This is a genomic window from Pseudomonas sp. LS-2, assembly GCF_003605735.1.
Classification (GTDB): Bacteria; Pseudomonadota; Gammaproteobacteria; order Pseudomonadales; family Pseudomonadaceae; genus Aquipseudomonas.
Genome location: NZ_QXTJ01000044.1, coordinates 1 through 42,156, shown reverse-complemented (window position 1 = coordinate 42,156; position 42,156 = coordinate 1). Strand labels below are relative to the sequence as shown.

The following is a 42,156-nucleotide window of genomic DNA, read 5'->3' as shown; positions in this document are numbered from 1 at the left end:
AGTAAAACCATCCACCGCGCCGCTCCAGACAAACCGCCTTCGACAGGCTTTACTGCCGGTTCCCGGCAGATCGCTGACAAGGTGGAGCGCCAGCCCGGCGAGCTCGCACGCCCATTGGGCCGAATCAAGCGCCTGGTGATTTTCAATCCTCGAATCCGACCTGCTCCGACATCTCGTCCACCTTCAGTTCCAGCCGATACGCCACGGCAATGAACAGCGCCTGACACAAGCACAGCGTTGCACTCAGAGAACGGAAAGCGAACGAGCTGCCTTCGTTGACCAGCAACACCGAGTTGGCACGTTTGGCCAGCGGCGAAAGGTTGCTGTCGGTGATGATCAGCGTCTTGGCCTGATGGTGCTGGGCGATGCGCAGGCAGTGTTGGGTTTCCTTGCCGTACGGGGTGAAGCTGATCGCGATCACCAGATCGTTGGCGCGCACGCTGCGCATCTGCTCACGGTAACTGCCGCCCAGCCCCGAGATCAGGTGGATGCGCTTGTTGGTGTGCTGCAGGTTGTAGACCAGATAGTCGGCGACGGCGAAGGAGCGACGCACGCCCACGACGTAGATGTTGTCGGCGTTGACCACCAGATCCACGGCTTTTTCGAAGGCTTCGTCATCCAGTTCCAGTGCCAGGCGTTCAAGCCCCGAGAGCGTGGCGTTCACACATTCGCGGGCCAGATCGCCACCGCTGGCTTTCTGCGACTTGTTGGCGATCATGCTGCGAATGCGCTGCTGGTAGTTCTGCACTGGCGTGGCTTTGTGGGTGTAGGCCTCGCGAAACAGCGCCTGCATTTCACTGAACCCGCTGAAGCCGAAGCGCTGGGAAAAACGCACGATCGCTGAAGGGTGAACCTCGCATTCCCGGGAAATGTCGCTGATGCGGTCGACCATGATCCGGTCGCTTTGCTGGCTCATGTAGCTGGCGATGCGCTTGAGCTGACGAGGCAGGCTTTCGTATTCAGTGGTGATCAGCTTAAGCAGTGCCTCGGCGGTTTCCGGCGCATTGAGCTGTGAAGAGGCAGCGTCGGCGCCGGTATCGGGCAAGGAGGGCTGATCGGTGCTGGACATACGGTTGAATTCCTCGAGCTTTTCTTATGGCGCGCAGTTTACAGCGCTTCACGTTTGTATCGCCTCTGTTTAGCACGAACAGCCAGCATTTGCGCAAAGTGGAAAAAATATTCCACATGAAAAAAATTTAGAAAAAATCATTGCTCCTTGCTCTGGAGCGTTCTAGTCTGCAACCACGAACAGGGCTTCTCGCAAGCCAGGGCTTAATAAAAATAAGAGGAGCCAGCATGGGCCAGACTCGTTTTGCCAGTGGGCGTCAGTTGGATGTGGTATGTCTCGGACGTCTGGGTGTCGATCTCTATGCGCAGCAGATCGGGGCGCGTCTGGAGGATGTCAGCAGTTTCGCCAAATACCTGGGCGGGTCCTCCGCCAATATCGCTTTCGGCACCGCACGGCTGGGCGTCAAGTCGGCCATGCTGACCCGCGTCGGCAATGACCACATGGGGCGGTTTCTGGTCGAATCGCTGGCCCGCGAAGGTTGCGACGTCAGCGGCATCAAGGTCGATGCCGAGCGCCTGACCGCCATGGTCCTGCTGGGCATCAAGGACCGTGAGACATTTCCGTTGGTGTTCTATCGCGAAAACTGCGCCGACATGGCCCTGCAGGCCGAAGACATCGACGAAGCGCAGATTGCCTCAAGCAAGGCTTTATTGATCACGGGTACCCATTTCTCCACCGATCAGGTGTTCAAGGCCAGCGGCCAGGCGCTGGATTATGCCGAGAAGCACAACGTCAAGCGCGTGCTCGACATCGACTACCGGCCAGTGCTCTGGGGCCTGACCGGCAAAGCCGACGGCGAGACCCGTTTCGTTGCCAACCAGAACGTCAGCCAGCATGTGCAGCGCATCCTGCCGCGTTTCGACCTGATCGTCGGCACCGAAGAAGAGTTCCTCATCGCAGGCGGCTCGACCGACTTGCTCAGCGCGCTGCGCAAGGTGCGCGAACTGACCGCCGCGACGCTGGTGGTCAAACTAGGCCCTCAAGGCTGCACGGTGATTCATGGCGCGATTCCCGCAAAACTCGAAGACGGCGCCATCTACCCAGGTGTCCGTGTGGAAGTGCTCAATGTGCTGGGCGCCGGCGACGCTTTCATGTCGGGCTTTCTCAAGGGCTGGCTGGACGACGCAAGTGACGAACGCTGCTGTCAGTTGGCGAACGCCTGCGGCGGTCTGGTGGTGTCGCGTCACGCGTGCGCGCCGGCGATGCCGACACTGGTCGAACTCGACTACCTGTTCAACAGCCCGGTGCCGATCACCCGTCCCGATCAGGATGCGGTTTTGCAGCGTCTGCATCAGGTCAGCGTGCCGCGCAGGGACTGGAAGCAACTGTTCATCTTCGCTTTCGATCATCGTGGGCAACTGGTGGAGCTGGCGCAGAAAGCCGGTCGCGACCTGGCGTGCATCGGGCAGTTGAAGCAACTGTTCATTCAGGCCGTGGAACGGGTCGAAGCGGATCTGAAGAAACGTGGCATCGAAGCCGACGTCGGTCTGCTCGCCGATCAGCGTTTCGGGCAGGACTCGCTCAATGCGGCCACCGGTCGCAACTGGTGGATTGCCCGGCCGGTGGAAGTGCAAGGCTCGCGGCCACTGGCCTTCGAGCATGGGCGCTCCATCGGCAGCAACCTGATGGCCTGGCCGAAAGAGCAGATCATCAAGTGCCTGGTGCAATACCACCCCGATGACGAACCGATGCTGCGTCTGGAGCAGGAAGCGCAGTTGATGGGGTTGTATCAGGCCTCCCAGGCCAGCGGCCATGAACTGCTGCTGGAGGTCATCCCGCCGAAGGAGCATCCGTCGAAGCACCCTGACGTGATCTACCGTTCGCTCAAGCGCCTCTACAACCTTGGCATCTACCCCGCGTGGTGGAAGATCGAAACCCAGCCGGCCGATGTCTGGGAGAAACTCGACGCGCTGATCCAGGAACGCGACCCGTATTGCCGCGGGGTGGTGCTGCTGGGCCTCAACGCCCCGGCCGAAACCCTCGCCGCCGGATTTCGTCAAGCCAGCAAAAGCACCACCTGTCGCGGCTTTGCGGTGGGCCGTACGATCTTTCACGAACCGAGCCGAGCGTGGCTGGAAGGGGAGATCGACGATGCCGGATTGATCAGTCGGGTGCAAAGCACGTTCGGTTTTCTGATCGAATCCTGGCGTGACGCCCGGGCGTAAACCTCAGGACCGTGAACACATTTCAAAGCGACAAAAACAATAAAGGTGCAGCCATGCCCGCTTCCGCAATCCGAATTGGCATCAACCCGATTTCCTGGAGCAACGACGACCTGCCGGCTCTGGGCGGCGAAACACCGCTGAGCACCGCGCTCAGTGAGGGCAAGGAGATCGGTTACGAAGGTTTCGAGCTCAACGGAAAATTCCCGAAAGACGCCAAGGGCGTCGCTGATGTCCTCAAACCCTACGACCTGGCGCTGGTTTCGGGCTGGTATTCGAGCCGTCTGGCCAGCCGCTCGGTGGCCGAAGAGATCGAGGCCATTGCCGGTCACGTCGAACTGTTGAAACACAACGGCGCGAAGGTGCTGGTGTATGGCGAGGTGGCTGACTCGATCCAGGGCCAGCGCATTCGTCTGGTCGAGCGCCCGCGTTTTCACAGCGACAGCGCCTGGCAGGAATACGCGGACAAGCTCACGGAGCTGGCGCGTTTCACGCTGTCCCAAGGCGTGCGTCTGGCCTACCACCATCACATGGGCGCCTATGTCGAATCCCCCGAGGACATCGATCAACTGATGGCCCGTACGGGAAGTGAGGTCGGTCTGCTGTTCGATTCGGGCCATTGCTACATGGGCGGCGGCGATCCGTTGCAAGTGCTGCGCAGTCATATTGGCCGTGTGTGCCACGTGCATTTCAAGGACGTGCGCAAGCCGGTGGTGCAACTGGCGCGCAACAACCTGTGGAGCTTTCCGGACTGCATCGTGAATGGCACGTTCACTGTGCCGGGCGATGGCGACATCGATTTCGCGGCATTGCTGGAGGTGTTGATCCAGGCCCGCTATGAGGGCTGGCTGGTGGTCGAGGCCGAGCAGGACCCGGCGGTTGCGCCAAGTTATGTCTACGCCAAAAAGGGCTATGAAACGCTGCGCAACCTGCTGGCAGCTGCCCAAGAGAACAGCACGGGTTTAGATCAGCCTGCACAAAGGAGCGTGTGAACATGAATCTCCTGGTCAAGAGCAAGGCCGAGGGCCGCGATGTCGTGGCGCTGGGCGAAGGGGTGCTGGAATACGTCGGTTTTTCAGCGCATCGACTGACCGTCGGCGAACGTTTGCCGGTCAACTCGGGTGACAAGGAACTGTGCCTGGTGCTGCTCAGCGGACGGGTCAGCGTCAGCGGCGAAGCGCCGGGGCAAGGCGCGTTCAACTGGGAAAACATCGGCGATCGGCAATCGGTCTTCGAAGACAAGTCGCCGTTCGCCGTGTATCTGCCGCCGAACAGCCAGGCCCAGGTCGTGGCGCTGAGCGCCGTGCAGATCGCGGTCTGCGCGGCATCTGGCGATACAGGCAAAGGCTTGCCCGCGCGCCTGATCAAACCTGAATCGATGAAACGCAGCGTGCGCGGCAAGGCGGCCAATACCCGTTACGTCTGCGACATCCTGCCGGACTCCGAACCTGCGCATTCGTTGCTGGTGGTGGAAGTGCGCACCCCGTCCGGGCATTCCTCCAGCTATCCGCCGCACAAGCACGACAAGGACGATCTGCCTCATGAAAGCTTTCTTGAGGAGACTTATTACCATCAGGTCAATCCGCCGCAGGGTTTCGTGTTTCAGCGGGTCTATACCGATGACCGCAGCATCGATCAGGCCATGGCGGTGGAGAACAACGATCTGGTGACCGTGCCCAAGGGCTACCACCCGGTCAGCGTGCCTTACGGCTACGAATCCTATTATTTGAACGTGATGGCCGGGCCGAAACGCGCCTGGCAATTCCACAATGATCCGCAGCACCAGTGGTTGATGGATCTGTAGACGCGCCAGCGCATACGCAGATCCAGTAGCAGCCCCGCTTGCGGCGGTGGCGGACCTGAAATCGAACCGCCGGCAAGCCGTGCTGCTACAGCGGCATAACTATTTCGCAAGGAGTCCAGTAATGAGCAACGCCCCGATTATCGGCCACCACATCAACGGCCAGGTCCAGGACGCCAGCGAGCGTTTCAGCGATGTGTTCAACCCGGCCACCGGCGAGGTTCAGGCCCGTGTGGCGCTGGCGGAACTCCGAACCGTCGATCAAGCCGTCGCCGCTGCCCAGGCTGCCTTCCCGGCATGGGCCGATCAATCGTCACTGCGCCGTGCGCGGGTGATGTTCAAGTTCAAGGAGCTGCTCGATCAGCATCACGACGAACTGGCGCAAATCATCTGCCGTGAACACGGCAAGGTGTTTTCCGACGCCAAGGGCGAGGTGGTGCGCGGCATCGAAATCGTCGAGTTCGCCTGTGGCGCGCCGAGCCTGCTCAAAAGCGACTACAGCGACAACATCGGCGGTGGCATCGACAACTGGAACCTGCGCCAGCCGCTGGGTGTGTGCGCCGGCGTCACGCCGTTCAACTTCCCGGTCATGGTGCCGCTGTGGATGATTCCCATGGCACTGGTCACCGGCAACTGCTTCATCCTCAAACCGTCCGAACGTGACCCTTCCGCCAGTCTGTTGATGGCCCGTTTGCTGAAACAGGCCGGCCTGCCGGATGGCGTGTTCAACGTGGTGCAGGGCGACAAGGTGGCTGTCGACGCGTTGCTGCAACACAAAGGCATCGAAGCGATTTCCTTCGTCGGTTCGACGCCGATTGCCGAGTACATCCATCAGCAGGGCACCGCTCATGGCAAGCGCGTCCAGGCATTGGGCGGGGCGAAGAACCACATGATCGTCATGCCTGACGCCGATCTGGATCAGGCCGCCGATGCCTTGATTGGCGCCGCGTATGGCTCGGCGGGCGAACGCTGCATGGCGATTTCGATTGCCGTGGTGGTGGGGGATGTCGGCCAGAAACTCATTGATAAACTGCTGCCGCGCATCGACTCGCTCAAGGTTGGCAACGGCATGAACACAGATTCCGACATGGGCCCGCTGGTGACCGCCGTGCACAAGGCCAAGGTCGAGGGCTATATCGATCAGGGCGTGAAAGAAGGCGCCAGGCTGATCGTCGACGGACGAAACTTTACGGTGCCCGGCGCGGAAAAGGGCTTTTTCGTCGGCGCCACGCTGTTCGATGAAGTCACCCCCGAGATGACTGTCTATAAGGAAGAGATTTTCGGCCCGGTGCTGGGCATCGTGCATGTGCCTGACTTCGCGTCGGCGGTTGAGCTGATCAACGCTCACGAGTTCGGCAACGGCGTGTCCTGTTTCACCAGCGATGGCGGCATTGCCCGGGCGTTCGCGCGCAACATCAAGGTGGGCATGGTCGGCATCAACGTGCCGATTCCGGTGCCGATGGCCTGGCATTCGTTCGGGGGCTGGAAGCGCTCGTTGTTCGGCGATCACCACGCATATGGCGAAGAGGGCCTGCGATTCTACAGTCGCTACAAAAGCGTCATGCAGCGCTGGCCTGACAGCATCGCCAAGGGCGCGGAATTCAACATGCCGACGGCGAAGTAAATTCCGACTTGATCGTTCCCGCGCTCGGCGTGGGAACAATCATGATCATGAAATCGAATTGACCCCAGACACCTCCAATAAAAACAAGGTGCAAGCATGACCACGACCCGATTGACCATGGCACAGGCCCTGGTGAAATTTCTCGATAACCAGTACGTCGAAGTCGATGGCGTGCAGAGCAAATTCGTCGCCGGGGTGTTCACCATTTTCGGCCACGGCAACGTGTTGGGCCTGGGCCAGGCGCTGGAACAGGACAGCGGCGAGCTGATCGTGCATCAGGGCCGCAACGAACAGGGCATGTGCCACGCGGCCATGGGGTTCGCCAAACAACACCTGCGGCGCAAGATCTACGCCTGCACCTCTTCGGTCGGGCCGGGCGCGGCGAACATGATCACCGCCGCCGCCACGGCATCGGCCAACCGCATTCCTCTGTTGCTGCTACCGGGAGATGTCTACGCCAGCCGCCAGCCCGACCCGGTGTTGCAGCAGATCGAACAATTTCACGACCTGAGCATCAGCACCAACGATGCGTTCAAGGCCGTGAGTAAATACTGGGACCGCATCAACCGTCCCGAGCAATTGATGAGCGCAGCCCTCAATGCCATGCGTGTGCTCACCGATCCTGCCGAAACCGGAGCCGTGACCCTCGCCTTGCCCCAGGACGTTCAAGCCGAGGCGTACGACTACCCGAATTCCTTCCTACAAAAGCGCGTGCATCGCATCGACCGTCGCCCGCCGACACAGGCCATGCTCAAGGACGCGGTGGCGCTGCTAAAGGGCAAACGCAAGCCGCTGCTGATCTGCGGCGGGGGTGTGCGTTATTCCGGCGCGGCGGCCGAGCTTCAAGCCTTTGCCGAGCGGTTCGATATTCCGTTTACCGAAACCCAGGCGGGCAAGAGCGCCATCGTCTCGGCGCATCCGTTGAACATGGGCGGTATCGGCGAGACCGGTTCGCTGGCGGCCAACACTCTGGCCCGCGAGGCGGATCTGATCATTGGCGTCGGCACGCGCTACAGCGACTTCACCACCGGTTCCAAATCGCTGTTCCAGAACCCGGACGTGCAGTTTCTCAACCTCAACGTCGGCGCGTTCGACGTGCAAAAGCTCGATGGCGTGCAGGTGCTGGCGGATGCGCAACTGGCGCTGCAATCCTTGAGTGAGGCTCTTGGCGACTTTAAAGCCGACTGGGGCGATGCCCCCCGGCAGGCGAGGGCAGCGCTGGACGCGGAAGTGGATCGTCTGTACGCCGTGGAATACCAGACTCAGGATTTCGAACCCGAAGTCAGCGGCCATCTGGATCCGCAGGTGCTGCGCGATTTCATCGAGATGACCGGTTCCTGTCTGACCCAGAGCCGAGTGCTCGGTATCCTTAATCGGCAGTTGCCCAGCGACGCGGTGATCGTCGCCGCAGCGGGCAGTCTCCCTGGTGATTTGCAGCGGGCGTGGCGCAGCACCAGTGTCGACAGTTACCACGTCGAGTACGGTTATTCCTGCATGGGTTACGAGGTCAATGCCGCGCTGGGGGCCAAGATGGCGGCGCCGGATCGCGAGGTCTATGCGCTGGTGGGCGACGGCTCATACATGATGCTGCACTCCGAGCTGGCGACCTCAATCCAGGAGCGGCGCAAGATCAACGTCGTGCTGCTGGACAACATGGCGTTCGGTTGCATCAATAACTTGCAGATGGGCAACGGCATGGGCAGCTTCGGCACCGAGTTCCGGTTCCGCAACCCCGAGACCGGGCAGCTCGATGGCGACTTCGTGCCCGTGGACTTCGCCATGAGCGCGGCGGCGTATGGCTGCAAGACGTACACGGTGAAAACGGTCGAGGAGCTGGAAGTGGCGTTGATCGATGCGCGCAAGCAGACCGTTTCGACACTGATCGACATCAAGGTCCTGCCCAAGACCATGATCCACGGCTACCTGTCGTGGTGGCGCGTGGGCGTGGCCGAAGTGTCCACGACAGGCACCACGGCCGAGGCCTTCGAACGACAAAAACCAATGCTGGCCAAGGCCCGTAAATACTGATGAACACAAAGCCGTAGGAGCGCGCTTGCCCGCGATTGCGCTGTGTCAGTCAGCGCATTTGACACAGGCAACCCCTTTCGTGGGCAAGCGCGCTCCTACGGCATGAGGAGACAGTGATATGAAAATCGGACTCATCGGCTACGGCAAGGGCGGGCGCTTCTTTCACGCGCCGCTGCTGGCCAGCATGAACGGCGCAACCTTTGCGGGGGTGGTGACCCGCTCCCCCGAACGGCGTCAGGAGCTGAGCAAGGATTACCCCAAGGTCCCGGCCTTCGACAGCCTGGCCGACATGGTCGCTGCCGGTGTCGACGCTGTGGTGATTTCCACCCCTCTGGCCTCTCGCCGCGCGCTGATTCTGGAGGCCATCGAACTTGGCGTTCCGGTGGTCAGCGACAAGCCGTTCGCCCCCGATGCCAGACAGGCCCAGGAACTGGTGGACGCCGCCGAGGCTCGCGGCATCCTGCTGGGGGTGTATCAGAATCGTCGCTGGGACTCGGATTTTCTCACCGTCCGCAAGTTGATCGATCAGGGCGTGCTGGGGGAAATCAGCCGCTTCGAATCCCGCGTCGAACGTTACTCGCCTTCCTCGGTGGGCAAGGAAAGCGGCGGGGGTATTCTGCGTGATCTGGGCAGCCACTTGGTGGATCAGGCGCTCCAGTTGTTCGGCCCGGTCAAGCGGGTGTACGCCGAACTCGAGTTCGCCACACCCGATAAAAAAATCGACCACGGTTTCTTCGTTTCACTGATCCACACCAGCGGCGTGACCTCGCATTTGTGGGGCAACTGCCTGCAAAACGCTCAAGGTCCACGATTTCGGGTCAATGGCTCGCAGGGCTGCTATACCGTTGATGGCCTCGACGGCCAGGAGGCTGCGGCGCTGGCGGGGCTTTCGCCCAAATCCGAAGGCGAGCGCTGGGGCGTCGAGGAGCATCGGCGCTGGGGCTGGTTCGAGCAGGGTGAACACCGCGAACGTGTGCCGTCCGAGCGGGGCGACTGGCCCGAGTTCTACCGCCAGTTGCAGGACGCTGTGATGAACCAGGCGCGCAACCCGGTGGACGCGCGGGATGCCGTGGCGTCGGCAAAGGTGCTAGATGCCGCCAGAGTCAGTGCGCTGGAAGGGCGGGTGGTGGAGTTGTAATCGCTGGTTACCCTCTGTAGCAGCACGGCTTGCCGGCGGCAGCGATTTCGCCGCCCACCGCCGGCAAGCTGTGCTGTTACCGCGTGAATTTTGGCAATGAAAAGTAAAATAGAAATAAATTCTAAAACTGGTTGAAGTAGAAATTATTTTCCAATAGAGTCATTTCCAGGTTGCCGACGATCGACGCTCACACCTGAAAACAGCTGCACCGATTTCAGGTCCGAGCGAGCGAAACAAAAACAAGAAAGCCAAAAAGACAGGTACCGTCGATGAACATTTTCAACAGAGCCTTCAAGGCTTGCCGATCCGCATCACGTTCTCTGCTTGCTTCGTTGCCCGCCGCCTCGCGCATCAAACCGGTCATTGCCATCGCCCTCGATCGAACCCTCGAAACCGTAGCCCGCGTGCTGTGCGTGCACAGCCACGGCGTGATGGTCTGCGGCGCATCGGCCGCCTCGGTCGCGCACTTCGCCAATCCGCACTTTTCCACAGACCCAAAACCACTCTGAACACCAGCCGTCGTTAGCCAATTCACTACAACAACAAGAATTTGGAGAAAGACCGTTCATGAATACCAAAGCCCGTTTTACCTCCCTGGCACTGGCCCTGATGCTCAGCAGCGGCGCCGTCATGGCCGCCGACCTGAAAATTGGCGTGGCCATGTCGCAGTTCGATGACACCTACCTGACCTACATGCGCGAAGACATGGGTAAAAAGGCCAAGGACATGGGGGGCGTCGACTTGCAATTCGTCGACGGCCGCAACGATGTGAACAAACAGCTCGACCAGGTCCAGGAGCTGATTGGCAAGAAAGTCGACGCATTGATCGTCAACCCGGTCGACACCGCCGCCACGGGGCGCATCACCGAAGCCGCCACCGCCGCCGGCATTCCCCTGGTCTATGTCAACCGCCGCCCTGACGATCCGAAACTGCCAGCAGGCGTTGCGTCGGTCACCTCCGACGACAAGGAAGCAGGCCGGATGCAGATGGAATACATCGCCAATAAACTGAACGGCAAAGGCACCGTGGTGATCCTGCTGGGCGAGCTGTCGAACAACTCGACCCGCGACCGCACCGAAGGCGTCAAAGAAGTCCTGAAAAAATACCCTGCCATCAAGATCGCCGAAGAACAGGAAGGCGCGTGGGGACGCCAGAAAGGGATGGACATCACCAACAACTGGCTGACCCAGGGGCGTGATTTCAGTGCGGTGCTTTCCAACAACGATGAAATGGCCATTGGCGCCTCCATGGCGCTGAAGCAAGCAGGCAAAAAGCAGGGCGACGTACTCGTGGCGGGAGTAGACGGTACGCCGGACGGTCTGGCCGCGGTCAAGAAAGGCCAGCTCACGGTCTCGGTGTTTCAGGACGCCAAGGGGCAGGGCGAAGGCTCCATCGACGCGGCGGTGAAGATGGCGAAGAAGGAAGCCTTGCCGCAACAGGCGATCGTGATTCCCTTCAAGCTGATCACGCCCGAAAACGTCAGCACCTTCAAATAACCGTTCACAAAACAACAACTGACAGAACGCAGAGGGCGGCGCTGCCGTACCTCTGCCACTCATGTCACTTGAGGAGCCTGTGACCATGTTCGCTTCCGCTACTGCTACGACCCCAGCCAAGACCGACGTAACCCCTGACCAGGCAGCCAGCACTGCCGATCATCCGTACCTGCTGGAAATCACCAACATCAGTAAGGGATTTCCTGGCGTGGTCGCGCTGGACAACGTCGAACTGCGTGTGCGTCCTGGCAGTGTGCTGGCGCTGATGGGGGAAAACGGGGCGGGCAAATCCACCCTGATGAAAATCATTGCAGGCATCTACCAGCCCGACACCGGCGAGATTCGTCTGCGCGGTAAACCGGTGGTGTTCGACACCCCGCTGGCGGCGCTGCAATCGGGCATCGCGATGATTCACCAGGAACTCAACCTGATGCCACACATGAGCATCGCCGAGAACATCTGGATCGCCCGCGAGCAGCTCAACGGCTTGCACATGGTCGATCACCGCGCCATGCACCGCTGCACCGCCGAATTGCTGGCGCGTCTGCGCATCAACCTCGACCCCGAGGAGCAAGTGGGTAATCTCAGCATCGCCGAGCGGCAGATGGTCGAGATCGCCAAGGCTGTGTCCTATGACTCCGACGTGCTGATCATGGACGAGCCGACTTCGGCCATTACCGAAAAGGAAGTGGACCATCTGTTTTCGATCATTGCCGACCTGCGGGCGCAGGGTAAAGGCATCATCTACATCACTCACAAAATGAACGAAGTGTTCGCCATTGCCGACGAAGTGGCGGTGTTTCGCGATGGTGCCTACATCGGCCTGCAACGCGCCGACAGTATGGACGGCGACAGCCTGATCTCGATGATGGTCGGACGGGAGCTGACCCAGTTGTTCCCCGAGCGCGACCAGCCGATTGGCAAGCTGCTGCTGTCCGTGCGCGACCTGTCACTGGAGGGCGTGTTCGACGGCGTCTCGTTCGACCTGCATGCCGGCGAAGTGCTGGGCATCGCCGGGCTCATGGGATCGGGACGCACCAACGTCGCTGAAACCATTTTTGGCGTTACGCCCTGCACCCGTGGCGAAATCCAGCTGGACGGCGCGCCGATCAAAGTTACCGACCCGCATTTCGCCATCGAGAAAGGCTTCGCGCTGCTGACGGAGGATCGCAAACTGAGCGGCCTGTTTCCGTGCCTCTCGGTGCTGGAAAACATGGAAATGGCGGTTCTGCCGCATTACGTCGGCAACGGTTTCGTCCACCAGAAAGCCCTGCGGGCGCTGTGCGAAGACATGTGCAAGAAACTGCGGGTCAAGACGCCATCGCTCGAGCAATGCATCGACACCCTGTCCGGTGGCAATCAGCAGAAAGCCTTGCTGGCGCGCTGGTTGATGACCAACCCTCGTGTGCTGATTCTCGACGAACCGACTCGCGGCATCGACGTCGGCGCCAAGGCCGAGATCTATCGGCTGATTTCGTTGCTCGCCAGTGAGGGCATGGCGGTGATCATGATTTCTTCGGAACTGCCGGAAGTGCTGGGCATGAGCGACCGGGTCATGGTCATGCATGAAGGCCAGATGATGGGCACCCTGGACCGCGCCGACGCGACTCAGGAGCGGGTCATGCACCTGGCTTCGGGAAATTCGATTCACTGAATCCAGGCTGCCAATGGCCCATTGCGGGTCGGAACAAGAATAAGAGGCACACATGAAGATGAACGCGATACTGGAAAACAAACCCGCCTTGGCACCGACCAAGCACAAACGTCGCTTGCCCACTGAACTGAGCATCTTTCTGGTGTTGATCGGTATCGGCCTGATCTTCGAAGTGTTCGGTTGGGTGGTGCGCGATCAGAGTTTCCTGATGAACTCCCAGCGTCTGGTGCTGATGATTCTTCAAGTGTCCATCATCGGCATGATCGCGATCGGCGTCACGCAGGTGATCATCACGACCGGTATCGACCTGTCATCGGGCTCGGTCCTGGCGCTCACCGCGATGATCGCGGCCAGTCTTGCCCAGTCTTCGGACTACACCCGGGCGGTATTTCCCTCCCTGACCGACCTGCCGGTGTGGATACCGGTTATCGCCGGCCTTGGGGTCGGGTTGCTGGCGGGTGCCATCAACGGCAGCATCATCGCAATCACCGGAATCCCCCCGTTCATCGCCACGCTGGGCATGATGGTTTCGGCTCGCGGCCTGGCGCGTTATTACACGGGCGGCCAGCCGGTGAGCATGCTTAACGATTCCTACACCGCTATCGGTCAAGGCGCGATGCCAGTCATCATTTTTCTGGTGGTGGCAGTGATCTTCCACATCGCCTTGCGTTACACCAAGTACGGCAAATACACCTACGCCATCGGCGGCAACATGCAGGCGGCGCGGACTTCCGGGATCAACGTCAAACGTCACTTGATCATCGTCTACAGCATCGCCGGTCTGCTGGCGGGGCTAGCCGGCGTGGTGGCCTCCGCACGGGCTGCCACGGGTCAGGCGGGCATGGGCGTGTCTTACGAGCTGGACGCGATTGCCGCCGCCGTCATCGGTGGCACCAGCCTGGCAGGCGGCGTCGGCCGCATCACCGGCACCGTGATTGGCGCGTTGATTCTCGGGGTCATGGCCAGCGGATTCACCTTCGTCGGTGTGGATGCCTATGTACAAGACATCATCAAAGGGTTGATCATCGTCGTCGCGGTGGTCATCGACCAATACCGCAACAAGCGCAAGCTCAAGCGCTGATCATCTGAATCATGTGAAAAAGGGCCTGGTTTCAGGCCCTTTTTGTTGGTTTGAGGATTTGAACCGAAGCGCGATTGACCGGTCAGAAAGCGTCCCGGACACGCGCGGCAGTTTTGTTCCAGGAGCGCGCTTGGCCGCGTTGGCGTAGTTACAGGCAACGCACATGTCGCGTGGACACAGCTTGAAACACCGGTCGGGCTCAATACCGACGGGGATTCGGGGGCTTGTTGAGCGAATCTTGTTCAATTATGTTGCCGAGTACGAAACCCGGCCTTAGACTGCCGCCCCTCGTAAATTGAGTGCCTGGTGGCGCTTGGAGACTGGGGCGCGTTTACAGTTGGGCCAAGGCGCTCCCTTGATTCGCCTTAATGCACGTTTTTTTATAGAGAAATCAATGACCAAGGAAAAGTTGCTGGCGATGCCGGCCGATGACTACATGAACGCGGAGCAGCACGCATTTTTCGTCAAGCTGCTGCAGGACATGAAGGTGGAAATCCACGAGCGCATCGAGCAGAGCCGTATCGCTATCGAAAGCCTGGACACCCCGGCTGATCCCGCTGACGCAGCTTCCGTCGAAGAAGAGCGCCACTGGCTGGTCAACGTGATCGATCGCGATCAGCGCATGCTTCCGCAGCTGGAGATGGCCCTGAGCCGTATCGCCGAAGACACTTTTGGCTGGTGCGATGACAGTGGTGAGCCCATCGGCCTGAAGCGTCTGCTGATCAGCCCGACCACCAAGTACTGCATCGAAGCGCAGGAACGTCACGAACAGATCGATCGCCACCAGCGTCAGGCCTGATCCTTCTGACAGACGTGTCGAGGCCCGACTGCCTTTCTCCAGGCAGTCGGGCTTTTTGTCGTCTGCAGTTTTTGCAACAGGCGATTGCCCGGGCAGGTGCTGCACCGGCGTATAGATATTATTCAACGATTGTTTAATCGTATATTTCCTCTTTATGTCATGGGCTCGTTTATAGGACGTGTGTGTGCGATGTGTGGGAAGTATTGTCTCGAAGTCATTAATGGTCTGATACTTGAGTGGGAAGTTTCTGAAGTCGTAGTTGGCCTGTTGACGCGATCATCGAGGCGAGCATTCTGTGAGGTATATGTCCGGATATGTAAAAACGTGTTCGGAACTAAAGCCAGAACTCACAGGCGGTATCGATATGACAAGTTTGCATACAAAGGATAAAGCGGGCGGAGCCGCCGGTGCGCTAAGCGTGACGGTGCGCATCGGTCTGTTCTTCGACGGGACGGGCAACAACCGCGTCAACAGCCAGATTGGCGCCGACTGCCAGGCCATGGCGGAGATTTACAACGGCGCCCATATCAAAGAATGCGGCGGTCGGCATTCCGATCCCGACAGCAGTTACAGCAACGACGTGACCAACATTGCGCGATTGGTCGAGATGTATCGTGAGCAACCCAAAGCCATCAATGACGGTGATGGGCTCAAGGTGTATCACGCGGTTTATATCAGCGGCGTGGGTACAACTTCCGGCGGTCGGGACATGGTGTTATCAGGTCAGGGGTTGGGGCGTGGGCACACCGGCGTGGTCGCCAAAGTATCCCGGGGCATCAAGAAAGTCCGCACGCTACTTGGCAAGTTTGAAGTTCACAACCCCGGTTGCGTCATTGCCGCTCTGGAGTTCGACCTGTTCGGTTTCAGCCGAGGCGCTGCATCGGCCCGTCATATGGCCAACGAGGTGCTCAAGCAGGCACGCGGTGAGCTGGATCCGGTGCTCGCCCGTCATTTGCCGCTGGCGCCTGGCTTCTCCTGGAGCAAAGGCAGCGTTCGTCTGAAGGTCATCGGGCTGTTCGATACGGTGGCAGCGGTCGGGGGAATCTCTGATTTGGGCAACGTGCGTGACGGGATCAACAGGCGGGTAAATCTGTTTCTGCCGCCGGGATGTGCGCAACAGGTCATTCATCTGGTGGCGGGAGACGAACACCGCCGCAATTTTTCGTTGAACAGTGTGGCCCCCGATTGGCCGAAGGAGATCGTGGTGCCGGGCTCACACTCGGACATCGGTGGTGGCTACCATGCCCAGACCATCGAAAAGGTGTCGCTGACCCGGCCCCGGCGCAGTCTGGTCACCACTCAGACCCCCTACGACACCACCGACGCCTGGCTGCAAACTCAGGCCGAGATGAGCTGCCTGCCCTTGCAACACTGGATCGACCCGGATGATCACGCCGCCACCGTGGGAATAGAATGCGTCGAGCAGAAGCGTCAACATCGTCACGGATTGAAAACCGTGATCGCCTCAGTGGTCCTGGAGCGGCGTGTTTTTGGTTATCTGTCACGGGTGTATCTACGGGTCATGCATGCACTGGCTTGCGATGAAGGTGTGCCGTTGCGACCGGTTCCCGAATCGGCAGATTTGAGTCTGCCGCCTGAACTGCGTGGCATTGCGAAAAAACTGGTGGCGTACGCCCGGGGCGAAGGTGCGGAACTGGACGAGGCAGAGATGCGTATTCTGTACCGGCGCTACATCCATTGTTCTGCGCACTGGAACAGCGCCTTGGGACGATGCGGCGCATGGGGGGACACTTTGTTTGTCCATGCGCCGGCGTACCAGGGGCGAATAAAAATCCCCCACGTCGGTCAGCCGGGGTATCCGCAATAGTGAAAGGCGGCCGTAAGCCGGCCGCTATTTCTGGAGGGTAACGTTCAGTGACTCATTTCTGCGGGTGCAACAGTTCGTTGAGTTCATCCACCACCGGTGCCCATTCGGCGTCCACCCGCAGTTCTTCTTTCAGAAAGCGTGCCTGCTGCGGTGTCCAGAAATCGGCATCGATCAGCTTCACGTCATCGGGTAACGGATGGGCACTGACGAATGCGTCAATACTGGCCTGGTCGGAGTCAAGGCCAAGTTGTTCGAACAATGTCGACAGGGTGGGTGAATTAAGTTCCATGTTGTTTTCCTCGCGGGCGAAGGCCCGAATTGGCGTGAATGTTGGTTGAGTCTGTGATGTATCTGAGTACGGACCGGCCGCAAGAGTTCTGCGCATTTGCCTTATCGATTCAGCCGGCGTCATTCGGCTGTTCAGCGGGATTGGACGCACCTCAAAGGGATGTTCGTGTACAAAATAGGCTACATAACGGACGAAAGGCATATATCGCGTATAGACTCTGACCCGGTAGAATCCATTCGCGTGCCAGCGTCCGGCCTGCGGGGCGCACCGGTTTCTTGTCTTTTCCTTGCTCGACCTGTCTGGTGGGGCGAGTTCATATCAGGTTGGGAGTTTGTACATTGGCAGTAAGTAATCTGGATACCCATGCGTTATTCGTGCTTGGCGATTTGCGCGCGAAGTTGGTGAAGCAATTCCAGGCACGTTTCGTTTATGTCATCGAACAGTCTCCTGAAGGCATCTACATGTCTGAAATCGACACCGAAACCGCGCTGGTGGTCGATGACAAGCCACGTCTGGAGCTCAAGGTCGGCGATCACTTTCGCGCTGCCGTATTGCCCAGTCGTGAAGGCGGCAAGTTTGAAATCAGGTTTCGTGAAATCAAGATGACCGTTTACGGACTGGGCGAATACGCGTTCGTCGATGTGCCGGAAGGCCACGGTATCGTTTTCAAGGAATCGAATACGGTGTTCATGGTGTTTGCTGCCCATGAGCAGATTCAGTTGGGGCTGAGCAAAATACTCAAGGCTGCGACGGCCAAGGCTGCCAAGTGGCGCAATGGCGAGCTGGTGTTCAAGCCGAGTGAGTGATTCAGGTGTGTGAATGACTGGAGCGGCAAAAGCTCAAGGCTAAGTTGAAGACCGGACCCGTTAGCAGCACGGCTTGCCGGCGCCAGTGATTCCAAGAATGCCACCGCCGGCAAGCCGTGCTGCTACAGATCGTCCGGCTTGCGCGATGCGTCGGGTTTTCGCATCACCCCTGTGCAGGCCGGCAAGCCGTGTTGCTACAGAGAGAGTGAGCGCGTAGCTTGGGTTGAGCGCGTAACTTGTGGGAGCCGGCTTGCTGGCGAATGGGGTGGGTCATTAAACCTTTTCGTCGCTGACCCACCGCTTTGCCCAGAACGCCGGTCCCACACGATCTGCGCCGCCGACCGCGTGATGAAGGGAATCAGGCCAGACACCCGTAATCATTTCCTCTCATGCCGGCCCTCTGAAACCTCAGGCGGTACATCGTCATCCCCGGCCATGCGCTTGCGAAACAGGCCTGTTCTCGCCAGCAGTAACGTCGTCACCGGCACGGTGATCGCCAGCAGAATCGGAATCAGCCAGGCATGCAGCACTGGCCCTTGCTTCATCGCCGAAAAGTAAATGATCGACGCCAGCGCCACGCACCACGCGCCAAGGGTCGAGGCCAGTGCTGGCGGATGCATGCGCTGGAAAAAGTCCTTCATGCGCAAAAGCCCCATCGCACCGATAAGCGCGAAAAGACTGCTCAAGACCAGTAAGACCGCCGTCAACAGTTCTACCCAGAACGGCAACACATACTGCGAGTTCATTCGATCACCTCGCCACGCAGCAGGAATTTCGCCAGGGCGAACGAGCCGACGAAGCCGAACAGCGCGATCAACAGTGCCGCTTCGAAATAGGTGTCACTGGCGTAGCGAATCCCCAGCACCAGCATCATCAGCATCGCCAGGATGTACAGATAATCCAGCGCCAGCACCCGATCCTGCGCTGAGGGCCCCTTGAACAGACGAATCAGGGTCAGGACCATGGCGACGGTGAACAGCGACAGGCTGAGCAGGATCGCGTTGGCAAGCAACGGGCTCATTGGAAGATCTCCATCAGAGGGCGTTCGTAGGTGCTTTTGAAGTGCTCGATGAAACGTGCCTCGTCGTCCAGATCGAACACATGGATCAGCAACACGCTGCGATCCAGGGCCAGTTCCGACCACACGGTGCCGGGGACCACGGTGCAGATCATCGACAGCGCCGCCAGGCCATGGGCGTCGTGCAGGTCCAGTGGCACTTTGAGGAACATCGAACGCGGAGGGCGCTGGCGAGCGCGCAACACGCCCCAGGCCACCTGAAGGTTCGACGTCACCACATCGCGGCCCACGACGAAAAACAGCTTGAGTGCCACGCCGGGTCTGCGAATACGCGCAGGCTGAGGACGCAAGGACGCGAACATGAGTGGCGCGAGAAACCCCAACAGCGCGCCGAGCAACAGGTTGCCCGCACTCAGCGACAGATTCAGAAGCAGCCACAGCACCCAGAGCGACAGCGACAGCAACGGTGCCGGAAACACACGCTTCATGGCTGCCCCTCCGTTGCAGCGGTGCTCGGCCCGGGGATCGGGCGGGCGGCCGTCACCGACAGCACGTATTGCTGGGGATCGTGCAGCGCCTGCGCGGTGTCCTGGGTATAGCGCAACAGCGCCTGGGCTTTGAACGTGAGCACGACACAGGCGCAGAGCAGCAGGGCGATGGGGATGCACTCGTTGCGACGCAATGCGGGTGAAGGCCGGTCCTGCGCAGTCCAGAAACGCTTGATGCCCACGCGCACGAAGGCGAACAGCGACGCCAGCCCCGAGACGATCAGGAGCGCCACCAACGTCCAGCTGTCTGCGCGGATGGCTTCGTCTTTGGCGACGTCCAGCCCCAACGGGTTGAGCAGGGCGCTGATCAGCGTCAGCTTGCCGAGAAAGCCCGACAGCGGCGGCATGCCGATGATCAGCAGCGCGCAGATGATGAAACTCAGACCGAGGAAGGCCATGGTCCAGGGAATCACCTGGCCGACCACCGCTTTCTGCTCGTCATCCAGATTGGTGCCCGGCACCGGGTGCAGCGACTCCAGAGCTTTTGGCAGTTGATCGGCGTCGTCTTCCAGCGGGATTTCGTTGGCCGAGCGCGAACGCTCGACCAGTTCGGCCAGCAGGAACAGCGCACTCAGCGCCAGGGTCGAGCTGACCAGATAGAACAATGCGCCCGCCGTCAGGCTCGGTTGGCCGAAGCCGATGGCCGACAACAGGATGCCCGCCGAGACCAGAATGCTCAGGCTCGCCATGCGCTCCAGACGCTGGGCTGTGACGATGGAGATCGCCGCCACCGCCAGGGTCGCCATCCCTCCCCATATGAGCCATTCACCGCCGAAGAACGCGGAGGCGCCCGCTTGCCCTGAGAACAGCAGGGTCCATAGGCGCAGCAAGGTGTAAGCGCCGACCTTGGTCATCAGCGCGAAGAGTGCCGCCACCGGAGCGCTGGCGGCGGAGTAGGCCGGGGCCAGCCAGAAGTTCAGGGGCCACATGCCGGCTTTGGCCAGAAACGCCACCGCGAGAATCGCCGCCCCTGCGTGCAACAGGCCCAGGTCGGCCTCGGACACCTGCGGAATCTTCACCGCCAGATCCGCCAGATTCAGCGTCCCGGTGACCCCATAAATCAGCGCGGCGCCGATCAGAAACAGGGACGAGGCCAGCAGGTTGATGGTGATGTAATGCAATCCCGCCGACACCCGCGCCCGTCCCGAACCGTGAAGCATCAGGCCGTACGACGCGGCGAGCAGCACCTCGAAGAACACGAACAGGTTGAACAGGTCGGCTGTGAGAAACGCGCCATACAGACCCATCAGTTGAATCTGGAACAACGCATGAAAACTTGCCCCCGCCCGGTCCCATCGCGCCAGAGCGAACAGCAGCGCGCAGAAGGCGACGATGCCTGTCAGCACCAGCATCAGGGCCGACAAGTGATCGATCACCAGCACGATGCCGAATGGCGACTCCCAGTTGCCGGGCAGGTACACGCCAATCGACCCGGTGGTGCCCGTCTTTTGCACCCACATCATCAGGGTGATAGCGATGCCAAGCCCCAGCGCGGTGGACAGCAGGTTGATTTGCGCCTTCAGCGGTCGGTGCCTTTCGCCCAGCCACAGCATCAGCGCGGCGGTCAGCACCGGCAACAGGATAGGCGCGACGATCAGTTGGTTCATCGCACTCATTCACTGCTCTCCCGACCGTCCACATGGTCGTTGCCGGTCAGGCCACGGGACGCCAGCAGCACTACCAGAAACAGCGCGGTCATGGCGAAGCTGATGACGATGGCGGTCAGCACCAGGGCCTGGGGCAGGGGATCGGTGTAGTTGAGCAAGTCGTGTGGGACACCGTCCTTGATGATCGGCTCCTTGCCGATGAACAGGCTGCCCATGCTGAAAATGAACAGGTTCACGCCGTAGGACAGCAGGCACAGTCCCATGACCACCTGAAACGTCCGGGGGCGCAGGATCAGCCACACGCCGGAGGCGGCGAGCACGCCAATGGCGATGGCAATGACTTCTTCCATCAGAGGGCTCCTTGTGAGGTCGGCGACGGGGCCGGATCGATGGGCAGAGGCAGCGAGGTCGGACGATGACTACGTACCGACTGGTGCGCCAGGGCCGTGAGAATCAGCAACGTCGAGCCGACCACCACGGCGTATACGCCGATGTCGAAAAACAGCGCGCTGGCGACATGCACATCACCCAGCAGCGGCAGATTCAGGTGCGCGGTGTGCGTGGTCATGAACGGGTAACCCAAGGCCATGGACCCCAGCCCCGTGGCGAGGGCGAAAAACAGACCGGTGCCCATCCAGCGCAGCGGGCGCAGGCTCATGTTGGCCTCGACCCACTGGGTGCCTGCGACCATGTACTGAAGGATGAACGCTACCGACATCACCAGTCCCGCGACGAAGCCACCGCCCGGCTGGTTGTGGCCGCGCATGAACAGGTACATCGAGACCACGAACGCCACCGGCAGCAGCAAGCGCACCAGTACGGCGGGAACCATCATGAAGCCCAGTGCGGTGTCGGTGGCATGACGCGGGTTGACCAGATCGGTGACCACATCCCGAGCCAGCAAACGCTGTTGCGCGGGCAGCGGAATACTCTCCTTCGGGGGACGGAAACGCCGCAACAACGCAAATACCGTCAGTGCGACCCCCGCCAGTACGGTGATTTCGCCGAAGGTGTCGAAGCCACGGAAGTCCACCAGCATGACGTTGACGGCGTTGGTGCCGCCTCCCTGCGCCAGGGCGCGACTCAGGTAAAACTCGGAGATTGCGTTGGGCGTAGGACGCGTCAACATTGCGTACGCCAGCAGCGCCATGCCGCCCCCGACACCGACCGCAAGAACGAAGTCGCGGATCCGGCGAACCCTTGCCCGGTTGCGAGAGCGCGGCGTCGGAGCGACGTTTTCGTTACGCCGGGGGAGCCAGCGCAGGCCCAGCAGAATCAATACAGTGGTGACCACTTCCACGGCCAGTTGTGTCAGGGCCAGGTCGGGTGCCGAGAACCAGACGAAGGTCACGCAGGTCATCAGCCCGCATACGCCGACCATGGTCACCGCCGCCAGCCGGTGATACTTGGCCTGCCATGCGGCGCCCACGGCGCAGGCGATGGCGATCACCCAGAGCATGACGAACACCCCGGAGCCCGGGATTTTCGGCCGGTCGCCCCAACTCAGGCCGCTGTCGTACATCGGCACGAAGCCTGCGATCAGGGCAACGAATACCATCAGGAACAACTGCGCCTGCAAGCGGCGAGTGGTCAGCAGGTTTTCCAGCGAGCGGGCGGTGAGCATCTTGATGACCAGTACGCGCTCGAACAACCGCTTGCCATTGAGGCGCCAGATCAGTGGCGGGCCCCTGAAGCGATCACGCTTGAAGCGCGGGCGCAGCAGCAGATAAAGCACGATGCCGGCTGCCATGGCGATCAGACTCATGATCATCGGCGCGTTCAGGCCGTGCCAGATGGCAAGGCTGTACTCAGGCAGCGTGCCGCCGACCACGGGCTGTGCGGCAGCGGCCAGCAGTGGGCCGACCGATTGTGCCGGGAAGATGCCAACGATCAGACACGCCAGCACCAGCAGCTCAACCGGCATCCGCATCCAGCGCGGCGGTTCGTGGGGCGTGTGCGGCAGGTCCGTGGCTTTCGGGCCGAAGAACACATCCACCGTGAAGCGCAGGGAGTAGGCGACGCTGAAGATCCCTGCCACGGTGGCGATGACCGGCAACGCGGTCTCGACCCAGGCAGTCGAGGTGATGAATACCGTCTCGGCGAAAAACATCTCCTTGGACAAGAAGCCATTGAGCAGCGGTACGCCTGCCATGGCCGCGCTGGCGACCATCGCCAGTGTCGCGGTGTACGGCATCAGCTTGATGAGGCCGCTGAGTTTGCGGATGTCGCGGGTGCCGCTCTCGTGATCGATGATCCCCGCCGCCATGAACAGGGAAGCCTTGAAGGTCGCATGGTTGAGAATGTGGAACACCGCCGCCACCGCTGCCAGCGGGCTATTGAGCCCCAGCAGCAGGGTGATCAGGCCCAGATGGCTGATGGTCGAGTAGGCCAGCAGGCCCTTGAGGTCGGTCTGAAAAATCGCCGAGTACGCGCCGATTACCAGGGTACAGGCGCCGGCGCCACTGACGATCCAGAACCATTGTTCGCTGCCGGACAGCGCAGGCCAGAGTCGCGCCAGCAAAAACACCCCGGCCTTGACCATGGTCGCCGAGTGCAGATACGCCGACACCGGCGTTGGCGCGGCCATCGCGTGGGGCAGCCAGAAATGGAAGGGAAATTGCGCGCTCTTGCTCAACGCGCCGATCAGGATCAGCGTCAGCAGCACCGGGTACAGCGCGTGGGCGCGAATGGCGTCGCCGGAGGCCAGCACTCTGTCCAGATCGTAACTGCCGACCACATGCCCGAGCAGCATGACGCCGACCAGAAGCGCCAGGCCTCCTGCGCCGGTGACCATCAACGCCATGTAGGCGCCGCGTCGGGCATCGGCGCGGTGGTGCCAGTAGCCAATCAACAGGAAGGAGAAAACGCTGGTCAGCTCCCAGAAAAACACGATCTGAATCAGGTTTCCGGACATCACCAGCCCGAGCATGGCGCCCATGAAGGCCAGAAAGAAGGAGAAGAATCGCGGCACCGGGTCTTCCGGCGACATGTAGTAGCGCGCGTAGAGCGACACCAGCGCGCCGATGCCCAGCACCAGCATCGAGAACAGCCAGGCAAAGCCGTCCAGACGCAGAACGAAATTGAGGCCCAGGTTGGGCAGCCAGAAAAACTCTTCGCGGATGACTCCGCCGTGGGCGATCTGCGGGTACCAGAGCGCAACCTGTACCGTCCCGATCAAGGCGACAAGGCCTGCGAGGATGGATTCAGCGTTGCGTGCATTGTGCGGCAAAAGGGCCGCCAGACAGCTGCCGATGAAAGGCAGAAGCAGTAGAACTATCAGGGACATAGGCTTCTAATCTGCGAATAAATGTCAAGGATCATACGCACGGGGTCGTGCATCACCAACCGCCAAGATGTCGCAGAATCCTACAAACCTTGTAGGCAGCAGCGTAGTTGACCTGTGTGAACAGCGAGTTTGCATCCGATTAATCCCTGCAACAGTCCGGCTTATCGGCGGTGGCGTACTCACGCCTGCTACCGCCGACAGCCGTGCTGCTACACATGTTTGCAGCCTGATTCCTGACCTCGGCAAGACGGTCGGACGAAGCGCGGATTGGCGCCCCTTGTCATTTAAGCGACAATGTCCGCCAGTTTCCGGAGTGCCCCATGTCTGATTCCATTCAAAGCCTTGCCGTTGACGCGGTCCTCGACGCCACCGGGCTCAATTGCCCGGAGCCTGTGATGATGCTGCACCAGAAGGTGCGCGATCTTCCAGCCGGTGGCTTGCTCAAAGTCATCGCAACCGACCCTTCGACCCAGCGCGACATTCCCAAGTTCTGTGTGTTTCTCGATCATGAACTGGTGGAGAAGCAGGCCGCCGACGGTGTGTACCTCTACTGGATTCGCAAGAAGCTGGGCTGAAGCCCGTCAATCCCGGTATGGCGTCGCGCCGCGCTGGCTCGTCCGTGCGTCAGCGCCTACACTGCCGCCACTCCAGGGAGCCCACCATGCGCATAGTTGCTGACGAAAACATTCCACTGCTCGACGCGTTCTTTTCCGGTTTTGGCGACATCCGTCGTTATCCGGGACGCACCCTCGACCGCGCTGCGGTGGCGGACGCCGATATTCTGTTGGTGCGCTCGGTCACCAGAGTGACCCGTGAATTGCTTGAAGGCACGCCGGTTCGTTTCGTCGGCACCTGCACCATCGGCACCGATCACCTTGACCTCGATTACCTCGACGCAGCGGGCATTCGATGGTCCAGCGCCCCGGGCTGCAATGCCCGTGGCGTCGTGGATTACGTGCTCGGCAGCCTCCTGACCCTGGCCGAAATCGAAGGGGCCGACCTGACCCGGCGCACTTACGGCGTGGTGGGAGCAGGGCAGGTGGGTGGTCGCTTGGTCAAGGTATTGCGCGGTCTGGGCTGGAACGTGCTGGTCTGTGATCCGCCACGCCAGGCGGCGGAAGGTGGCGATTACGTCAGCCTCGATGAAATCGTCGCCCGTTGCGACGTCATCAGCTTGCACACGCCGTTGAACACGTCCGCTGAACTGCCAACCTGGCATCTCTTCGATCGCGCGCGTTTGCAGCAACTCAGGCAAGGCGCCTGGCTGATCAACGCTGCGCGCGGTCCGATCATCGATAACAGCGCGCTGCGTGAAGTCCTGCTTGAGCGCGAGGACCTGCAAGCGGTGCTGGACGTCTGGGAAGAAGAGCCTCGAGTGGACGTGGAGCTTGCCGAGCTATGCGTCATCGGCACGCCGCACATTGCCGGGTACAGCCTCGACGGTCGCCAGCGCGGCACCGCGCAAATCTATCAGGCGCTGTGCGCGCACCTCGGTCAATCGCCGACGATCAGCCTCGACGATCTGCTACCCAGGCCATGGCTGGCGCAACTGACACTCGATGCCGAGACCGATCCGGCGTGGGCGCTGAACACCGTTTGCCGTGGCGTTTATGATCCGCGTCGCGATGACGCGGATTTTCGGCGCAGCCTGGTCGGTGACTCGACCCGGCAGCGCCAGGCCTTCGACGCCCTGCGCAAACACTATCCACCGCGCCGGGAAATAGAAGGCCTGCGGGTGGCCATCAACGGAGAGTCAGAGGTTCTGGGCCAGATGGTCGCCGCGCTCGGTGCCGCCTTGGTTTAGCGGAAAACATACTTCACGATGTAGGCAGAAAGATCGTTGAATACGCGGTGTGGCACCGGCTCCTTGCATCGCTCTGCCTTAGCCAGCGCGAGGTGCGCAGCCTTCAACGTTTCACCTCGCTCGTCCAGTGACACGATTGGCGCGTTGACCAGTCTGATGTAATTGTTGAAGGCACAAGGCTTGTTCGCTTCCGGGTTGCGTACGATGCGCATCGCGTGGAGTTCAGGCTGGATGGACGCTCCACTTTCATCGGTGATGGGTTGTGCAACCAATTCGCTGGGCTTCGTACAAAGGCTGCTGCACACCTCGCGACGGTCTCGCAACACACCGAATCCGCGTTCGTACAGGGTGATCCTCGAACCCACCGACGTTGCGCAGGCATTCTCGACTGCGGTCAGGATCGATTGGGCGTTTGCCATGCTGTCGTCAATGGTCGACATGTCCACGAAGCGCTCCATTTCCCTGCCTTCAACGCTTTTCAAGGCGCGTTCAATCGTCGAAACGTGGGCGAACTCACGCTTGCATCCGATGAGATGAACGTCGAACTGATAGCCCTTGCTGACGGCATGCGCGGGCAATGCGGCGAAGTCGATGCTGTCCAGCGCTGATTCAATGATGATGTTGTAATTATTACTGAATGCGTCTTTAAAAATTTTCTTGCTCAAGTCCCAGATAAATTGCTCTGTATGTTCATAAGCATGCAGTACGCCGTGCTCGATCATCTGTGCGTACTGTGGGTGGTGGGTGCGATACTCAAGAATGTAAGGCCTGATGAAGTCCTTGTAACCGCCGTGCAAAAGCGATTTCTCCAGCAGATAGGTTTTGCCTGATCCCTGGACGCCCGCGACAATGAGCATTTTGGGAGCAACAGTATCCTTGTTCGCTTCAGGGACGGAATCGAAGAGTTGCGGTGCAATTTCGCTGTAGGCCTTATTGAGGTCCGCTTCGGTATAGCTGTAAAGGCTGTTACGGGGCATGTGAAGTGTTCCTGATGGGTTGGAGGGTTTATCAATCAGGAACGGACGTAACTATGTTGGCGGGTTCTAGTCAATGGACTGGGTAGTAGGGCTTTTCTTCATATTCTGTGGGCAACTTTAGAAGAGGTTTTCAGCGCCCATAAAAAACCCGGCATCGAGGCCGGGTTTCAAGGAGGCTTGTTCATCAGTCTTGTTTTTCAGGTTTGACCCAGTACTTTTCGCATTCCTGACATGCGGCCTGAACCATCTCTTCAGTAATCAGGATTTCTTTCCCGTTCTTGTCAAAGATGGCGCCGCCCAGCTGTGCTTCGGGCTGCGGACGAACGACGGGTTCTTGATTGCTGCTGTTCTGCAAGCTCATGGCCTGTCTCCTCATCAGGTTGTGCGATTCACGTTATCCACGCTTGATGACCACGCCATGACATCCCGGGACGCCTGGAGCGTCCCTTCAGTGCAACAGATGAATGGCGTAATCGCCACCCTGCCGTTAGACCGATCCACCATAACCTTCCTCGGTTGCCGTCATAACGCATCGTCGGCCTTGCGTGGACACCCTTAACCAGACTGGCCCTGATCTCCTGAGTTCAGCGAAAGTCGACGAGCGTGCATTCGAGCGCCGGTGTAGGCTCTGCGCTCGAGTCGGCTATCAGGTGTAATTCATGGCATCAGTGTTTTCGGGGCGTCAGCGTCACGCCATCCGCCTGGCAATGCGCATGATCGCGCCCTATCGCACGCAGGCGCTCGGCGCGCTGGTGGCGCTGATCGTCACCGCGGGGATCACCCTGTCCATGGGGCAGGGCATCAAATTGATGGTCGATCAGGGGTTCATGACCCGTTCGCCGACCTTGCTCAACGAGACCATCGGCCTGTTCATGTTGCTGATTCTGGCGCTCGCGGTAGGCACCTTCACCCGCTTCTACCTGGTGTCGTGGATCGGCGAGCGGGTGGTGGCCGATCTGCGCAAGCAGGTGTTCGATCACCTGGTCAGCCTGCATCCCGGCTTTTACGAGAATAACCGCAGCTCGGAAATCCAGTCCCGTCTGACTGCCGATACCACCTTGCTGCAGTCGGTCATTGGCTCGTCGCTGTCGATGTTCCTGCGCAATGCGCTCATGGTGATCGGCGGGGTGATCCTGCTGTTCTTCACCAACCCCAAGCTGACGAGCATCGTGGTCGTTGCATTGCCGTTGGTGGTCGCGCCGATCCTGATTTTCGGGCGACGGGTTCGCAGCCTGTCCCGGGAAAGCCAGGACCGAGTGGCGGACGTTGGCAGCTATGTGTCCGAAGCGCTGGGGCAGATCAAGACAGTCCAGGCCTACAACCATCAGGAGCAGGATCGGCAGCGTTTTTCGCAAACGGCCGAAGGTGCTTTCGAAACCGCGCGCAAGCGGATCCTTCAGCGTTCATGGCTGATCACCCTGGTCATCGTGCTGGTGCTCGGGGCGGTGGCGGTGATGCTCTGGGTCGGTGGCATGGATGTGATCGCCGGGCGTATTTCGGGCGGTGAACTGGCGGCGTTCGTGTTCTACAGCCTGATCGTCGGCAGCGCCTTTGGCACCTTGAGTGAGGTCATCGGCGAGTTGCAGCGCGCGGCCGGGGCGGCCGAGCGCATCACCGAACTCCTGCAGGCGCGCAGCGAAATCACGCCTCCGGCCAGCGATCTGCTGACGCTGCCTGAGCGGATCAGCGGCCGGCTGGCGCTGGAAAACGTCAGTTTCGCCTATCCCTCACAGCCCGAACGCAATGCGGTAGAAGGTTTGAGTCTGACCATCGAAGCCGGGGAAACGCTGGCGCTGGTAGGGCCGTCGGGGGCCGGCAAGTCGACCCTGTTCGATTTGCTCCTGCGCTTCTATGACCCGCAGCAGGGGCAGATTCTGGTGGAAGGATTGCCCGCGCAACGTCTCGATCCGCAGGACCTGCGCCGCTGTTTCGCCTGGGTGTCGCAGACGCCGGCGCTGTTTTTCGGCAGCGTCGAGGACAACATCCGTTACGGCAATCCCGACGCGACGATGGAACAGGTCGAGGCCGCTGCGCGCATCGCTCACGCCCATGAATTCATTCAACTGCTTTCGCAGGGGTATCAGACGCATCTGGGCGATGGTGGCCTGGGACTGTCGGGCGGGCAGCGCCAGCGTCTGGCAATTGCTCGCGCCCTGTTGGCCGATGCACCGATTCTCTTGCTGGACGAGGCCACCAGCGCGCTGGATGCGCAGAGCGAGTATCTGATCCAGCAAGCGTTGCCGACGCTGATGAAAGACCGCACGACCCTGGTGATCGCCCACAGACTGGCCACCGTGCAGAACGCCGACCGGATTGCGGTCATGGATCAGGGGAAACTGGTGGCGGTGGGCACACATCAGCAACTGATTGCCAGTAATCCGCTGTATGCGCGGCTGGCGGCATTGCAATTCAATCAAGGTGTAGAAGCCAGTCAGGTCTGACTTCTGTAGCCCAAAGGCTTGGCGTCGAGGTTTGGAAGACAGTCAAGTCTGACTTCTGTAGCAGCACGGCTTGCCGGCGGTGGCGATCTCATAGGCACCACCGCGGGCAAGTCGTGCTGCTACGGATCATTCAAACAGAGAAGCGTCAGTCCTTGCGGTATTCGCAGAGGTAAGCGGTCTCGACGCTGACGTCCAGATCGAACTTGCTGTTGGCCGGCACGCGGAACTGATCGCCCGCGTTGAACGTTTCCCAGGTGTCGCTGCCTGGCAGCAGCACTTTCAGCGCGCCGGAGATGACATGCATGATTTCCCGATCAGCTGTGCCGAAGTTGTATTTTCCTGGGGCCATGACGCCGATGGTGGCTGTGCCTTCGGCTTGTTGAAAGGCGATGGACTTGACGGTGCCGTCGAAATACTCGTTGACCTTGAACATGGCTGATTTCCTTGGAAAGGGCTGAAAAAGGTCGAACAGTATGCCCAACGTACAAAAGGACGTCATCCGCTTTGAGAAAGGCGTCACCGGTCAGGCAGGAATCACTAACGGCAGCAGTCTTGCGGTATTGCGCGCATCGCTGAGTGCCCGGTGTTGTTGACCATTGAAGTGCATGCCCGCCAGTTGCAGCGCTGTGTTCAGCCCGCAGGGCTTGTGCAACTGCCGCGCCTGGGCGAAGCGCTGCTTGAGATTGATGTGCGCCAGTGCGCTAAGCTCACTGCTGAGCTCAAGCTGTTGCCACTGCAGTTCCAACTGTTGACGGTCGTAGTCTCCCCAACTGACCCAACCCACCAGTCGCGTTCGGTGATGGCTCAACCAGCGCTCGAATTGAGGCCAGATGGTGGGCAACGGCGATGCCGAGTCGATCTGCGCCTGTTGTATGTGGGTCAACTGCCGACAGAACGGCGTCAGGAGCGGCCGCCGCGCCGGGCGCACGAAACGTTCGAAGTGATCGATTTCCCGACCGTCCGCATTGACGACACAGGCGCCGATTTCGATGATCTCCATTTCTGCCACTGGCCATCCCCCTTCTTCGGTGGTGGCCTCCAGATCTATCACCAACCAGTGGGGCATATCGAACTCCAGTTTCCTAACCCGTGGCACCGCCATGGAGCGTAGTCACATTAAGTCGATTGCGTCCAACCTCGCAACCGGGGGAAAACTCGAGAATGGGACTGGCGGGATGATCGAGGGTGCCGTACAGCAAGGTTTTTAATCGGTGAAACCGTGGCTGTCTTCCGTCTTTAGATGGCTCACGAGTATCATCGCCCAGACTCGGGCATGTAGATCAAGCCTGTGAATCGAGCTGGCTTTCAGTTTGTTTGACCGTTGTCTAATCGTTCGCAAACGCATAGCTTACGTAATCCGATTCGCCAGAGGTATTTTGTCTTGATGTCTATGCCAGTGCGGATGGCTTTGAAAACGCTGCTGTCGTTTACGGCCATGCTGTGTGCGTGTCAGGCTGGCGCGGCGCAGGTCGTGAGAATCGGCGCGGCGCATTTTCCGCCGTACACGATTCGTCCCGAGCGCGGCGAAGACACCGGTTTGTTGCCGCAGATGGTCCAGGCGTTGAATGCCATGCAGAGCGACTACCGGTTCGAGATGGTGCCGACCTCGATTCCCCGTCGTTTCCGTGATTTCCAGCAGGCTCGCTTCGACATGGCGATCTTCGAAAATCCGGCTTGGGGATGGAAGGACATTCCCCATGAGGATGTCGACATGGGGCTGGAGGACGCAGAAATCTTCGTCGCCCATCGGACTTCAGACCGCACGCAGCACTACTTCGATGACCTTCATGGCAAGCGCCTTGCGCTATTCAGTGGTTATCACTACGCGTTTGCGCATTTCGACGCGGATCCCAAGTTCCTCACCGAGCATTACAACGCCACGCTGACGTATTCCCACGACAGCAACCTTCTGATGGTGCTGCGCGATCGGGCGGATATCGCATTGGTGACACGCTCGTACCTGAGCACGTTCCTGGCGAGCAATCCTGCAGACGCCGACCAATACCTGGTTTCCGACCGCGTGGACCAGGTCTATCGGCACTTTGCGCTGCTACGGCCGAACGCACCGATCACCGGCGAGCGCTTCAGCGAACTGCTCAGGCAGTTGCGTGAGAACGGGCAGATGTTCAGAATTTTCCAGCCTTTTCGCATCGCGGTGACGCCACCGGCGACCCATCACGCGGTGGTGCTCGATGAAAGCGACGGGCGGGATTGAAGGGAGGAGGGCGGCGAGGGTTCACCGCCCGATGGCACTAACGATCGCGTGCCTCCTTGGCGTCCATTTCAGCGTTGCGCTCATGGACGCGCTTGAGTTGTTCTTCGGTCAGGGGCAGTTTTTTCGCCGAATCCTTGAGCATCAGCAAACCACCGACGATCGAGCCAATTGCAATTACCAGAATCAACCAGGCATACCAGGGCATGAGGCTCTCTCCTTCTTGTGATACCGCTTTGAGCAACGACGTTGCTCAGTGGTTCAATTGTAGGAGATGCCCGGTCTGGATCGTTACCACGCCCGAGGATGTCTGGGTGGCTTAGATCCCTGTCAGCATCGAATCTGCCGGTGCCGCCGAGCGCGCGTGCCCGGTCATACCGAAGTAAATGAAGCCCACCACCATGAACGCCAGGAAGATCAGGCCGATCAGCGCATTGAACCAGGCCATCGCGATCAGGCAGACGACCGCCAACACCAACGCGATTCCCGGCACGATCGGGTACCCCGGTGCGCGGAAGGTACGCTCCAGCAGGGGTTCGGTCTTGCGCAGCTTGAACAGGCTCAACATGCTCATGATGTACATGACGATGGCGCCGAACACCGCCATGGTGATCATCGCCGCCGTCAGGGTCATGCCGCTGAGATTGATCAGACCATCGCTGTAGATGGCCGCGATGCCGATCAGTCCCCCGGCGATGATCGCCCGGTGCGGCGTCTGGAAACGTGACAGTTTTGCCAGTGAGGCAGGCAGGTAGCCTGCGCGAGCGAGGGCGAAGAACTGTCGCGAGTAGCCCAGAATGATGCCGTGGAAGCTGGCCACCAGACCGAACAGGCCGATCCACACCAGCATGTGCAGCCAACCGGAGCTTTCGCCGACCACCGCTTTCATCGCCTGGGGCAGCGGGTCGTTGATGTTGGAGAGGGCTTTCCAGTCGCCCACGCCCCCCGCGAAGAACATCACACCCATCGCCAGCAATACCAGCGTGATGATGCCGCTGATGTAGGCCTTGGGAATCGTGCGCTTGGGGTCCTTGGCTTCTTCTGCGGCCATGGCGGCGCCTTCGATGGCGAGGAAAAACCAGATCGCGAAGGGAATCGCGGCGAACATCCCGGCAATTGCTGGCGCGCCGAAGGTGTCGGAACCGGCCCAGCCATTGAGCGCAAAGTTACTGAAGCTGAACGCAGGCGCCACCACGCCCATGAACACCAGCAGTTCCAGCACCGCGAGCACGCACACCACCAGCTCGAAAGTGGCGGCCAGCTTCACGCCGAGGATGTTGAGGGTCATGAACACGATATACGCGCCGACCGCCGCGTGCTTGGGGTCCAGCGCCGGAAATTGCACGTTGAGGTAGGCACCGATTGCCAGCGCGATGGCGGGCGGGGCGAAGACGAACTCGATCAGCGTGGCAAGACCGGCGATCAGGCCGCCTTTTTCACCGAATGCGCGTCGGCTGTAGGCAAACGGGCCACCGGCATGGGGGATGGCCGTGGTCAGTTCGGTGAAACTGAAGATGAAACAGGTGTACATCGCCGCCACCATCAGCGACGTCAGCAGGAAGCCCAGCGTTCCAGCGACCCCCCAGCCGTAACTCCAGCCGAAGTACTCACCGGAAATCACCAGACCGACAGCGATCCCCCACAAATGCAGCGTGCCCAGCGTGGGCTTCAGTTGCGTATTCATGCGTCACTCCCTGGATTGATTGGATCATCGGGAAACAACGCGCTGCAGTGGTCGTGCCAGTGGTCTTCAGGTAGGTCGTAATGTTTCACAAAGGGTCGCGTACAGGATGCTTGTTCGGCGAAAAGGCTCTTATCGTGCGCAAACCAGGCGCATGTTGCCCATTGTAAGTGCGGGGAAGGAGTGCGTAGGGGCACGCGAGCCGGCGATGGCGCTCTGAAAATCGCGGCCGCCGCCAGGCCTGAGGGCTACAGGATCTGCGAGTGCCTGACGCAGTTTGCCGATCACCGGGTCCCGTCCGGCGGCTGGTTCGGCTACAATGCGCGCCGATTTCGACTTGCCAGAGAACCCGCTCATGTCCGCCTGCCAGACCCCTATCATCGTCGCCCTGGATTTCCCGACCCGCGAAGCCGCGTTGAAACTGGCCGATCAACTGGACCCCAAGCTGTGCCGGGTCAAGGTTGGCAAGGAGCTGTTCACCAGCAGTGCGTCGGGTATCGTCGAAACCTTGAACAGCAAAGGCTTCGAAGTCTTTCTGGACCTCAAATTCCACGACATTCCCAACACCACCGCGATGGCGGTCAAGGCGGCTGCCGAGATGGGCGTGTGGATGGTCAACGTCCACTGCTCCGGTGGCCTGCGCATGATGTCGGCCTGCCGTGACGTACTCGATCAGCGCAGCGGTGCCAAGCCGTTGCTCATCGGTGTGACCGTGCTGACCAGCATGGAGCGTGAGGACCTGGCAGCCATCGGTCTGGACATCGAGCCGCAGGAGCAAGTGCTGCGTCTGGCGGCGCTGGCGCAAAAGGCGGGCATGGATGGACTGGTCTGTTCGGCCCTGGAAGCCCAAGCCCTGAAAACCGCGCACCCGTCGATGCAGTTGGTGACGCCAGGCATTCGCCCGGCCGGCAGCGCTCAGGACGACCAGCGCCGTATCCTGACCCCTCGCCAGGCGCTGGACGCCGGTTCCGATTATCTGGTCATCGGCCGCCCGATCAGCCAGGCCGCCGATCCGGCGAAAGCGTTGGCGGCGGTGGTGGCCGAGCTGGCCTGAAACACGATCAGCCTTCTGTAGCCGCGCGGCCGAACGCCGTTCCGTTTGCCGGCGGTGGTGGATTTGAAATCGCCACCGCCGGCAAGCCGGGCTGCTACAGAATTCAGTGAGCCCCTCAGTACCCGATCCGCTTGAGGATCGAATCCATGCTCTCCTTCGAAGGCCGGCCATAGAACTTCAGCAGTTCCGAAGCCCGGTTGGTGAAGAACCCGTCGACGCCGTTGGCGCTGATGGCCTTGAAATCCACGGCGTCATCGACGGTGTACGGGTGAATGATCAACCCGCGCTCGTGGGCCATCTTGTTCATCCATGGCTGCACCAGATCCATGTAGCTCTGGTCGCCGCCGTTCTTCAAGGCAGAAGCGGGCCCGGTGCCGATGGCGCCATGGGCCTTGGCCCAATCCATCCAGGCGGCGAATTCCTCTTTGGATTTCACCTTTTGCGACGCATAGAAACTGGCCTTGTCCTTGGCGCCGGAGTCTTTGAAGGTCACGTCCGATGCGGCGGCGATCGACCCGTCGCCCAGCCACAGCAAGAGGATTTTCGGGGTGTCGGGCATGCTCTTCTGCAGCAGTTCCAGGCTAGGCTTTTCGAACGTCTGTAACACCACCCGGCCCGGCATATGGGCAACGTTCACGTGGCCCTTTTCCGCCGCGGGGCGCTGGCTCAACCAGCCGCGCTGCTGCAGTTTCTTTTTCAGGTCGTCTTCGATCCCGGGAAACTGCGCCGGCACCTTGGTCTCGATGTACAGGCCGGGCTTGTTCTTGCCGCCTTCGGCGATGTCGATCACCTCATCGAGCGTCAGGATCTTCAACCCTGCGTAACGGGCGCGAGCGCGCTCCGGATGGGCCTTGTTGAACCAGGAGCCAGCGTCCAGACGCTTGATTTCTTCCAGCGTGAAACTGCTCAGCGGATCCTTCGCCCGGCTCGGGTACACATCGGCGATGTTGGTGGTGCGCTCGAGGGTGTCGTCGTGCAACGCGATCAAGACACCGTCTTTGGTCCGTTGAATGTCCATCTCCAGATAGTCCGCGCCCAGTTCGCGAGCCAGGGTATAGGACGGTACGGTTTCTTCCGGCGCGTCGAAGGAGGCACCTCGGTGAGCGATGACGGCAGGCCACGGGACGCCGATTTTCGCGGCCAGCGCCTTGCCCGGTTCATCGGCCGCCATGGCCGGTCCTGCAGACAACATGGCACCGGCCAGAGCGGTGGTCGCTAACGTTCTGGAAATTCCTTTGAGCATGTGCTGACGTTCCTTTTGTGCATGATTCATTCATGAAGCGGTGTAGGCCACCGCAGCGCGTCTCGGCCTGTTTGCCGCTACTGTGTGTCCAGGCGCATCGCTCAGACCATAAACAGCAAGGTCCGGTGCGGGCAACCTGCGTGTCGTGTCTGGAAAAAAACCGTCGTTATACGGGCCGCTGCAATCCGTGGATGGCTGAAACCTGTGCGTTTGGGCACTATGACTGCCAGTTTCGTCGGCTTTCATGACGCTAAGTCGTCCAGTGCGTGAACGTTTCATTTGGCAGGTGGTTTTTTTTCGTATGGAAACAAACACATACGCGGCGCTGGTGGGATTCGTCGACATGCTGCTGGACGCCATCTGCGTGGTCGACGCAGAAGGCCGTTACGTTTTCGTCAGTGCGGCCTGCGAACGGATTTTCGGTTATCTGCCCCATGAGCTGATCGGCCGCAAGATGATCGAGCTGGTCCACCCGGATGATCGTGAGCGCACGCTGGCTGCTGCCAGCGACATCATGGCCGGTCAGCCCAACCACGGATTCGAGAACCGCTACGTGCGCAAAGACGGCACTGTGGTGCACATCATGTGGTCGGCGCGCTGGTCGGAAGTCGACAACCTGCGCATCGCCGTCGCACGGGACATCACCGAGCGCAAACGCTCGGAGTCGATCCGCAGCGCCTTGTTTCAGATTTCCGAAGCGGCCCACATCGCCAGTGATCTGCCGGCCCTGTTCAAGGACATCCATAGCGTCATCGGCGACCTGTTGCCGGCTCGCAATTTCTTCGTCGCTTTGCGTGACAAGTACAGCGGTCTGCTGAATTTTCCCTACCACGTCGACAGCCAGGACCCGACCCTGCAACAGCCAATGGCCGATGCGCTGGCGACCGAAGTAGTGGGCACAGGGCGGACCTTGCTCCTGACACCACTGGCTGAACCCCAAAGCGGCGGCCACCCGATTCCCGAGTACCTGAGAAAGCTGCAAGGTGACCCGCATCTGTCCTGGCTCGCCGCCCCCCTGGAAACGCAACACGGCATCATCGGTGCGCTGCTGGTCAAAAGTCATTCTGGCTGCCCGCGTTACAGCGAACGGGACAAGGAACTGCTGCAGTTCGTCTCCACTCAAGTCGCGGCCGCCATCGAGCGCAAACAACTGTACGACCGCCTCAAGAGCATGGCTCAGTACGACCAACTGACCCAGCTGCCCAATCGCATGCTGTTGCACGAGCGCCTGCAGCAATCGCTGGAACGTGCAAAGTCAAACAAGGGCCGCCTGGCGCTGCTGTATCTGGATCTGGACAAATTCAAACGGGTCAACGACACCCTTGGCCACGCGGCGGGTGATCTGCTGTTGCAGGAGGTCGCCCATCGGCTCAGGCAGTGCGTACGGGAGACCGATACCGTGGCGCGCATCGGTGGTGACGAATTCGTGATCCTGCTCGACCGCGTCAACCATGCCGAAGACTCAGGCAAGGTCGCGGAAAAAATCTGCAAGGCGCTTAACGTACCGATGATCCTCAAAGGCCACGACTGGCAGATCCTGCCCAGCATCGGCATCGCCAACTACCCGGAGAACGCCACCGACCTCGCACAGCTGTTCCGCCACGCCGACGAAGCGATGTACAGCGCGAAGAAGGGTGGGGGCAATGGTTTTCAGGGATGACAGTTTGTTTCCCGTTCACGAAGCAGCGATCACCTTGCGTGGCCGTCCGCCTTTGAGGCCGTTGGCTTTAGAGGCGTTGGCTTTCGCGGCACTGCTGCGCCGACCGTTACGGGCAGCAATGAGACTGGCGGCCATTGTCATGAGCGGCTCACTGGCCGAGATCAGTCCTGCGATGGCGATATGCAAATCCTGGTGAGGCAGGCAGAGCGCACTGCCAGCGTAACCCAGTTCGATTCGGTCCAGGTCTTCAGCGCTCAGGTCGCGCAACTCAGTGTAATTATCGATCGGTAGCAAGACGGCGGTTTGATCGGCGAAACCGATGGCCAACGCATTGAAGGTGCCTAGAAACTGCACAGTCGTTGCATGCAAGGCAGATCTCGAGCCCTTGCGTCCCTGGTCTATCGCTTGTGCCAGCGACTGCGCAGTGACGATTTCGTCGTCGTGCTCGCTGGCTTTTATCGTTTTCATAATTCGATCTCCAGTGGAGAAGCGTATCCCGCGAGGTGCAGTTGTGTTTTGTAGGTCTGAACGTCAAACAGGGCAGACAAAATCAGACTGGTACTCAATCGGTCATAGCGGGGAGCGACTACCTCACTGGATTCGAGATCCCACGACTGATTTTCGAGGCACAGTGTTTTTCTGCTCTTCCACCAACATTCACGGGCCCTGCGCAAGTTGGCGCGCTGTTTGATGACTTGGCGGAGCTCCTCCAGCACACGATAACAAGGCTCATTTTTTGCCGGGGTCACGTCCCAAAGGCGAATACCGTTGTGCCAGAAACTGAACAGAAATCGTGCATCCCATTCGCCAGTCCCCACATGAACGTGGGGTGGGCAATGCTCGTTCCGAGTGAGGACCGCGATCATATATCCCTTATGACTGCATACTTTCATTCAGTAACCCATCCGTTAGGTTTTAGAGTCTACGCGTCAATAGCCGACTTTGCGATTGCCTTGACGCGCTTGATCGCAGTTTCCGAAATCGGCTACAACGCTTGCGGAGTTGAACGTAAATTCGGCATGCCGGCCACGACTGTGCTGCTACAAAATTTGACCCCGAAAGATTCCATACCCTGTCGTTTGCTCATGCAATTTCATCTTCCGACCCTGCACAACCGCTCTAACTCGCGCTACTGTCTGTCCCATCGAATTTCCATGACGGGCTGATGATGACGAAGACGGTGCTGGTGTTGGTTGAAAGCGTGAACGAGTACTTGCCGATTCTCGAGGACAGCGGGTTTCGTCTGATTCTGGCGCCGACCCCTGCGATGCGGGCGGAGGCGGTGGCGACTCGTGGGGGTGAGATCGACGCAGTGTTGACCCGTGGACCACTGGGGCTCACGGCTGAGGAGATCGGGGCGTTGCCCGGGGTGGGGATCATTTGCGTGATCGGCGCCGGTTACGAGCAAGTGGACCTGCTGGCGGCAGAAGCGCGGGGGATTACCGTCACCAATGGCGCCGGAGTCAACGCGCCGAGCGTGGCCGACCATGCCATGGCGCTGTTGTTGGCGCTGGTGCGTGATATCCCGCAAGCCGACGCTTCGGTGCGCCGCGGCGAGTGGCGCAAAGTCACGCGGCCCTCGTTCGCCAACAAGCGCATAGGCATTTTGGGGCTGGGCTCGGTGGGTATGGCCATTGCCCGGCGTGCTTCGGGCTTCGACATGCAGGTCAATTATCACAGCCGTTCGCCACGTCAAGACGTGGACTTCCACTACTGTGCGACGCCTTTGGCCCTGGCGACTGAATCCGACTTTCTGATCGTGGCGACGCCCGGCGGTGGCGCGACTCGGCACCTGATCGACAAAGCGGCCATCGACGCATTGGGGCCGCAGGGCTTTGTGGTCAACATTGCCCGGGCCAGCGTGATCGATACCGAGGCGATGATCGATGCCTTGCAACACGGCCGCCTGGCCGGTGCCGCGCTGGATGTATTCGACGATGAGCCCCAGGTGCCGGATGCGCTCAAATCCCTGAATAACGTGGTGCTGACGCCGCATGTCGCGGGCCTGTCGCCGGAGGCATCGCGGGACACGGTGCAAATGGTCGCGAACAACCTGTTGGCGTTTTATGCGGGCAAACCGGTGCTGACGCCGGTGCACAGCTGAAGNCGGCGGTAACAATCTGCAGAGCGTCACCGCCGGCAAGCCGGACTGCTACGGGACTGTGTTTCAAACATTCGGATTTATCGCCCTCTAACAAGAAAAGGAATCCCTCATGTCTTCATCGTCTGCCCTGAAAGTCGCGCTGGTCACCGGCGCCGGAAGCGGTATCGGCCGTGCCGTCGCCTTGCAACTGCTCAAGGACGGTTACGCGGTGGTACTCGCCGGACGCCGTCTGGAGCCGTTGACCGAGTTGGCCGAGCAAGCGAAAGCGGCCGGTCAGCAGGCGCTAGCGGTGTCGACCGATGTGCGTGATGCGGCGAGTGTCGAGGCGCTGTTCGCGCAGATCGAGAGCACCTTCGGCCGTCTCGACGTGTCGTTCAACAACGCGGGCATTGGTGCACCGGCTGTGCCGATGGATGAGTTGAGCGTCGAGCAGTGGAAGAACGTGATCGATACCAACGTCACCGGGATGTTCCTTTGCGTTCGCGCGGCGTTCGGCCTGATGCGTCGTCAACTGCCACAGGGCGGGCGGATCATCAACAACGGATCGATTTCCGCACACACGCCGCGCCTGTTCAGCTCGCCGTACACCTCCAGCAAACACGCGGTGCTTGGCCTGACCAAAAGCACTGCACTGGACGGTCGTCAGTTCAATATCACCTGCGGCCAGATCGACATCGGCAATGCGCTGACCGAGATGACCGACCGCATGACCAAGGGTGTGTTGCAACCCAACGGCGAGCTGCAGGTCGAGCCGACGATGAACGTGCAGCACGTGGCGGATGCCGTCAGCTACATGGCCAGTCTGCCGCTGTCGGCGAACGTGCTGAACATGACCGTGATGGCGAGCAACATGCCGTTCGTGGGCCGCGGTTGATGTGGTCGACGGCCAGCTGCGTTGTTTCGTCCAAGACCTCATGGGATACGTCCAACCCGGCCAGCCGTCGAATGTTCAAACTGGGCTCATGTCAAACCACCTGCATTCGAGGACATGACCATGAGCGAATTCGTCATAGCACCGGTCGCCACGCCATCGCTGGCCGTGGCGGGCACTTCCAGCCGTTTTCCGATCCGCCGCGTTTTCTGCGTCGGACGCAACTACTCCGACCACGCCCGTGAAATGGGCCACGATCCGGACCGCGAGCCGCCATTCTTTTTCATGAAGCCCGCCGATGCAGTGGTGCCGGCTGAAGGCAACATCGCCTACCCGCCGCTGACCCAGGATCTGCATCACGAAATCGAGCTGGTCGTGGCCATCGGCAAGGACGGCGTGAACATCGACCCTGAGGACGCACTCAGCCATGTCTGGGGTTATGGCGTGGGGCTGGATCTGACCCGCCGCGACTTGCAGGCGCAGGCCAAGAAAATGGGCCGTCCGTGGGAGTGGGCCAAGGCGTTCGATGCGTCCGCGCCCGCCACGCCATTGCTGCCGGTGAGCAAGATCGGTCATCCAGACAGCGGCTCGATCTGGCTGGACGTGAATGGCGAAGCCCGTCAGCGCGGGGATCTGGCGGACCAGATCTGGGCGGTCAAGGATGTCATCGCGTACCTGTCGCAATCGGTTGGCGTCAAGGCCGGAGATCTGATCTACACCGGCACGCCAGCGGGTGTGGGCGCGCTGCAGCGTGGCGACGTGGTCACCGCAGGTGTCGAAGGTATCGCGGAGCTGACAGTCACCATCGGCTAATTCAGCCAGCCAGTGCTGCGTCCCAATAATCGCTTGGTTCCACTGCCGCCGCTGTCCTAACATGCGCCAGTCAGAATCAAGCGATTTCAGGTGTTTCAGCGATGGCCAACCCGTCCCGCATCCAGACCTATGGCATGCAGCAGCGCAGCGACCGCATGGATTTCTACATCCGTGACAAGTCCGCTCGACCGGCCCTGACTTCGCCTCATCGTCACGAATACTTCCAGATCCAGATCAACCTCGGCGGCGACACCGTGCAGCACATCGGCGGTGCGATCCGGCCGTTTCCGCGCAACACCCTGGCGTTCATCCTGCCCCATCGGTTGCACGTCAGTCCGCACCCTGAAGACGGCAATTTCGTGCTGATCAACTTCTCGCAGGAGTTTGTGCTGCAACACCTGCAATGCGATCCGATGGACCTTGAAGATGTCTCGCTGGCCGAGGCGCCGGAACTGGCGCCGTTTCGCTTTCAGGAGCACCTGGACTTCATTCTCGACGACGCGAACTTTGCCGACGTGACGGCGCTGCTGGCGTTGATGCGCAATGCCGATCAGACCCGACAGTTGGGGTCAGTCTCGATTCTGCGCGGTTATCTGCTGCAGTTGATCGGCAAGGTCTGCAACCTGTTCGAACCGCAGTTGCTCGCACTGTCTGCCAACAAGGCTGAGCGGCGAGGGCGGCGAGATGCGATGGGCCGGGTCATGGGGTACATCCGCGAACACATCGCCGATCCGGCCATGACCCTGACCGACGCCGCCGCTGCTGCGTTTCTGTCGCCCAACTACCTGACTCACCTGTTGCGAAAGGAAACCGGCAGTACGTTTTCTGAACTGGTTCTGGAGCGGCGCATGCGTCTTGCCCGCACGCACCTGATGAACAGCGACAAGCCGCTGGGTCATATCGCGCAGATCTGTGGCTTTGCCGACGAGGCGTATTTCTCGCGGCGTTTTCGCAAGGCCCACGGGCTGCCGCCAGGGCAGTTTCGGCGCGAGCAACGGGGAAACTGAGCCTGTCGGCGGTGGCGTGTTCAAGATCGCTACCGCCGGCAAGCCGTGCTGCTA

Annotated in this window: 40 protein-coding genes; 23 read left to right on the top strand and 17 right to left on the bottom strand. The window is 60.3% G+C overall.

Annotation, left to right across the window (positions count from 1 at the left end):
* Positions 1–142: 142 nt before the first annotated feature.
* Positions 143–1,069 carry a MurR/RpiR family transcriptional regulator gene (locus D3M70_RS28535; protein WP_120129315.1) on the bottom strand — a complete coding sequence of 309 codons (927 nt, stop codon included), beginning with the start codon at positions 1,067–1,069 and terminating at the stop codon, positions 143–145.
* Between the two features lie 227 nt (positions 1,070–1,296).
* Here D3M70_RS28535 and iolC point away from each other — a divergent pair, with 227 nt between their 5' ends.
* The 12 genes from iolC to D3M70_RS28475 all read left to right on the top strand — a co-directional run bounded on the left by iolC (position 1,297) and on the right by D3M70_RS28475 (position 16,681).
* Complete coding sequence (gene iolC / locus D3M70_RS28530) at positions 1,297–3,234, top strand: 5-dehydro-2-deoxygluconokinase (RefSeq protein WP_120129313.1); 1,938 nt, start codon at positions 1,297–1,299, stop codon at positions 3,232–3,234.
* A 53-nt stretch (positions 3,235–3,287) separates the two neighbouring features.
* Entirely contained in the window at positions 3,288–4,223 is a 936-nt protein-coding gene (gene iolE, locus D3M70_RS28525) for a myo-inosose-2 dehydratase (RefSeq protein ID WP_120129321.1), read from the top strand.
* 2 nt (positions 4,224–4,225) lie between these two features.
* A complete protein-coding gene (iolB, locus tag D3M70_RS28520) occupies positions 4,226–5,035 on the top strand; it encodes a 5-deoxy-glucuronate isomerase (protein WP_120129311.1) in 810 nt (269 codons plus the stop codon).
* Between the two features lie 121 nt (positions 5,036–5,156).
* Entirely contained in the window at positions 5,157–6,656 is a 1,500-nt protein-coding gene (locus D3M70_RS28515; protein ID WP_120129310.1) for a CoA-acylating methylmalonate-semialdehyde dehydrogenase, read from the top strand.
* Between the two features lie 96 nt (positions 6,657–6,752).
* Positions 6,753–8,684, top strand: coding sequence for a 3D-(3,5/4)-trihydroxycyclohexane-1,2-dione acylhydrolase (decyclizing) (iolD, locus tag D3M70_RS28510; RefSeq protein ID WP_120129308.1), 1,932 nt, complete (start codon positions 6,753–6,755; stop codon positions 8,682–8,684).
* Between the two features lie 118 nt (positions 8,685–8,802).
* On the top strand, positions 8,803–9,822 hold the full coding sequence (locus D3M70_RS28505; protein WP_120129307.1) for a Gfo/Idh/MocA family oxidoreductase: 1,020 nt from the start codon (positions 8,803–8,805) through the stop codon (positions 9,820–9,822).
* Positions 9,823–10,091: 269 nt separating this feature from the next.
* Positions 10,092–10,331 (top strand): hypothetical protein, encoded by a 240-nt coding sequence (locus D3M70_RS28500; RefSeq protein ID WP_120129305.1) that lies wholly within the window; start codon positions 10,092–10,094, stop codon positions 10,329–10,331.
* 58 nt (positions 10,332–10,389) lie between these two features.
* A complete protein-coding gene (locus D3M70_RS28495; RefSeq protein WP_120129304.1) occupies positions 10,390–11,319 on the top strand; it encodes a sugar ABC transporter substrate-binding protein in 930 nt (309 codons plus the stop codon).
* Between the two features lie 85 nt (positions 11,320–11,404).
* Positions 11,405–12,973 carry a sugar ABC transporter ATP-binding protein gene (locus D3M70_RS28490; protein ID WP_120129302.1) on the top strand — a complete coding sequence of 523 codons (1,569 nt, stop codon included), beginning with the start codon at positions 11,405–11,407 and terminating at the stop codon, positions 12,971–12,973.
* Between the two features lie 58 nt (positions 12,974–13,031).
* Positions 13,032–14,054 carry an ABC transporter permease gene (locus tag D3M70_RS28485; RefSeq protein WP_120129320.1) on the top strand — a complete coding sequence of 341 codons (1,023 nt, stop codon included), beginning with the start codon at positions 13,032–13,034 and terminating at the stop codon, positions 14,052–14,054.
* 394 nt (positions 14,055–14,448) lie between these two features.
* Entirely contained in the window at positions 14,449–14,853 is a 405-nt protein-coding gene (locus tag D3M70_RS28480) for a TraR/DksA C4-type zinc finger protein (protein ID WP_120129301.1), read from the top strand.
* A 364-nt stretch (positions 14,854–15,217) separates the two neighbouring features.
* Positions 15,218–16,681: a DUF2235 domain-containing protein gene (locus D3M70_RS28475; RefSeq protein WP_120129299.1), complete on the top strand. Its 1,464-nt coding sequence runs from the start codon at positions 15,218–15,220 to the stop codon at positions 16,679–16,681.
* Positions 16,682–16,733: 52 nt separating this feature from the next.
* Here the strand turns inward: D3M70_RS28475 and D3M70_RS28470 are convergent, their stop codons facing one another.
* Positions 16,734–16,970 carry a DUF2789 domain-containing protein gene (locus D3M70_RS28470; protein ID WP_120129298.1) on the bottom strand — a complete coding sequence of 79 codons (237 nt, stop codon included), beginning with the start codon at positions 16,968–16,970 and terminating at the stop codon, positions 16,734–16,736.
* A gap of 338 nt (positions 16,971–17,308) precedes the next feature.
* Between D3M70_RS28470 and D3M70_RS28465 the strand changes: the two genes are divergently transcribed.
* The gene (locus D3M70_RS28465; RefSeq protein WP_120129296.1) at positions 17,309–17,776 is read left to right on the top strand and encodes a hypothetical protein; all 468 of its coding nucleotides are present in this window, start codon (positions 17,309–17,311) and stop codon (positions 17,774–17,776) included.
* 377 nt (positions 17,777–18,153) lie between these two features.
* Here the strand turns inward: D3M70_RS28465 and D3M70_RS28460 are convergent, their stop codons facing one another.
* Genes D3M70_RS28460 through D3M70_RS28435 form a run of 6 tightly spaced genes read right to left on the bottom strand, consistent with a single transcriptional unit; the run spans position 18,154 to position 24,235 of the window.
* The gene (locus D3M70_RS28460) at positions 18,154–18,522 is read right to left on the bottom strand and encodes a Na+/H+ antiporter subunit G (protein ID WP_120129295.1); all 369 of its coding nucleotides are present in this window, start codon (positions 18,520–18,522) and stop codon (positions 18,154–18,156) included.
* Positions 18,519–18,797 carry a K+/H+ antiporter subunit F gene (locus D3M70_RS28455; protein ID WP_081568720.1) on the bottom strand — a complete coding sequence of 93 codons (279 nt, stop codon included), beginning with the start codon at positions 18,795–18,797 and terminating at the stop codon, positions 18,519–18,521. The genes D3M70_RS28460 and D3M70_RS28455 overlap by 4 nt, the downstream gene beginning before the upstream one ends.
* The gene (locus tag D3M70_RS28450) at positions 18,794–19,282 is read right to left on the bottom strand and encodes a Na+/H+ antiporter subunit E (protein WP_120129293.1); all 489 of its coding nucleotides are present in this window, start codon (positions 19,280–19,282) and stop codon (positions 18,794–18,796) included. The genes D3M70_RS28455 and D3M70_RS28450 overlap by 4 nt, the downstream gene beginning before the upstream one ends.
* On the bottom strand, positions 19,279–20,958 hold the full coding sequence (locus D3M70_RS28445; protein ID WP_120129292.1) for a monovalent cation/H+ antiporter subunit D: 1,680 nt from the start codon (positions 20,956–20,958) through the stop codon (positions 19,279–19,281). The genes D3M70_RS28450 and D3M70_RS28445 overlap by 4 nt, the downstream gene beginning before the upstream one ends.
* Positions 20,955–21,299 carry a Na+/H+ antiporter subunit C gene (locus D3M70_RS28440; protein ID WP_062390475.1) on the bottom strand — a complete coding sequence of 115 codons (345 nt, stop codon included), beginning with the start codon at positions 21,297–21,299 and terminating at the stop codon, positions 20,955–20,957. The genes D3M70_RS28445 and D3M70_RS28440 overlap by 4 nt, the downstream gene beginning before the upstream one ends.
* Complete coding sequence (locus D3M70_RS28435; RefSeq protein WP_120129290.1) at positions 21,299–24,235, bottom strand: monovalent cation/H+ antiporter subunit A; 2,937 nt, start codon at positions 24,233–24,235, stop codon at positions 21,299–21,301. Before D3M70_RS28435 ends, D3M70_RS28440 begins: the two co-directional genes overlap by 1 nt.
* Before the next feature lie 320 nt (positions 24,236–24,555).
* Here D3M70_RS28435 and tusA point away from each other — a divergent pair, with 320 nt between their 5' ends.
* Both tusA and pdxB read left to right on the top strand, forming a co-directional pair.
* On the top strand, positions 24,556–24,810 hold the full coding sequence (gene tusA, locus D3M70_RS28430; protein WP_120129289.1) for a sulfurtransferase TusA: 255 nt from the start codon (positions 24,556–24,558) through the stop codon (positions 24,808–24,810).
* A gap of 86 nt (positions 24,811–24,896) precedes the next feature.
* Positions 24,897–26,039: a 4-phosphoerythronate dehydrogenase PdxB gene (pdxB, locus tag D3M70_RS28425; protein ID WP_120129287.1), complete on the top strand. Its 1,143-nt coding sequence runs from the start codon at positions 24,897–24,899 to the stop codon at positions 26,037–26,039.
* On the opposite strand, the gene D3M70_RS28420 is transcribed toward pdxB, so the two are convergent.
* Together D3M70_RS28420 and D3M70_RS32140 are read right to left on the bottom strand one after the other, a co-directional pair.
* Positions 26,036–27,016: a zeta toxin family protein gene (locus D3M70_RS28420; RefSeq protein WP_120129285.1), complete on the bottom strand. Its 981-nt coding sequence runs from the start codon at positions 27,014–27,016 to the stop codon at positions 26,036–26,038. The genes pdxB and D3M70_RS28420 overlap by 4 nt on opposite strands.
* 184 nt (positions 27,017–27,200) lie before the next feature.
* Positions 27,201–27,377 carry a PA1571 family protein gene (locus tag D3M70_RS32140; RefSeq protein ID WP_165869916.1) on the bottom strand — a complete coding sequence of 59 codons (177 nt, stop codon included), beginning with the start codon at positions 27,375–27,377 and terminating at the stop codon, positions 27,201–27,203.
* Between the two features lie 298 nt (positions 27,378–27,675).
* Here D3M70_RS32140 and D3M70_RS28415 point away from each other — a divergent pair, with 298 nt between their 5' ends.
* The gene (locus tag D3M70_RS28415) at positions 27,676–29,457 is read left to right on the top strand and encodes an ABC transporter transmembrane domain-containing protein (RefSeq protein ID WP_120129284.1); all 1,782 of its coding nucleotides are present in this window, start codon (positions 27,676–27,678) and stop codon (positions 29,455–29,457) included.
* A 145-nt stretch (positions 29,458–29,602) separates the two neighbouring features.
* Here the strand turns inward: D3M70_RS28415 and D3M70_RS28410 are convergent, their stop codons facing one another.
* Positions 29,603–29,890 carry a pyrimidine/purine nucleoside phosphorylase gene (locus D3M70_RS28410; RefSeq protein WP_120129282.1) on the bottom strand — a complete coding sequence of 96 codons (288 nt, stop codon included), beginning with the start codon at positions 29,888–29,890 and terminating at the stop codon, positions 29,603–29,605.
* Positions 29,891–29,980: 90 nt separating this feature from the next.
* The gene (locus tag D3M70_RS28405) at positions 29,981–30,523 is read right to left on the bottom strand and encodes an exonuclease domain-containing protein (RefSeq protein ID WP_120129281.1); all 543 of its coding nucleotides are present in this window, start codon (positions 30,521–30,523) and stop codon (positions 29,981–29,983) included.
* Between the two features lie 318 nt (positions 30,524–30,841).
* Here D3M70_RS28405 and D3M70_RS28400 point away from each other — a divergent pair, with 318 nt between their 5' ends.
* Positions 30,842–31,672: an ABC transporter substrate-binding protein gene (locus D3M70_RS28400; protein WP_120129279.1), complete on the top strand. Its 831-nt coding sequence runs from the start codon at positions 30,842–30,844 to the stop codon at positions 31,670–31,672.
* A gap of 37 nt (positions 31,673–31,709) precedes the next feature.
* On the opposite strand, the gene D3M70_RS28395 is transcribed toward D3M70_RS28400, so the two are convergent.
* A complete protein-coding gene (locus D3M70_RS28395) occupies positions 31,710–31,877 on the bottom strand; it encodes a DUF2897 family protein (RefSeq protein ID WP_074758439.1) in 168 nt (55 codons plus the stop codon).
* Positions 31,878–31,988: 111 nt separating this feature from the next.
* Complete coding sequence (gene eat / locus D3M70_RS28390; protein WP_120129278.1) at positions 31,989–33,353, bottom strand: ethanolamine permease; 1,365 nt, start codon at positions 33,351–33,353, stop codon at positions 31,989–31,991.
* A gap of 352 nt (positions 33,354–33,705) precedes the next feature.
* Here eat and pyrF point away from each other — a divergent pair, with 352 nt between their 5' ends.
* Complete coding sequence (gene pyrF, locus D3M70_RS28385; protein ID WP_165869917.1) at positions 33,706–34,404, top strand: orotidine-5'-phosphate decarboxylase; 699 nt, start codon at positions 33,706–33,708, stop codon at positions 34,402–34,404.
* Positions 34,405–34,519: 115 nt separating this feature from the next.
* Here the strand turns inward: pyrF and D3M70_RS28380 are convergent, their stop codons facing one another.
* Positions 34,520–35,647 carry a glycerophosphodiester phosphodiesterase gene (locus D3M70_RS28380; RefSeq protein WP_120129275.1) on the bottom strand — a complete coding sequence of 376 codons (1,128 nt, stop codon included), beginning with the start codon at positions 35,645–35,647 and terminating at the stop codon, positions 34,520–34,522.
* A gap of 301 nt (positions 35,648–35,948) precedes the next feature.
* Here D3M70_RS28380 and D3M70_RS28375 point away from each other — a divergent pair, with 301 nt between their 5' ends.
* Positions 35,949–37,307, top strand: coding sequence for a bifunctional diguanylate cyclase/phosphodiesterase (locus D3M70_RS28375; protein WP_120129318.1), 1,359 nt, complete (start codon positions 35,949–35,951; stop codon positions 37,305–37,307).
* 15 nt (positions 37,308–37,322) lie between these two features.
* Here the strand turns inward: D3M70_RS28375 and D3M70_RS28370 are convergent, their stop codons facing one another.
* Both D3M70_RS28370 and D3M70_RS28365 read right to left on the bottom strand, forming a co-directional pair.
* Positions 37,323–37,775, bottom strand: a complete 453-nt coding sequence (locus tag D3M70_RS28370; protein ID WP_120129273.1) for a DUF2442 domain-containing protein — start codon at positions 37,773–37,775, stop codon at positions 37,323–37,325.
* Complete coding sequence (locus D3M70_RS28365) at positions 37,772–38,200, bottom strand: DUF4160 domain-containing protein (protein ID WP_120129272.1); 429 nt, start codon at positions 38,198–38,200, stop codon at positions 37,772–37,774. The genes D3M70_RS28370 and D3M70_RS28365 overlap by 4 nt, the downstream gene beginning before the upstream one ends.
* 275 nt (positions 38,201–38,475) lie before the next feature.
* Here D3M70_RS28365 and D3M70_RS28360 point away from each other — a divergent pair, with 275 nt between their 5' ends.
* From D3M70_RS28360 to D3M70_RS28345, 4 genes are all read left to right on the top strand, one after another.
* A complete protein-coding gene (locus D3M70_RS28360) occupies positions 38,476–39,411 on the top strand; it encodes a 2-hydroxyacid dehydrogenase (RefSeq protein ID WP_120129316.1) in 936 nt (311 codons plus the stop codon).
* A 109-nt stretch (positions 39,412–39,520) separates the two neighbouring features.
* Positions 39,521–40,285 (top strand): SDR family oxidoreductase, encoded by a 765-nt coding sequence (locus tag D3M70_RS28355; RefSeq protein WP_120129270.1) that lies wholly within the window; start codon positions 39,521–39,523, stop codon positions 40,283–40,285.
* A 120-nt stretch (positions 40,286–40,405) separates the two neighbouring features.
* On the top strand, positions 40,406–41,095 hold the full coding sequence (locus D3M70_RS28350; RefSeq protein ID WP_120129269.1) for a fumarylacetoacetate hydrolase family protein: 690 nt from the start codon (positions 40,406–40,408) through the stop codon (positions 41,093–41,095).
* Between the two features lie 101 nt (positions 41,096–41,196).
* Positions 41,197–42,102, top strand: a complete 906-nt coding sequence (locus D3M70_RS28345; RefSeq protein ID WP_120129267.1) for an AraC family transcriptional regulator — start codon at positions 41,197–41,199, stop codon at positions 42,100–42,102.
* The last annotated feature ends 54 nt before the right edge of the window (positions 42,103–42,156 follow it).

Bases quoted from the DNA above. Each gene is read 5' to 3' on its own strand.
- D3M70_RS28535 (WP_120129315.1), bottom strand. From the start codon at position 1,069: ATGTCCAGCACCGATCAGCCCTCCTTGCCCGATACCGGCGCCGACGCT.
- iolC (WP_120129313.1), top strand. From the start codon at position 1,297: ATGGGCCAGACTCGTTTTGCCAGTGGGCGTCAGTTGGATGTGGTATGT.
- iolE (WP_120129321.1), top strand. From the start codon at position 3,288: ATGCCCGCTTCCGCAATCCGAATTGGCATCAACCCGATTTCCTGGAGC.
- iolB (WP_120129311.1), top strand. From the start codon at position 4,226: ATGAATCTCCTGGTCAAGAGCAAGGCCGAGGGCCGCGATGTCGTGGCG.
- D3M70_RS28515 (WP_120129310.1), top strand. From the start codon at position 5,157: ATGAGCAACGCCCCGATTATCGGCCACCACATCAACGGCCAGGTCCAG.
- iolD (WP_120129308.1), top strand. From the start codon at position 6,753: ATGACCACGACCCGATTGACCATGGCACAGGCCCTGGTGAAATTTCTC.
- D3M70_RS28505 (WP_120129307.1), top strand. From the start codon at position 8,803: ATGAAAATCGGACTCATCGGCTACGGCAAGGGCGGGCGCTTCTTTCAC.
- D3M70_RS28500 (WP_120129305.1), top strand. From the start codon at position 10,092: ATGAACATTTTCAACAGAGCCTTCAAGGCTTGCCGATCCGCATCACGT.
- D3M70_RS28495 (WP_120129304.1), top strand. From the start codon at position 10,390: ATGAATACCAAAGCCCGTTTTACCTCCCTGGCACTGGCCCTGATGCTC.
- D3M70_RS28490 (WP_120129302.1), top strand. From the start codon at position 11,405: ATGTTCGCTTCCGCTACTGCTACGACCCCAGCCAAGACCGACGTAACC.
- D3M70_RS28485 (WP_120129320.1), top strand. From the start codon at position 13,032: ATGAACGCGATACTGGAAAACAAACCCGCCTTGGCACCGACCAAGCAC.
- D3M70_RS28480 (WP_120129301.1), top strand. From the start codon at position 14,449: ATGACCAAGGAAAAGTTGCTGGCGATGCCGGCCGATGACTACATGAAC.
- D3M70_RS28475 (WP_120129299.1), top strand. From the start codon at position 15,218: ATGACAAGTTTGCATACAAAGGATAAAGCGGGCGGAGCCGCCGGTGCG.
- D3M70_RS28470 (WP_120129298.1), bottom strand. From the start codon at position 16,970: ATGGAACTTAATTCACCCACCCTGTCGACATTGTTCGAACAACTTGGC.
- D3M70_RS28460 (WP_120129295.1), bottom strand. From the start codon at position 18,522: ATGAACTCGCAGTATGTGTTGCCGTTCTGGGTAGAACTGTTGACGGCG.
- D3M70_RS28455 (WP_081568720.1), bottom strand. From the start codon at position 18,797: ATGAGCCCGTTGCTTGCCAACGCGATCCTGCTCAGCCTGTCGCTGTTC.
- D3M70_RS28450 (WP_120129293.1), bottom strand. From the start codon at position 19,282: ATGAAGCGTGTGTTTCCGGCACCGTTGCTGTCGCTGTCGCTCTGGGTG.
- D3M70_RS28445 (WP_120129292.1), bottom strand. From the start codon at position 20,958: ATGAGTGCGATGAACCAACTGATCGTCGCGCCTATCCTGTTGCCGGTG.
- D3M70_RS28440 (WP_062390475.1), bottom strand. From the start codon at position 21,299: ATGGAAGAAGTCATTGCCATCGCCATTGGCGTGCTCGCCGCCTCCGGC.
- D3M70_RS28435 (WP_120129290.1), bottom strand. From the start codon at position 24,235: ATGTCCCTGATAGTTCTACTGCTTCTGCCTTTCATCGGCAGCTGTCTG.
- tusA (WP_120129289.1), top strand. From the start codon at position 24,556: ATGTCTGATTCCATTCAAAGCCTTGCCGTTGACGCGGTCCTCGACGCC.
- pdxB (WP_120129287.1), top strand. From the start codon at position 24,897: ATGCGCATAGTTGCTGACGAAAACATTCCACTGCTCGACGCGTTCTTT.
- D3M70_RS28420 (WP_120129285.1), bottom strand. From the start codon at position 27,016: ATGCCCCGTAACAGCCTTTACAGCTATACCGAAGCGGACCTCAATAAG.
- D3M70_RS32140 (WP_165869916.1), bottom strand. From the start codon at position 27,377: ATGAGCTTGCAGAACAGCAGCAATCAAGAACCCGTCGTTCGTCCGCAG.
- D3M70_RS28415 (WP_120129284.1), top strand. From the start codon at position 27,676: ATGGCATCAGTGTTTTCGGGGCGTCAGCGTCACGCCATCCGCCTGGCA.
- D3M70_RS28410 (WP_120129282.1), bottom strand. From the start codon at position 29,890: ATGTTCAAGGTCAACGAGTATTTCGACGGCACCGTCAAGTCCATCGCC.
- D3M70_RS28405 (WP_120129281.1), bottom strand. From the start codon at position 30,523: ATGCCCCACTGGTTGGTGATAGATCTGGAGGCCACCACCGAAGAAGGG.
- D3M70_RS28400 (WP_120129279.1), top strand. From the start codon at position 30,842: ATGTCTATGCCAGTGCGGATGGCTTTGAAAACGCTGCTGTCGTTTACG.
- D3M70_RS28395 (WP_074758439.1), bottom strand. From the start codon at position 31,877: ATGCCCTGGTATGCCTGGTTGATTCTGGTAATTGCAATTGGCTCGATC.
- eat (WP_120129278.1), bottom strand. From the start codon at position 33,353: ATGAATACGCAACTGAAGCCCACGCTGGGCACGCTGCATTTGTGGGGG.
- pyrF (WP_165869917.1), top strand. From the start codon at position 33,706: ATGTCCGCCTGCCAGACCCCTATCATCGTCGCCCTGGATTTCCCGACC.
- D3M70_RS28380 (WP_120129275.1), bottom strand. From the start codon at position 35,647: ATGCTCAAAGGAATTTCCAGAACGTTAGCGACCACCGCTCTGGCCGGT.
- D3M70_RS28375 (WP_120129318.1), top strand. From the start codon at position 35,949: ATGGAAACAAACACATACGCGGCGCTGGTGGGATTCGTCGACATGCTG.
- D3M70_RS28370 (WP_120129273.1), bottom strand. From the start codon at position 37,775: ATGAAAACGATAAAAGCCAGCGAGCACGACGACGAAATCGTCACTGCG.
- D3M70_RS28365 (WP_120129272.1), bottom strand. From the start codon at position 38,200: ATGAAAGTATGCAGTCATAAGGGATATATGATCGCGGTCCTCACTCGG.
- D3M70_RS28360 (WP_120129316.1), top strand. From the start codon at position 38,476: ATGACGAAGACGGTGCTGGTGTTGGTTGAAAGCGTGAACGAGTACTTG.
- D3M70_RS28355 (WP_120129270.1), top strand. From the start codon at position 39,521: ATGTCTTCATCGTCTGCCCTGAAAGTCGCGCTGGTCACCGGCGCCGGA.
- D3M70_RS28350 (WP_120129269.1), top strand. From the start codon at position 40,406: ATGAGCGAATTCGTCATAGCACCGGTCGCCACGCCATCGCTGGCCGTG.
- D3M70_RS28345 (WP_120129267.1), top strand. From the start codon at position 41,197: ATGGCCAACCCGTCCCGCATCCAGACCTATGGCATGCAGCAGCGCAGC.